General features: G+C 40.3%; 47 protein-coding genes. 27 read left to right on the top strand and 20 right to left on the bottom strand.

What is annotated here, in order from left to right; translation table 11 throughout:
- Nucleotides 1-531: 531 nt before the first annotated feature.
- Nucleotides 532-1086 carry an AMIN domain-containing protein gene (locus ACFE93_RS11820; protein ID WP_375473472.1) on the top strand — a complete coding sequence of 185 codons (555 nt, stop codon included), beginning with the start codon at nucleotides 532-534 and terminating at the stop codon, nucleotides 1084-1086.
- A gap of 66 nt (nucleotides 1087-1152) precedes the next feature.
- A complete protein-coding gene (locus tag ACFE93_RS11825; RefSeq protein ID WP_375473473.1) occupies nucleotides 1153-1992 on the top strand; it encodes a serine hydrolase in 840 nt (279 codons plus the stop codon).
- A gap of 222 nt (nucleotides 1993-2214) precedes the next feature.
- Here ACFE93_RS11825 and ACFE93_RS11830 read toward each other — a convergent pair whose 3' ends face one another.
- Entirely contained in the window at nucleotides 2215-4356 is a 2142-nt protein-coding gene (locus ACFE93_RS11830) for a cytochrome-c peroxidase (protein ID WP_375473474.1), read from the bottom strand.
- Nucleotides 4357-4635: 279 nt separating this feature from the next.
- Between ACFE93_RS11830 and ACFE93_RS11835 the strand changes: the two genes are divergently transcribed.
- Together ACFE93_RS11835 and ACFE93_RS11840 are read left to right on the top strand one after the other, a co-directional pair.
- On the top strand, nucleotides 4636-5559 hold the full coding sequence (locus ACFE93_RS11835) for a DMT family transporter (protein WP_375473475.1): 924 nt from the start codon (nucleotides 4636-4638) through the stop codon (nucleotides 5557-5559).
- 507 nt (nucleotides 5560-6066) lie between these two features.
- Entirely contained in the window at nucleotides 6067-7842 is a 1776-nt protein-coding gene (locus ACFE93_RS11840) for an alpha/beta hydrolase (protein ID WP_375473476.1), read from the top strand.
- A 46-nt stretch (nucleotides 7843-7888) separates the two neighbouring features.
- Here the strand turns inward: ACFE93_RS11840 and ACFE93_RS11845 are convergent, their stop codons facing one another.
- Nucleotides 7889-8026, bottom strand: coding sequence for a hypothetical protein (locus ACFE93_RS11845; protein ID WP_375473477.1), 138 nt, complete (start codon nucleotides 8024-8026; stop codon nucleotides 7889-7891).
- A gap of 209 nt (nucleotides 8027-8235) precedes the next feature.
- Here ACFE93_RS11845 and ACFE93_RS11850 point away from each other — a divergent pair, with 209 nt between their 5' ends.
- From ACFE93_RS11850 to truB, 6 genes are all read left to right on the top strand, one after another.
- On the top strand, nucleotides 8236-8952 hold the full coding sequence (locus ACFE93_RS11850) for a hypothetical protein (RefSeq protein ID WP_375473478.1): 717 nt from the start codon (nucleotides 8236-8238) through the stop codon (nucleotides 8950-8952).
- A 314-nt stretch (nucleotides 8953-9266) separates the two neighbouring features.
- Nucleotides 9267-11633, top strand: a complete 2367-nt coding sequence (locus ACFE93_RS11855) for an ATP-binding protein (RefSeq protein ID WP_375473479.1) — start codon at nucleotides 9267-9269, stop codon at nucleotides 11631-11633.
- Between the two features lie 52 nt (nucleotides 11634-11685).
- Nucleotides 11686-12159 carry a response regulator gene (locus ACFE93_RS11860; RefSeq protein ID WP_375473480.1) on the top strand — a complete coding sequence of 158 codons (474 nt, stop codon included), beginning with the start codon at nucleotides 11686-11688 and terminating at the stop codon, nucleotides 12157-12159.
- 287 nt (nucleotides 12160-12446) lie between these two features.
- Nucleotides 12447-14219, top strand: coding sequence for an ATP-binding protein (locus ACFE93_RS11865; RefSeq protein ID WP_375473481.1), 1773 nt, complete (start codon nucleotides 12447-12449; stop codon nucleotides 14217-14219).
- Nucleotides 14220-14735: 516 nt separating this feature from the next.
- Nucleotides 14736-14939, top strand: coding sequence for a hypothetical protein (locus ACFE93_RS11870; protein WP_375473482.1), 204 nt, complete (start codon nucleotides 14736-14738; stop codon nucleotides 14937-14939).
- 362 nt (nucleotides 14940-15301) lie between these two features.
- The gene (gene truB, locus ACFE93_RS11875) at nucleotides 15302-16186 is read left to right on the top strand and encodes a tRNA pseudouridine(55) synthase TruB (RefSeq protein WP_375473483.1); all 885 of its coding nucleotides are present in this window, start codon (nucleotides 15302-15304) and stop codon (nucleotides 16184-16186) included.
- Between the two features lie 202 nt (nucleotides 16187-16388).
- Here truB and ACFE93_RS11880 read toward each other — a convergent pair whose 3' ends face one another.
- The 4 genes from ACFE93_RS11880 to ACFE93_RS11895 form a co-directional block, all read right to left on the bottom strand.
- Nucleotides 16389-17168, bottom strand: a complete 780-nt coding sequence (locus ACFE93_RS11880; RefSeq protein WP_375473484.1) for a hypothetical protein — start codon at nucleotides 17166-17168, stop codon at nucleotides 16389-16391.
- A gap of 364 nt (nucleotides 17169-17532) precedes the next feature.
- Nucleotides 17533-18369: a CheR family methyltransferase gene (locus ACFE93_RS11885; RefSeq protein ID WP_375473520.1), complete on the bottom strand. Its 837-nt coding sequence runs from the start codon at nucleotides 18367-18369 to the stop codon at nucleotides 17533-17535.
- 43 nt (nucleotides 18370-18412) lie between these two features.
- The gene (locus tag ACFE93_RS11890; protein ID WP_375473485.1) at nucleotides 18413-18949 is read right to left on the bottom strand and encodes a hypothetical protein; all 537 of its coding nucleotides are present in this window, start codon (nucleotides 18947-18949) and stop codon (nucleotides 18413-18415) included.
- A gap of 184 nt (nucleotides 18950-19133) precedes the next feature.
- Nucleotides 19134-19700 carry an HD domain-containing protein gene (locus ACFE93_RS11895; protein ID WP_375473486.1) on the bottom strand — a complete coding sequence of 189 codons (567 nt, stop codon included), beginning with the start codon at nucleotides 19698-19700 and terminating at the stop codon, nucleotides 19134-19136.
- A gap of 245 nt (nucleotides 19701-19945) precedes the next feature.
- On the opposite strand from ACFE93_RS11895, the gene ACFE93_RS11900 reads away from it, so the two are divergent.
- The 3 genes from ACFE93_RS11900 to ACFE93_RS11910 all read left to right on the top strand — a co-directional run bounded on the left by ACFE93_RS11900 (nucleotide 19946) and on the right by ACFE93_RS11910 (nucleotide 22129).
- A complete protein-coding gene (locus ACFE93_RS11900) occupies nucleotides 19946-20686 on the top strand; it encodes a DUF2993 domain-containing protein (protein WP_292861361.1) in 741 nt (246 codons plus the stop codon).
- Between the two features lie 33 nt (nucleotides 20687-20719).
- Nucleotides 20720-21271, top strand: coding sequence for a DUF2231 domain-containing protein (locus ACFE93_RS11905; protein WP_375473487.1), 552 nt, complete (start codon nucleotides 20720-20722; stop codon nucleotides 21269-21271).
- Between the two features lie 480 nt (nucleotides 21272-21751).
- Nucleotides 21752-22129, top strand: coding sequence for a hypothetical protein (locus ACFE93_RS11910; RefSeq protein ID WP_375473488.1), 378 nt, complete (start codon nucleotides 21752-21754; stop codon nucleotides 22127-22129).
- A 312-nt stretch (nucleotides 22130-22441) separates the two neighbouring features.
- Here ACFE93_RS11910 and ACFE93_RS11915 read toward each other — a convergent pair whose 3' ends face one another.
- Nucleotides 22442-25720 carry an alpha-mannosidase gene (locus ACFE93_RS11915; protein WP_375473489.1) on the bottom strand — a complete coding sequence of 1093 codons (3279 nt, stop codon included), beginning with the start codon at nucleotides 25718-25720 and terminating at the stop codon, nucleotides 22442-22444.
- An 87-nt stretch (nucleotides 25721-25807) separates the two neighbouring features.
- Here ACFE93_RS11915 and ACFE93_RS11920 point away from each other — a divergent pair, with 87 nt between their 5' ends.
- The 3 genes from ACFE93_RS11920 to ACFE93_RS11930 all read left to right on the top strand — a co-directional run bounded on the left by ACFE93_RS11920 (nucleotide 25808) and on the right by ACFE93_RS11930 (nucleotide 29072).
- Nucleotides 25808-27448 carry a hypothetical protein gene (locus ACFE93_RS11920; RefSeq protein WP_375473490.1) on the top strand — a complete coding sequence of 547 codons (1641 nt, stop codon included), beginning with the start codon at nucleotides 25808-25810 and terminating at the stop codon, nucleotides 27446-27448.
- A 201-nt stretch (nucleotides 27449-27649) separates the two neighbouring features.
- Nucleotides 27650-27946 (top strand): hypothetical protein, encoded by a 297-nt coding sequence (locus ACFE93_RS11925; protein ID WP_375473491.1) that lies wholly within the window; start codon nucleotides 27650-27652, stop codon nucleotides 27944-27946.
- A 226-nt stretch (nucleotides 27947-28172) separates the two neighbouring features.
- Nucleotides 28173-29072 (top strand): alpha/beta hydrolase, encoded by a 900-nt coding sequence (locus tag ACFE93_RS11930; RefSeq protein WP_375473492.1) that lies wholly within the window; start codon nucleotides 28173-28175, stop codon nucleotides 29070-29072.
- Nucleotides 29073-29203: 131 nt separating this feature from the next.
- On the opposite strand, the gene ACFE93_RS11935 is transcribed toward ACFE93_RS11930, so the two are convergent.
- From ACFE93_RS11935 to ACFE93_RS11970, 8 genes are all read right to left on the bottom strand, one after another.
- On the bottom strand, nucleotides 29204-29518 hold the full coding sequence (locus tag ACFE93_RS11935; protein WP_375473493.1) for a type II toxin-antitoxin system ParD family antitoxin: 315 nt from the start codon (nucleotides 29516-29518) through the stop codon (nucleotides 29204-29206).
- Nucleotides 29519-29614: 96 nt separating this feature from the next.
- Nucleotides 29615-29944 carry a hypothetical protein gene (locus ACFE93_RS11940; protein ID WP_375473494.1) on the bottom strand — a complete coding sequence of 110 codons (330 nt, stop codon included), beginning with the start codon at nucleotides 29942-29944 and terminating at the stop codon, nucleotides 29615-29617.
- A gap of 50 nt (nucleotides 29945-29994) precedes the next feature.
- Nucleotides 29995-30765 carry an SDR family NAD(P)-dependent oxidoreductase gene (locus ACFE93_RS11945; protein ID WP_375473495.1) on the bottom strand — a complete coding sequence of 257 codons (771 nt, stop codon included), beginning with the start codon at nucleotides 30763-30765 and terminating at the stop codon, nucleotides 29995-29997.
- Nucleotides 30766-31036: 271 nt separating this feature from the next.
- Entirely contained in the window at nucleotides 31037-32044 is a 1008-nt protein-coding gene (arsS, locus tag ACFE93_RS11950) for an arsenosugar biosynthesis radical SAM (seleno)protein ArsS (RefSeq protein WP_375473496.1), read from the bottom strand.
- A gap of 43 nt (nucleotides 32045-32087) precedes the next feature.
- Entirely contained in the window at nucleotides 32088-33053 is a 966-nt protein-coding gene (locus ACFE93_RS11955) for an anion permease (RefSeq protein WP_375473497.1), read from the bottom strand.
- 165 nt (nucleotides 33054-33218) lie between these two features.
- Nucleotides 33219-34187 carry an arsenosugar biosynthesis arsenite methyltransferase ArsM gene (gene arsM, locus ACFE93_RS11960; RefSeq protein ID WP_375473498.1) on the bottom strand — a complete coding sequence of 323 codons (969 nt, stop codon included), beginning with the start codon at nucleotides 34185-34187 and terminating at the stop codon, nucleotides 33219-33221.
- A 300-nt stretch (nucleotides 34188-34487) separates the two neighbouring features.
- Nucleotides 34488-35162, bottom strand: a complete 675-nt coding sequence (locus tag ACFE93_RS11965) for a response regulator transcription factor (RefSeq protein WP_375473499.1) — start codon at nucleotides 35160-35162, stop codon at nucleotides 34488-34490.
- Between the two features lie 194 nt (nucleotides 35163-35356).
- Nucleotides 35357-35644 carry a Mo-dependent nitrogenase C-terminal domain-containing protein gene (locus ACFE93_RS11970; RefSeq protein WP_375473500.1) on the bottom strand — a complete coding sequence of 96 codons (288 nt, stop codon included), beginning with the start codon at nucleotides 35642-35644 and terminating at the stop codon, nucleotides 35357-35359.
- Nucleotides 35645-36360: 716 nt separating this feature from the next.
- On the opposite strand from ACFE93_RS11970, the gene ACFE93_RS11975 reads away from it, so the two are divergent.
- The 6 genes from ACFE93_RS11975 (at nucleotide 36361) to ACFE93_RS12000 (ending at nucleotide 42914) form a co-directional block, all read left to right on the top strand.
- Entirely contained in the window at nucleotides 36361-36549 is a 189-nt protein-coding gene (locus ACFE93_RS11975) for a hypothetical protein (protein ID WP_375473501.1), read from the top strand.
- A gap of 43 nt (nucleotides 36550-36592) precedes the next feature.
- Entirely contained in the window at nucleotides 36593-38086 is a 1494-nt protein-coding gene (locus ACFE93_RS11980; protein ID WP_375473502.1) for a CHASE3 domain-containing protein, read from the top strand.
- Between the two features lie 15 nt (nucleotides 38087-38101).
- A complete protein-coding gene (locus ACFE93_RS11985) occupies nucleotides 38102-38530 on the top strand; it encodes a response regulator (protein ID WP_375473503.1) in 429 nt (142 codons plus the stop codon).
- Between the two features lie 87 nt (nucleotides 38531-38617).
- Entirely contained in the window at nucleotides 38618-39652 is a 1035-nt protein-coding gene (locus ACFE93_RS11990) for a sensor histidine kinase (protein WP_375473504.1), read from the top strand.
- 21 nt (nucleotides 39653-39673) lie between these two features.
- A complete protein-coding gene (locus ACFE93_RS11995) occupies nucleotides 39674-42145 on the top strand; it encodes an EAL domain-containing protein (RefSeq protein WP_375473505.1) in 2472 nt (823 codons plus the stop codon).
- A 151-nt stretch (nucleotides 42146-42296) separates the two neighbouring features.
- On the top strand, nucleotides 42297-42914 hold the full coding sequence (locus ACFE93_RS12000; RefSeq protein WP_375473506.1) for a class I SAM-dependent methyltransferase: 618 nt from the start codon (nucleotides 42297-42299) through the stop codon (nucleotides 42912-42914).
- An 89-nt stretch (nucleotides 42915-43003) separates the two neighbouring features.
- Here the strand turns inward: ACFE93_RS12000 and ACFE93_RS12005 are convergent, their stop codons facing one another.
- Nucleotides 43004-43501, bottom strand: a complete 498-nt coding sequence (locus ACFE93_RS12005) for a GNAT family N-acetyltransferase (protein WP_375473507.1) — start codon at nucleotides 43499-43501, stop codon at nucleotides 43004-43006.
- Nucleotides 43502-43832: 331 nt separating this feature from the next.
- On the opposite strand from ACFE93_RS12005, the gene ACFE93_RS12010 reads away from it, so the two are divergent.
- Together ACFE93_RS12010 and ACFE93_RS12015 are read left to right on the top strand one after the other, a co-directional pair.
- On the top strand, nucleotides 43833-44033 hold the full coding sequence (locus tag ACFE93_RS12010; protein ID WP_375473508.1) for a hypothetical protein: 201 nt from the start codon (nucleotides 43833-43835) through the stop codon (nucleotides 44031-44033).
- A 499-nt stretch (nucleotides 44034-44532) separates the two neighbouring features.
- Complete coding sequence (locus tag ACFE93_RS12015) at nucleotides 44533-45708, top strand: ATP-binding protein (protein ID WP_375473509.1); 1176 nt, start codon at nucleotides 44533-44535, stop codon at nucleotides 45706-45708.
- Between the two features lie 162 nt (nucleotides 45709-45870).
- Here the strand turns inward: ACFE93_RS12015 and ACFE93_RS12020 are convergent, their stop codons facing one another.
- The 4 genes from ACFE93_RS12020 to ACFE93_RS12035 form a co-directional block, all read right to left on the bottom strand.
- The gene (locus tag ACFE93_RS12020) at nucleotides 45871-46590 is read right to left on the bottom strand and encodes a DUF4079 domain-containing protein (protein ID WP_375473510.1); all 720 of its coding nucleotides are present in this window, start codon (nucleotides 46588-46590) and stop codon (nucleotides 45871-45873) included.
- 335 nt (nucleotides 46591-46925) lie between these two features.
- The gene (locus ACFE93_RS12025; protein WP_375473511.1) at nucleotides 46926-48545 is read right to left on the bottom strand and encodes a glycosyltransferase family 39 protein; all 1620 of its coding nucleotides are present in this window, start codon (nucleotides 48543-48545) and stop codon (nucleotides 46926-46928) included.
- Between the two features lie 815 nt (nucleotides 48546-49360).
- Nucleotides 49361-51013, bottom strand: coding sequence for a glycosyltransferase family 39 protein (locus tag ACFE93_RS12030; protein WP_375473512.1), 1653 nt, complete (start codon nucleotides 51011-51013; stop codon nucleotides 49361-49363).
- Between the two features lie 499 nt (nucleotides 51014-51512).
- Nucleotides 51513-52340 carry a GNAT family N-acetyltransferase gene (locus tag ACFE93_RS12035; protein WP_375473513.1) on the bottom strand — a complete coding sequence of 276 codons (828 nt, stop codon included), beginning with the start codon at nucleotides 52338-52340 and terminating at the stop codon, nucleotides 51513-51515.
- A 680-nt stretch (nucleotides 52341-53020) separates the two neighbouring features.
- Here ACFE93_RS12035 and ACFE93_RS12040 point away from each other — a divergent pair.
- From ACFE93_RS12040 to ACFE93_RS12050, 3 genes are all read left to right on the top strand, one after another.
- Nucleotides 53021-54091, top strand: coding sequence for an LOG family protein (locus ACFE93_RS12040; RefSeq protein ID WP_375473514.1), 1071 nt, complete (start codon nucleotides 53021-53023; stop codon nucleotides 54089-54091).
- A 603-nt stretch (nucleotides 54092-54694) separates the two neighbouring features.
- Complete coding sequence (locus ACFE93_RS12045) at nucleotides 54695-56017, top strand: D-alanyl-D-alanine carboxypeptidase (RefSeq protein ID WP_375473515.1); 1323 nt, start codon at nucleotides 54695-54697, stop codon at nucleotides 56015-56017.
- Between the two features lie 264 nt (nucleotides 56018-56281).
- Complete coding sequence (locus tag ACFE93_RS12050) at nucleotides 56282-57496, top strand: HhoA/HhoB/HtrA family serine endopeptidase (RefSeq protein ID WP_375473516.1); 1215 nt, start codon at nucleotides 56282-56284, stop codon at nucleotides 57494-57496.
- Nucleotides 57497-57671 lie beyond the last annotated feature (175 nt).

The following is a 57671-nucleotide window of genomic DNA, read 5'->3' on the forward strand; positions in this document are numbered from 1 at the left end:
GGGTAAAACCCTGGTTAATCAGCTATTTCCGACTTGTGTGTACACCGTAGCCCCAAGGCATCGGGGAGGGGCGGTTTTGGCTTTAGACAAAACCGGGGTGGGGTGACGCGGTGAGTAACCGTAAGTGAAGGAACTCAATATCACGTCTTAACAAAAGTTTTACGTTAAGTTGACACTAATGGGCAATGCTGTGCCCCTACGCGAAATCTATATGTATTAGGGTTTTAGTGAATAAGTTTTACTTTCTCTCTCTACAAAATATAAGTTGGAAACATAATTAATCCTTCGCTCGTCCTTGGGCTAGATTAACAATTTCTGTTGTTGTCAACTCACACCACAAATAAAACTCAACTTTGATTACTTTTAATAAGTAATGATGATTTATCGTGCTTATCTAATCCCAAATATCATCTGGTAAAAATAACTCACCGGGATTTATGACTTTTTCTCCGGAAGTTCAGCACAGTCATCAGAAAACAATCTAAGTAAACCTGATTAGTTGCTCCTTACTTGCACACCCACATTTACAACATGAAATCACATCTACTGGCGATTGGTTTAAGCAGTTTGGTTTTAGTTGCAGGACAAGCTAAAGCCTCACAATTACAGTCTTGGTACTATGATTCTAGCCAAAATCAATTAGACTTAACTACCACTTCGGGAATAGAACCAAAAGCCTTTTTATTAGATAATCCGAATCGATTGGTGATTGACTTACCTGGAACTAATTTTAATTCCGATACTGTCAAACAAAGTTTTGGTAAGGCGGTGAAAGAAATTCGCCTCGGCAAACCAGACTCTCAAACCACTCGTTTTGTTGTCGAGTTAGCTCCTGGTTATGATGTTACTTCCCAAAATATATCAATTAAAGGAGATTCCCGTTCTCATTGGATTTTCAAATTCAATTCATTTAATCGCCAAAGTAATCCCATTGTGGGAGAAAACAGAGAAGATATTGCCATCAAATCCACAGATGCATCTACATTTGCGGGAGTTGTGAATCTTGGTCAAGAGATGGTTCAGGGCGAACGCACGGTATTTCTGAAACCCTTGCTGAACAAGGATATTGACGAAAAAATAGGCTAAATTTAAAAACGCCGAAACCCTTGCTATTAAAGGATTCTTATACTTTAGATGCGTTTGCCCTGAGAGATGGTTGGTATCACTTCTCAGATTCGCAGTTTGTTAGCAAGTTATAAAACATTGAATCCGGGAATATTTTTCTTAGATTTATCTACAGGTAATTATATAGATATTAATGGCGAAAAAAGATTTGCTGCTGCCAGTACAATCAAATTTCCCTTATTAGTGGCTCTTTTCCAAGAAATAGATGCAGGTAGAATTAAACTCACCGATAAATTAGTGATGCGGCGTGATTTAAAGGTTGGCGAATCTGGAATTATGCAATACAAACCCATCGGCACTAAATTTAGCGTCTTAGAAACTGCTACCTTGATGATGACAATCAGCGATAATACCGCCACAAATCTGGTTCTCGATCGCTTGGGTGGTGCCGCAAAAGTTAGCCAGCGTTTTCGCAGCTGGGGATTGCAAAATACAGCACTTCGGAATCTACTTCCAGACATCGCTGGTACAAATACAACTAGTTCCAAAGATTTGGTCAGATTAGCGGCGTTAGTTTCTAATAATCGTTTGTTATCCCCAACTAGCCGCGATCGAGTTTTAGGCATTATGCGCCATGTCAAAACCAATAGTTTACTACCAGCTGGTATCGGCCAAGGAGCTACCATCGCCCATAAAACTGGTACATTGAGATTTATCATTGGTGATGCGGGTATTATTCAAATGCCCAACGGCAAAAGCTATTTAGCAGGTGTTTTGGTACAAAGACCAAACTACGATCCCAAAGCTGGAGATTTTGTCCGTGAAGTTTCTAGAAGAGTCTATAATTATCTAGACAATACTAAAATTAGCAATATAGAACCGATACTTGGCGATGCCTCCGGCGGGCTACGCCTACGCACTCGTTAGTCAAGCGATAGTCTAGTCCACAGATCAACTTTGGCGGGTGAATAAGTTCGTAGTAAGGACTTTAGTCCTGGATTTTTAAGCACGCTTTGTGCTTACTACAAATTCATCATATTTAATCGGACAAACTATTACCCTAATTGCATCAAATCGCAAAAATAGGGACGTACATCTGTACATCCCTACATATCTATCTGTATTCAGGTATTTCGTCGTGAAATGGGATTAACTCAGGAAATTTGGTGTACCACTATTACCATTCCTACCAACAGCAGGAATTTCTACTGTGTCATCTGTAGCTTTACCAGTGCCGTCATTGACAACATAATTAGAGTTACCCACATGTCCATTAGGGATAAACAATTGTGGATGGTCAAAGGGCGCTTTATTATACCGAACTCGGTCATCAGTCAGCCCTTTTAAAAAGGCAACCAATTGCTGTTTTTCTTCTGGTGAGAGATTTAGCGGCGGAAGTACTCCAAAATCACCACCCCGATTGTAAAAATCAATCAATTGCTCTAGAGTCGCCTGACCTCCATTGTGGAAGTAGGGAGCAGTAAGTTCCACATTGCGAAGTCCAGGTGCTTTGAAAGCTCCTTTTGCAAACACAGTTTCACTGGAATTCAACGGTGGATTAAGGGTTGGGGGGTTTTCGCCAAGGAGATCCTTAAATTTGCCCAACTGAGCCAATCGTGCCTCTGAAAGCGGATTACCAGCCTGCAAACCGTCATGACCACCCAAGCCGGGGTCGTCTGTGGGCGGTCTGACACCGATATTGAAGAAACCAGTATCTTCGGGAGATTTTGTCCCGAACGGCGCACGTTTGATTCGTCCGTCTTTAGCCACGCTGCTTACTGAAGCCGCTGTTAATTCTACTCCAGTGTGGCAAGCAATACACAGACCTTTGCCCTCAAATAGCCCTTTCCCTTGTTGTTGCTGCGCGGTTAGAGCGCTGGTGTTTCCTTCCAAAAAGCGATCGTAGGGCGTATCATTGGCAATGAGTGTAGACTCGTACAACTGAATTGCCAGCCCAAAGAATAGCGAGAAGTTGTACTCTAGCAATGTGTACTCATTAATCTCCAAGGAGCGATCGAGTTTCTTGACGACAGTGCGTTTACCGTCAGCGTCAATTTGGATGAGTTGATTAGACTTCCACCACTCAGGCTTGAAGGCATCTTGAATCATTTGAGTGTAGGTTCTATCTCTAAGTCCAGGTTGAGGCGATCTACTATCTTCACCTAAAACGCTGTCTTGTGGATGAACAAGCTGTTTACCTAGTGGTCTAAGAGCTAATAACTTTTTCGCAAGTTTTCGAGGGAGCTTTTTACCCTTACTAACGCTGAGGGATCTTATGTCAATTCGCCCGAACTTATCACCAATTTCTTGAAAAGTGCGGCCATCTGCGGACGACTCAAAGGAACTCAGTGGCGGCCCAACTGCTTGGGATGCCAAAGACGAGTTCTTCAGGCTGACTTTCACAAATTCTAGATTACTAATTGGGTTTACAGCCTTGGCGACAGCGGCATTAGGATCTCTTAAACCGAAGGGATTCACCCCATTAAAGATGTTTTGTGCCCTTCCATCCCAAAAGTTACGGAAGTTGAATGCGGCATTAATCACGGTTGGCGTGTTACGCGGCTCGACGCGTCGCACATTGATACTTCCCACGTGAAACACCGGATCGGGCTCGTTTGTAACTTTGTCTTCTGCAGTACCAGGTGTGACATCCACAAACTTCGTATTGAAGATCCCCTGAGAAGAAGTGACATCGTTACTGTCAGATACAATAGTCGTAGGATCGTTTGGGTTTGACAGCTTGTGGAAGGGAAAATCTTCTGGTTTGAGCTGATAGTTTGGTAGCCCGCCAACATTAAAAACTGAATCTGGATTCTCTGTACCATCGGCGTTGACCCGCAAAAGCCCAGGAGCGATCTGATTTTTGGATCTGTTATCGGCTCCAGCATGGAAGTGACAACTAGCACAGGAGGTCTTTCCATCGCTCCCAACCTGCATATCCCAAAAAAGAGTCTTTCCTAACTTGATTGCGGCTGTTTTGTCTTTTACGAAGTCTCCAAGATTGTCCGGTTCTGGAACCGATACGCTCTTGAGCGAAACTGGAGACGGGCCTGTAACTGCTGATACAGTATTTCCGGCTATTACTGCTACCAGAATAATGGCAGCAATTGTTATAGTCCTTGAAAATCTCGATCTTAAGTAGTTAGGCTTGCCATATCTGAATCTCCACTCTTGCCGCTTTATTTTTGTCACCAAAGATTTGAGCAAAAATCGACCTCTTGAGGTCAGCAGTAAGCAACTTGATAAGGTAGTGATAAAGATTACTAAGCTGATTATGGGTATAATCCCCATAGTTGTTTTCTAAAGTAACACCGAGATAAAGTATACATTTACGAAGAAGTTTGAAATTTAATATTCATGTAAAATGAGCACACAAATTACGAATTTTACGTGAACAAAAAAAACATCCTCTTTCGGGTAAGAATAATAAATTAAGTTGGATAAGTGGATTATTTTATATTGAATTTGCATCAACTAAGCTATCAATATATTTTCTCAACAATAGTTTGATAAAATCAATTAAGTATATCTTAAACTTATTATTAGCCCTACTTTGTGTAGGAGATTTGAATGTTATTACATCAAAGTTCTGGTAGGTGGCGCTTAGGGCTAGCGTTATCGCTATTGACGGTCTTATTGTGGGGAATTTTACCTATTGCCCTAGCAGTAACTCTACAAGTACTTGATGTCTATACCGTTATTTGGTTTCGCTTTTTGGTATCATTTATACTGCTTGCTGTGTATTTAGGGATACAGGGCAAATTACCAAAATTAGAACAATTGCGCTCTGCTTCTGGAAAATTATTAGCGATCGCGACAATATTCTTAGGGATTAATTACTTTTCGTTTACCCAAGGTTTAGCATTAACATCGCCTGCTAACGCTGAAGTTCTCATTCAATTGTCTACCCTTTTATTAGGTTTCGGAGGGTTAGTAATTTTTAAAGAACGTTATCGGCTGTCTCAATGGATTGGCGTTAGTGTAATGATTTGCGGTTATCTTTTATTTTTCCACGAACAACTAACGAATTTAATTACAGCACATGGCACATATATACTAGGTAGTGTTTTAATCGCGCTAGGATCGACAGCTTGGGCTGTTTATGCTTTGGCACAAAAGCAGTTATTACAATCTTTATCTTCCACCAGTATCATGTTGGTCATTTATGGAGGTTGTGCTTTATTATTCACTCCTCTAGCTAAATTTAAATCACTTTTTATACTTGATACTTTCCATTTAGGAATGTTGATTTTTTGTGCCTTGAATACCTTAATTGCTTACGGTGCTTTTTCTGAATCATTACAACATTGGGAAGCATCACGAGTAAGTGCAGTATTAGCCTTAGCTCCCATTGTGACATTAATATCAGTCGTGGTTGTATCAGTTATTGCACCTTCTTGGACACCACCAGAACACTTCACCCTCATAGCAATATTAGGAGCGGGTTTAGTAGTCACAGGTTCAGTAGCGATCGCCTTGGGAAAAGCTGATTAATTGCAATGTTTTTCAGGATTTTTACTGGATTTTTTAGTTAGTGAATTTGTGCAATATTCAAAGCTACAACATAAATACTGAGGCAGACTATTTTTTATTTGTTATGATTTAATAGTGAAGGCAAACTACTGAAGTCATCTGGATACTTTACCTATCTCCATGACTTTGTAGGATTTGATTGTTGACTTTATAGCCGAAATCTCCTTGCAAAAGAATTCATAAATCAGAATTCAGGAGTCAGAATACATTACTAGGGAATTGGGAATCACTACTTTTTAAAACTACCCAAACTAAGATTTAGTAGGAATTTCAACACCATAATTACCCATCACTTTAAGCAAGCTACATTCGCAATTCATACATAATTCATCCTGATTTATAACTCCTGACTCCTAAATTCTGTTTTGATAAAATTGAGGCTAATAACTTTAAGTAAACTAAGCAGGGCGCCCGAATAACTACCAAAGCCAACACCCGATAAAACTAGACTACTGAAATAGTTGAGCGATGAATAGTTTGTTTGGTAATTGGGCCAGCACCCTCAGAAAAAATTCTTTATTGCTGGTTCTTTCAATGTTGCTGCCAACATTTGGAATTAGTAATTCTGTCTTGGCAGCAGAGCGGATTTATGCATCTTATTCAGCTTTGGAGCTTTCCATTTCAGTCACAACTTTAGAGAACTACGCCAAAACAGGTGTAATTAACGAAGACTTAGCAGCCTATCAGCAATATCTGCCTTTAGAACAGCTTCAAGAATTGCGGCGAATTTTACTTAATCGTGTGAAAGTTAGTCCGGTAGTAGTTTCGCAACTTCTCTACACACCGCAAGGAGAATTTTTACTGCATCGATTGGCGCAAGTGATTAAAACCAGTCAACCAGAACCAGAATTGGGTGCTTTGCGTTCGGCGTTAATTTTAGCCTCTGGTGAATCGGGAGGCTTGACACTTTTAAATGTGTTGCGTAAATATCCCACCAGCAGCATTCGCCTTGATGTCGCCGAGACTTTGGAAATAGGTACACAATTAGAGGAACTTGTTAACCAAACCCATCGGGCGATCGCAGCTGTTTCCCAAAAGTCTAAAATAGAAGCTGAGAGCATTTCCCAACCAAATTTCTCGCAATTGCCCGATTTAAAGGTTCCGGGAAAATTTAAGTCGCAAAAATACATCCTGAAGTTTTTCGACTCAACCCGCAATCGGCTTTTATTGACTGATGTTTACATTCCCAATGTCCAGAAGACTGCACCGGTAATTGTAATTTCTCACGGCTTGGGTTTAGACAGCAGTAACTTTCAATATTTAGCTACTCATCTAGCTTCTTACGGATTTGCCGTCGTCGTTCCCAATCACCCTGGTAGTGATGCGAAACAATTGCGTTCTTTGTTAAAAGGACGCGCTATTGAAGTCGCACAACCAAGTGAATTTCAAGACCGACCTTTGGATGTAACATATATACTGAATCAATTAGAAAAAGGTAATCAATCTGATTCACGGTTCAAAGGTCGCCTAAATCTGCAACAAGTTGGAGTATTTGGTCAATCTTTGGGAGGCTACACAGCTTTGGCCTTGGCAGGCGCTAAAATCAACTTTCAGCAGCTAAAACAAGACTGTCAACCAGCAGCACTGCAAAAAACCTGGAATATGTCTTTACTGCTCCAGTGTCGCGCTTTAGAATTGAGCATTAGCAAGTCTGACAAGGATTATAACCTGCGGGATGAGAGAGTGAAAGCTGCGATCGCAGTTAATCCCATTACTAGTTCGATTTTCGGCAAAGCTGGCTTAAGTCAAATTAAAACTCCAGTGATGATTGTCAGCAGTAGTGATGATACAGTTGCACCAGCTTTATCCGAGCAAATTTTACCTTTCTCCTGGTTGGCAAATTCCCAAAAGTATCTCGTCATGCTTGTTGGTGGCACACACTTTTCCACCATTGGCAATGCAAACCCTGCAAATCAACAAGTAGCATTACCTGCCGATATGATTGGTGATGCCTCCCAAGCGCGTCGTTACATGAATGTTTTAAGTTTACCTTTCTTCCAAACATACATTGCAGGAAAGCCGCAATACACGCCCTACCTGAACGCCGCCTACACTCAAAGTATTTCTAGTAAGTCTCTCGGTTTGAGTCTCATCAAATCATTAAATACAGCCGAATTAGCACAATTATTAGATATAAAAGAACCCAAACTCGTTAAAAAAAAAGTTCCCAACACCATAGTCAGCTTCGGATTTTGGATGTTGGATATTGGTGTTGCATTGCTGCATGTAATGATTTTTCTTTGATTTTTACAGACGTAATTAATTACGTCTGTAAAATTTATTTGCGTTTTTATAAAATTAAAGGCTCAATTTTTGCTTGGACTTCTTCAATTAGCTCGTGTTCAACTTTCTCGACAAACAAAACCTTCCTAGCTTTCCAATCAAGCGATTTTATCTGATCGGCTAGCACCACGCCACTGGTTATCATTCCGTTAGGAAGCAGAACTTCAAAGTTAAGACCTTTTTTTTTGATTAGTAATTGGACAAACTATAACTATAGAAGCCATTCGATTGTTCTAATAACTAGTTAGCCCTCAAGTTATTGGTGGGGGCAGAGTTTTGAATCTGTCTGTAGAGTGATAGAAGCACTAAAGACAAGACTCTATACTACAAAAAACTACAAATTGAGGTAAGCCAATGAAACCAATCAAGGTAGCGGTTGTTGGTGACTATGACCCAGTGTTTCCACCTCAAGTCACATTGGGCGTAGCGCTCCGTCATGCCGCAGCAGTTCTTGACCTAGAAGTTACAGAAACATGGATACCAACAAAAACTCTTGCCAAGCCTAATGCAAGTGCAATGTTGCAGGATTTTGATGGCATCTTTGGCGGGCCAGGAGATGTTCAGGAGTTGGAAGGAACGCTCCAAGGAATTCGTTTCGCTCGTGAAAATAACAAGCCCTATTTTGGAACATGTGCTGGATTTCAGTATGCGGTTATTGAGTTTGCCCGCAACGTATTATGGATTGCAGATGCTACCAGTGCTGAATTCGATCCATCTGCTCCTCGATTAATTCTGACTCCGCTTGCGTGTAACATTGCAGCAGAGAAGATGACTGTCAATATTAAACCCAACAGTCTTGCTTACGATCTCTACAGCAACAACGTAGCAGTTGAGGAATACTTCTGCCACTTTGGAATGAATCCGATGTATCGTGATGCTCTCATTGAGGCAGGTATGCAGATTTCTGGCACAGACCAAGACGGTGAACCTCGTATCTTGGAGTTACCAACTCATCCCTTCTTTCTAGCAAGTTTGTTTGTGCCGCAAACTTCGTCAACTCCTTCTAAACCTCATCCACTCATCAGTGGTTTTCTTGCAGTTTGCGCTAAGTTGCTAGTGAAAACGGGCTAACAATGTGATGGAGACTTGTCAGGTATATTACAATAGTCAAGCTTTTCACCGTATTTAAGACGGCAGTGACTATTAGAGTAAGTAGAGTGCAATAATTATGAGTGTAAATAATAACTAATTGTGCTGACATGATATTACAGCTTCTATAACGTACCGAAAACCATCTTCTAATTATTTGCGCTTACCTACTTATTGTAAAAACCGTAACAAGCCCAATTGATATGCGATCGCATTCATACTTCTCGCCATATACTTTAAAGAAATGTGACATTTAATTGCGCTATTGTAAGAGTCAGCTTTACATAAGTTCAGTTATGAGCCAGCCTGAATATACTACAGCCCAAGCAACAGCCCTGACTAACCACGATCGCAAACCTATTCACATACCTGGCTGTATTCAACCTCATGGCATTCTGCTGGCACTCAGTACTCAGCTAGAGATACTACAAGTTAGCAATAATACCCAAGTGTATTTGTGTAAAGCTCCAGAAGATTTGCTCAGTCAACCTTTGAGCTATCTACTTGAACCTCAGCCAGTGGAAATTGTCAAGCAGTGCTTAGTAAAAAATGTTGGCAGCGCTAATGTTTTCAAAGTATTAATAAATACTTTATACGGTGAAATATACTTTGATGCTATTGCTCATCGTACAGAAGAAGCTGTGATTCTGGAGCTAGAACCAACTGACTCGGAATTTGAGGTAAGTTTCTTAAACTTTCATAGTTTTGCGAGTGAAGCGATCGCTAAAATGCAAAGGACATCCAATCTGGGAGAATTTTTGCATTTAGTCGCACAAGAAGTCCAAAAAATCATCGGTTTCGATCGGGTGATGGTCTATCAATTTGACGAGTCTGAAGCGGGTTCTGTTGTTGCAGAAGTTAAACGGGAAGATTTATCACCTTATTTAGGACTCCACTATCCCGCTACAGATATTCCAGCGCAGGCTAGGGAGTTATACACGCGCTGCTTTCTGAGATTTCTCCCCGATTTGACTGCCGAACCTGTCAAACTAATTCCAACAGAAAATCCGGCAACACATCAGCATCTTGACTTAAGTTACTCTGTGCTACGAAGTTTTGATTGGTGTTGTGCTGAATATCATCAAAATATGGGGGTGAAGGCTCTTTTGGTGATTTCAATTATTCAAGAGCAGAAGCTTTGGGGATTAATATCCTGTCACCATCAAACACCAAAGTATATTTCTTACGAAGTCCGCAAGATGTGCGAATTTTTGGGACAGATTGCGTCTTCAGAACTAGCGCACAAAATTAGTAACTCGGAATGGGATTATAAAGTAAAACTAAAATCGCTACAGTCTGATTTTCTAGAATCTATTTCCCAAGCAGACAATTTTATCGATGCCCTAATTAAACCGGAAATTCGCTTGCTGGATCTTGTTAGTGCTTCAGGAGCGGCGGTTTGTCTGGATAATGAAATTACCCTTGTGGGGACAACACCGAATATTGATGAAGTTCGGGCGCTCATTGAATGGGCGGATACTCAAGTTAGTGACAACCTGTTTTCTACTGATTCTCTGCCGAAGCTTTACCAAGAAGCGCTGATATTTAAAGATACTGCTAGTGGCTTGTTGCTACTGCGGATTTCTAAAGTCCGGCGCTATTACATCCTTTGGTTTCGCCCCGAAGTTATCCAAACCGTACACTGGGCAGGAAATCCACAAAAATCCATCCAAGCACAGGCAGATGGTAGCCTTACTCTGTCTGTACGAAAATCCTTTAAACAATGGCAAGAAACCGTTAGATTAACTTCTCTACCTTGGAAACCTTGCGAACTTGACAGTGCGATCGCTTTGAATAATGCGATCGTTGGTATTGTACTCTCGAAAGCGGATGAATTAGCTAAAATTAATCTGGAGTTAGAGCGCAGCAACCAAGAACTAGCATCCTTTGCCTATGCCGCTTCCCATGACCTCAAGGAACCTTTGCGGGGCATTTATAACTTCTCGACAGTGCTGCTAGAAGACTATGCCCAAGTATTAGATGATGACGGAATTGAGTGCTTGCAAACGGTAGTATCCTTGTCTGTACGCATGGAAACTCTGATTAATGCTCTATTGCGGTTATCGCAGTTAGGACAAGCACAACTGCGCTTACAAGCAACTGACCTCAACGAATTACTCAACCAAGTAATTGACGTTTTTCGTGCTAGTCGTCAAGACTCTGGGCTTGTGGATATTCGCATTCCTCGGCCTTTACCAACAGTTTTATGCGACCGAGTTCTCGTCAATGAAGTCTTCAGTAATCTGCTTGGTAATGCCTTTAAATACAACGAGAAAGCAGAGCAATGGGTTGAGATTGGCTACTTTTCTCAAGAGGAATGGCAGAGGGGCAGAGGAGCAGGGGCAGCAGGGGAAGAACAATTGATCCATGCCCCATGCTCCATGACGCCACTTGCTCCATTTGGGGAGACCCCAAGACCGCAGTGGCTCCCCCATGCCCCATGCCCAATCTTTTATATACGCGATAACGGTATTGGAATTCCAGAGCATCACCTAAAAATCATCTTTAGATTATTTAAGCGGCTCCATTCCCAGCAAAAATACGGTGGAGGAGCTGGTGCAGGACTCGCTATTGTTAAGAAGATTGTTGAGCTTCATAACGGTAAAATTTGGGTGAAATCTACTATAGGCGTTGGCTCGATGTTCTATTTTACGCTGCAATAGTTTAAGATAATGACTAAATATATATTTTTGTTAAGTTCTTTTAAGACCACTAATGACAAAAAAACTTCATGAACCGCTGCTCGTTGTTGAAGACAGCAATGAAGATTTTCGGATCCTACAACGTCTGATGCAGCGTATGTCCGTCCAGAACCCCATACACCGTTGTACTAATGGAGATGAGGTTTTAGAGTTGCTTTATCAACAGGGGAACGATGCCTACGCTAAGAGCGAAGACCGACCCAATTCTAAAGTAGCATTACGACCCTCTGTGATCTTACTCGATCTCAATTTGCCAGGTATTGATGGGCGTGACATTTTAGATCGGCTCAAGCAAGACAAGAGTTTCAAGGGAATCCCCATCGTTGTTTTTACCACATCATCTAACCCCAAGGATATTGAATTGTGCTACCAAAAGGGCGCAAATGGATATCTGGTAAAACCGATGGACGCTCAGGAACTAAAAAAGACGGTTCAGGCATTCGTGGACTACTGGCTTGAAGCCAATACGCCACCTGTGTTGGATTAATTTATTTATTTTCTGTTAATGTGGCAGTAGGACAATAGGATAATGAAAAAGACAGCTCAAGCACACAGCGACATTTTCCTATTTGAATTACTGTGTCTGTCTTAAATGCGTTTTCCCCATTTTGCTGTTTTTCACACTGTCTTTGACTATTTTATATTGCTTTAGAATTACTAAGGAATTTAGATTTTATTTAGACTTATTTGTATATTATTTTTAGAATTACGCAATAAAAACACAATCTGGATAAAAGGGATCTATATAGATAGCTCCCTGATCCTCATAACCTTATGTTGGACACATGGACGCTACTTATCATCGATGATTGTGCCGCAGACCGGAAAATCTATCGTCGATATCTTTTGAAAGATCCGCACCAGTCCTACAAGATTTTGGAGGCAGACTGTGCAGAAGAAGGACTTGCTTTGTGCCAAAAAGAACGCTGCGATGTCATTCTGCTGGATTTTTGCCTACCCGATATGAGTGGGTTAGAACTTTTCGATCGCATACAGCAGGAAATATTTAAGACTTCTGTCCCTGTGATTATGTTGACAGGGCGCGGCGATGAAGAAATCGCTGTGCAGGTAATGAAACGGGGTGCTTTAGATTACTTAGTCAAGCACAATCTTACACAGGAGGTGCTGCAACTAGCAGTCCGCAACGCCATCAAGCAATCGTGCTTGCAAGCCCAACTGATCAAAACTCAGGAGAGACAACGCCTAATTGCCACGACTGCTTTACGAATTCGCCAGTCTCTTGACCTAGAGCAAATTTTGAATACGGCTGTAGCTGAGGTACAGCAACTTCTGAAGTGCGATCGCGTGATAGTGTATCAGTTTGCCTCAGATACACATGGTAAGATAGTTGCCTCATCAATTGAGTCATACCGGACTGTGGCATTATGCGATCGCGTTGGAGCTGGGGACAGGGGACTGGGAACTAGGGACTGGGGACTGGGGACTGGAGACAACGAGACTAGGAGACTAAGAGACATACTGATAACTAGGGAAGAGTTTACCCAATCCCCAATGCCCAATCCCCAATGCCCAATCCCCAATGCCCAATCCCCAATCCCTTATATCTATGAGCTTGGCTTGTGTAATTGTGTCAACCTAAAAGAGCAATTTAATACTAAGGCAAATCTGGTAGTTCCAATTAATTTGAGCAACAATGGGAACCCAACCCCCAAGCTATGGGGTTTATTGATTGCTCACCAGAATTCTAGGGAGCGAGAGTGGCAAACTGATGATGCAGAAATGCTCAATGAAGTATCAGTGCAATTAGCGATCGCTATTCAACAGGCGGAATTGTTAGCCCAAACTCAAGCAGCCCTTGCCAAAGAAAAGCAACTCAATGTATTTAAATCCCAAATAATTACAACGGTTTCCCATGAGTATCGAACGCCACTAACTTCAATTCTGGCTGCTGCATCAACTTTGGTAAAACATAGTCAGCAACTAGATGAGTCCAAACAACAGAGGTTCTTGGGAATTATCGAACACAAAGCAAGATATATGTCCAAACTCGTGGATAATATGCTTCTGGTTAACCAACTTGAACTGGAAAAACCCAAGTTTCAACCAATCTCAGTCGATTTACTGCAATTTTTTTCTGAACTTTTAGAACAAGAGCGAGAAACAATAGGCGATCGCCACGAATTGATTTTTAAAATTACTGGTAATCATCATGGATTTTGCGGCGATCGCGGACTTTTGCAGCAAATTTTTATTAACTTAATGTCTAATGCAATTAAGTACTCTCCAGATGGAGGTAGTATAGAATTCCACCTGATCGGCAAAGAATCAGAAGCAATTTTTGACATCAAAGATCGGGGAATTGGTATCCCGATGGCAGATCAAGAAAATTTGTTTCAATCTTTCAGTCGTGGAAGTAACGTTGACACAATTCCTGGTACAGGCTTAGGGCTAGCGATCGCTAAAGCTTGTGTCGAGTTACATGGTGGCGATATTGCCTTGTCCAGTCAAGTAGGGCAAGGAACTAAAGTTACAGTCAGCTTACCGAAGATATGCCCAACGGGTCAACTATCCCCATCATCAACTTGACTTGTGGCAATTTGGTTATGAGTTATCAATTAATCTCCATACTTAAAAGCTTGTCATTACTTACATTTTTGTAACAGTAAAAGTATCCTGCTGACCGACATTTAGCCCAGAACTTAAGTTTAGCGGCTCATAACTCAAGTCTACTCAAGATAAGTTTAGCTATAAGAGAGGGGATTGATTAAGAGAGATGAATTGATTGGCAACGAAGCCAGAGATAAAAAAAATGTGTGTAACCAGAAGTGCTTAAAAACAGGGAATTTTAACAAGATATAAACAGTACAACAATCTGAAGCCCGTTAACTGGTGAAATATAAAGTAGGTATAATTATGTATGATCTGGGGTGAAATACGGAGAAAACTGGTTTTTTGTGTTTGTCCTGGGGAGATAGATGGAAAGTTTCACTAATAATCCCCTCAGAGCCAATACATAGACAAAATCAGTGTAATAAGTATTAAGTATATAGCTGCAAGCTGGGCAACTTAAGAGAGTAGTTAAATTCACTCTTAAGGCTTCTCATGATCGTTTCAAATCCGCAGAAAGTACAAACAAGGTTTATAGATGAGATAAATGCTCCTACAGATGAGCAAGCTGCACTCATCAAAATCACGATGGAAGGAAAAATCATGAATTACCCAGATAGGTACACCCAAGAGAAACTGCTAGCTTTGCATAAAGCAAAAATGTATCTTGAAATGGCGATTGGGTTACTGAGTCAATAATCATTCATTAATCTCTCTTAGTTAACTCCATTCATTTTAGAGGGGAGTTTTTTTGTGAGTGCCTTGGGATGTAGGGTTAGGCTATGTGACTTTTTTGATGTTTTTAAAGAAAAAATCGATGTGAACTTTTAAATAGAGGTTATATGTCTGAAGTTATTGGAGTAATACTAGAGAACTCTAAGGATATAGGATAGAGATATGCTTTTATTTATTTTTCCCCAATAACAGGGTTAAGAGAGTGAGCATTTTTCGCTAATTTAATAGTATGGTTTTATACTTATATTTTATATTTAAATCTAGAATTATAATATTTGAGTATTAGATGAGTATTTAAGAAAGAAAAGAATAAAAGTATTGCTATTGTGTTATTTCAAGGTTTTCTCAACTTAAACAAACCATTTGACTGGACTTCCCACGACTGCGTAGCGCGGGTGCGAAAATTGTTGCGCCTCAAGCGTGTAGGACATGCGGGAACCTTAGATCCAGCAGCAACAGGGGTCTTACCGATCGCATTTGGTAAAGCCACAAGATTATTGCAATATCTCCCAGAAAACAAAGCTTACAAGGCTACTATTCGGCTGGGTGTGCGGACTACAACTGATGATTTAGAAGGTGAAATCATTAGTTCCCAAGCTTGTGCTGGGTTGAGTTTGGCAAAAGTGAAAACTGCACTGGCACAATTTGAAGGCAAGATTGAGCAAATACCACCTAGTTACAGTGCAATTCAAGTGGATGGTAAACGTCTCTACGACTTAGCACGCCAAGGGAAAATGGTGGAAGTTCCAGTGCGGACAGTGGAAGTTTTTCAGATAGATATTTTGGACTGGAGAGAAGGAGATTTTCCCGAATTGGATGTGGCGATCGCCTGTGGATCTGGTACATATATTAGAGCGATCGCTCGTGACTTAGGTGCAATCTTAGAAACTGGTGGCACTCTTGCGGCTTTGATCCGTACTCAAAGTAGTGGTTTCGATTTAACAGATAGTCTCACTTTCACCGACTTAGAAACTAAACTGCAAGGCGGGACATTTCAACCTCTTGTTCCTGATGCAGCCTTACAACATTTGTTGTCTGTGACTTTACCAGCAACATCTGCTCAAAAATGGTGTCAAGGTCAGCGAGTTTCTCTAGATTCTGATATTACTGGGATAGTGCGAGTTTATCAAGAAGAGACTCACTTTTTAGGTATTGGACAATTACAAGATAAAGTATTGATTCCGCAAATGGTTTTTGAGCCGATTTCTTGAAGAAGAATTCAGAAGTCAGAATTTAGGAGTGCAGCCGGAGACACTCTGCCTCCGGTAAGAATCAAAATGTTCTCTACAAGACCCTGCGTGTAGCTTGGTTTGTTTGCTGCAAGGGTACGCGGATTCACTACCCTTGCACTATCCACCAGTCGCACACAATTTAATTTTGAATTCTGACTCCTGACTTCTGAATTCTTTTTTATTAAACCAAATAACTTGTATTAGGTACGATCGCAAAGAAGGCATACTCATACCAAGCAGTCCAGATGAAACTGCGAATCCATCGCTGACGCTTGTCGAGACTCAATTCATATTCAAAAGCCCCACGAGATACATCAATGGAAGATAGATGAGAGTTGCAACCGCAGCCATGCTGATAAGTAAAACCGTATTTAGAAGCAATACTTTGCACCTTCATTTGGATAGCAAACACCTTACCTGCATGGAGTATGGCATCCCAAGCACGTTTATGCTCAATATCGCGCCGATCGAATCGCAAGGCTCGTTCTTCAAAAACATGATCGCGATAAATTGGTGCTAAATGCACGTGATAAAAGCTAGCAGGTAGTTCATAACCAAATTCATTGAACAAATCTATGCCAATGCGAGCCACTTTTACTTCATCAGCGTAATCGATTCCTTTTGACTCCACTTCACGGAGAATTTCTGCAAAGTTCGGATAGCTGTGTTTGAGAAAGTCTTGCCCAAAAAACTCTAAGGTTTCCCATGCTAGTTGTGCAAATAACTGGGAAAATGATGGTATTAGGTGAGCTAGTTGGGGGCGATCGCTAAATAAGTCAACATCACCACTTTCTAATTTATACAAAAATAATTGCGCCATCTCAACATAGCTTTGGGGTTGGGAAAGTCCGACACTCGTGGTTCCTCTAGCAATGTCTTGCCATATAGAAGGTAATTGAGAAACATGAACCGCATTTTCTCCAGCAATGACTGCAACAGCAGGACATTCGAGAAGTTGCATCGACAATCTCCTTTAAGACATTAATGTGTAATTTACCTTAAACAATTGCTAAATTTATCTTATAAACACAATAAAAAATGTTTGACAGACTGTCTTTTGACAGCAATATCTACAATGGGCTACGCCTAAGCAATTTTATTTATAATTTTTGGGGCATTGGGCATTAGTTATTTTAGGATAATTCATTGAAAGCGACGGGAAATTCCATCCCACAAGTGGCGTAAAGAGGGATAGTCGCCCCGTTGCTTGGGACTTTGGGCATTGAGCATTGGTAACTTCTTCCCCATGCCCCATGCCCAAAAACTCCATCCCGCAAATGGCGTGGAGTTTTTTATAATTCAATTACCCACTCAAAGCATTCTCTTCACCCACCAGCTAATTTCCTATATATTTTTTCACCTTTGATTAACTCTTCATAGTACTGCTCGTAAGAGGTGAACCTGATAGATTCTTGTCTTCCTAAACCTAAAATACCAAAGGTACAAAGGCTATTATAAAATAGTTCGTGTACTCGTTTTTGAAGTACCTGATTAAAATATATGAGGACATTACGACAAAGAATCACATTAAACTCATTAAAAGAACTATCAGTGGCTAAATTATGCTGGGCAAAAACAACATTTTCTCTTAGGGAAGACCGAAAAATAGCATTGTCATAAGCCGCTGTATAATATTCGGAAAAAGACTTCTTGCCGCCTGCTTTCAGATAAAGGTGAGTATATTCCTGCATCATTTTCAGCGAGAAAATCCCACTTTTGGCATTTTGTAATACCTTCTCATTCGTATCAGTGGCATATATGCGGCAACGATGATAAAGTCCTTCTTCTTGCAGTAAAATTGCCATTGAGTAGACTTCTTCACCAGTTGAGCATCCAGCGTGCCAGATGCGAATAAACGGATAGGTTTGTAAGAAGGGAATAACTTGATTTCTAAAGGTATTATAAAAGCTGGGATCGCGAAACATGGATGTTACATTTACCGTCAGAGCAAGCAAAAATCGTTCTAAATAAGGACGATTGTGAAGTAACCGCTCTTGTAAAGCAGAAACATTTGCTAACCCTTCTAATTGCATGAAGCCCTGAATACGACGCTTGAGTGAGGAAAGAGCATAATTGCGAAAGTCATAACCATAGTACTGATACACACCCTCTAAGAGCAGGTGTATTTCTATATCCTCCAAGAGCGGTTTTGTCAGAGACATAATATTCATAATTCATAATTCATCTATTCATCATTCATCGGTTTCAGTTTAACCAAGTGGCTTTTACTACTAAAACAGTGATCGCAATTACTGAAATTCCAGCTAGCCATCTCACCTGATAGCGCAGATTTTTAATTTCTTGGCTTAGACTTTCTGTCTGTGGTATGGAATATGGTTCCAGTTTTACAACTTCAATAGCTACTTGTTCGGATGTCTTTTGAGGCTTTTCAAAAGAGACTTGCGTGTGTAGCCAATTAGTAATCAGTTGGGGACAGTTCTTTTTAAACCAATTTAAAGCTAAGGTTCTAAAAACTGGTTTGGACATTCGGGCAATTAATTTCATTACCCTGTTTAAGGGTTTTATGCGAAGTTTTTGATTGATCAGATTCACCGAACCAACGTCATAAAGACAATCCAGAATTAATTTCACAGTGGCTTCTTCACTGTTAATCAAGTTTTGCAGTAAAAGCAGAACATCATGCATACGCTCTGCTTCCATATACTTTTCTGCCAAGTTTTCTGGATGACTTACAGAAGTATTTAGAGTTGGATTTAGGGTATTTTTTCTTACTATTGTCATATTAGTAACGTAGCAGTCAGAATAATATTAGTACACCTATCTACCGAGAGAAAGATTTTTTATCTAGAGAGAGAACCTAAAAGCCAAAATGTATTCGTGAGATACATCACCATATCGTGTCTGTAAAAAAGCTATTTATGTAGTTTTTGTAAATCTTTTATCTACTTTTGGAGAAATAAAATTTTTATTTAGATGCTAACACCTCAATTTGCGAAATCACCCGTTCTAATTCCTCAATAATTACAGGACTTTCAGTTTTTTTAAAAGCATCTACAAGCGCCCGATAATACCAAAGAGTACCTTCTTTACGCCCCTGAAAACGTTCCCAAACTGATTCGCCCAAAATGCGATAATCTTTGAGAATAGACTGGGCATTGTAAAGTTTATCAGCTAATGACACAAGCAGTACTGATGGGGAAGCTGTAGAAATATGAGCAATATATGCCTCCTTGCGCTGTCGCCAAGGGGGTTTTGGAGTTGTATCAGCGTCAGTACAACCATCTACAATTGCCGTTACATTGTCACCAAAGCGACGGCGAATTTCTTCTCGTGTTGCAGCACCACCTTGGTCTTCGATCGCATCGTGTAACAAAGCTGCGATCGCTTCATCTTCATTTGCCCCGTATTCTAAAGCAATACTGGTGACACCTAATAAATGGGCAACGTAGGGGACACCTGAACCTTTACGAACTTGGTTGGCGTGTAGTTGGGTGGCGTAGGTAAGGGCTGCGGTAAAACGTTCTGAGAGCATTATATAAAAAAAGTTCCAGCAGTCAGACGAACTTAACCGAAATATTGGGTTTGTGTCAATTTTATAACAAATCACTCCAAGTGCAGAGGTAATAAAGGATGAAAGGGGTACATAGATAAAATTTTAATTTGAAATTAGATAGACAACATTTAAATCTATATTCCATCGCCAGATAGATAAAACTGTGCTGTTAGTTTATTAGATTTACTCAAGGATGTGCTTTAAACAGGAGTTAATTTACATAAATGTCAGACAATCCTGGATTAGGAGAGCAAGCGCTCAATAAAGCGGCAGAAATAGGATTATCTAGTCAACTAGATGAAGTAGAAAATTTAGATGTAGATATCAAGACAGATCCGCTAAAACTGGTTCAGGGAGAGGTTGATGAGGTCACGATTCAAGGTGAAGGTATGGTCATGCAAAAAGACCTCCGCATGGAGGAATTTGAAATGCAAATGACTAGTGTTGCTATTAATCCTCTAAGTGTGGCTTTTGGCAAAATTGAACTCACTAAACCGACTGAAGCTCATACACGGGTTGTATTAACCGAAGCTGATATCAATCGGGCTTTCAACTCAGAATACGTGCGATCACAACTGCAAAGTCAAAAAATAGATATTAACGGACAGCTGACGACTATTGAACCTCAAGAAGTAGAGTTTCGATTACCGGGTGATGGGAAAGTAGCACTAAATGCCAGCATAAAATTAGTAGAAACTGGTGAAAATCAGCAAGTTGCTTTTTCCGCAGTTCCTAAAATTAACAGCAATGGAAAAAGTGTGACCTTGGAAAACATTGAGTATGGCGAAAGTGAGGAAATATCGCCAGATTTGACAAAAGCTTTGGTAGATCAAACTAGCGAAATTTTGAATTTAAGTAACTTTGATTTAGAAGGTATGACTCTAAAAGTCAATCAACTAAAAGTAGAAGTAGGCAAATTAATCTTACAGGCTGAAGCTCATGTGGAAAAAATTCCTTCAGCTTAAAAATGTAACGTTGATAAATTCAGGATACTAATAATGGAAACTACAGAAACAACGCAAGTAGGTTCAACACCTTTCCCAAATATTCCACCAGTTATTGAAAGTAACGACAGTGAGTATCGTGATACTGGTGTACCCAGTACAGTTGCGATCGCTGGACATCCCTTACACCCGTTGAGTGTGATCTTTCCCATAGCCTTTTTAGCCGCCGCCTTGGGAAGTGACATTGGTTACTGGTTAACTAGCGATTTCTTTTGGGCTAGGGCTTCGCTATGGTTAATCGGACTTGGATTAGCTGGAGGTGTCCTTGCATCTGCGATCGGTCTGAGCGACTTTGTAAAAATTGAACGAGTCCGCAAGCGCACCGCCGGTTGGACGCATTTAATACTCAACGTTTCTATACTAGTTTTATCACTCGTTAACTTTCTCCTACGCTTAGGCGACGCTGAGTCCCGAATAGTACCTTGGGGACTGTTAATCTCGCTTGTTGTTGGTACACTAACCAGTGCTTCTGGTTGGTTCGGTGCTGAACTTTCCTATCGCCACAAAATTGGTGTAGTGGGTGGAGGTAGCAAAAGATATCCTTGAAGCAGGTAGAAGATAGGAAAAACGCAGCACTTAACAAAATAGTTGGTCGAAGCTAGAAACCCAGTGACAGATTATTATTTACAGCTTCCGCTAAGAATATTTAGCAGTTATCGTTTGTATTTGATACAGTTTTGATACATCTTGGGGGATGGAGATAAGTCCGATCTAAGGTTTTACCAAATCAAAATTTGGGAGGATATTTCCCTTCCTCAGTAAGGCTTTTGAATCCATCTCACAAGAAAAAATTAGCGTATTTAATTAATAACTGTATACTTTATCTATGTGGTGAAAAAAATTACATTCTGTTAAATACTAACTATTTATATACACAAGCTTAGAAAAATTACAATTATACAAAAGGGTGAAATTGCAATATTGAATTTCATACTAAATTAAGTTTAAAAAAGTGCACAAGCGGTAATTTTCAGACTTGAAAGTGTTTTAATAAAGTTATTACCGAAAGTTTAGAGAAGCAAAAACATGAAAGGTTTCAGGAAGTTATCTTCAATAGCAGTATTGCTATTTGCCTTTGTGTCTCCGCCCTCATTAGTTGAAGCGAAAGATATTTCTTTAAGTAATGCTCTGAGTGAACAGAGCGTTGCACGAGATGCTAACCTGGTTGGAAATCAAACCGGAGAGCTTTTGATTGCTCAACGGCGGTCAGGACGATACCAGAGAATCCGACGACGGCAGATAATCCGACGACGGCAGCCCTACGGACGATACCAGAGAATCCAACGACGGCAGCCTTACGGACGATATCAGCGAATCCAACGACGGCAGCGTTTTGGACAACGCCAGATTATCGAACGACGGCAGCCCTACGGACGATACCAGATTATCCGACGACGGTATTAGAGATATGAGTGAAAACTACGTAGGCATAATACCCTTCTCTTAACGGAAAGGCTGCGCGTAGCTTGCTTCCAAAAAGTTCTATAGGAAGCCTCCGGCTACATGAATTTTGCCCACTAAGGATTTCGGATAAGGCACATAATTAATTTCTAGATATGTCTATTGAGGACTGGTGATACAAATAAGCCAATTGTTAATAGGAATCTGGTGAAAAAGAATGTAGAGACGTAGCACTGCTACATGTCTACAAGGGTTTTAGATAACACATATTTAATTTCACCAGATGTCTAATGGTTAGTAACCACTAACCATTAACTATGGTGGCTCACCCCAGCCTGGGATTAATCGCTGGTATATCTTGAAATTGGCGATTTTCCAAGGTTGTATCATCAAGATTTGTTGCTGAGATGAAAATTCAGTACTAGCGGAACGCTCTAATAAATCTACTGGATTTCCGAGATTCAACCCTAAATCACTTTGTAAAGATAATTCGGCTGTTTCTCCGTGAGATTCATAACATCGTAGAATTAATTGCTGTGGATCGTCTTCAGATGGCTTCAAGGCCATCAAGATTAAATTTTCAGCTGATAAATCTAGGAAACTTACTCCTTCAATAGTGCTGTTAGCTGTAGTGGAGGGTTGAGCCAGTGGCCAATTCAATATCACTTGCAACGGTATATTCAATTCATAGCCACGCCGTACTGTATGGGCTGATTCCCAACTACCAGCATGAGGATACAAGGTATATTTGAACTCATGAAAACCTCGGTCAGCCTCTGAGTCTGGCCAATTAGAACTGCGTAGCAGTGTGAGGCGGAGTTGATTTGGTTTGCTGTCATAACCGTATTTACAATCATTGAGCAAACTGACACCATAACGATTTGGGATTGCGGTATTTGTCTGTGTGTCTTCTGCTGTTAAATCAGCCCAACGCAAAGCAGGGACTTCCCATTTTGCTTGTTCTGCGCAGGTTTGCGGTTTAGTTGGGCGGCGAATTGCGCCACAGGGAATTTCATAAGTAGCAAAGTCGGCTTCTATATTTAAAGGAAAAGCAGCTTTAACTAATACATGATTTTCTTGCCAATTGACAGTTGTAGCAATGTTCAGCAGAGGTGAACCAGCTTGCAGAATATAGTCCTGGCAAAATTCTGATTCACCCAACTGACGCATCACGCGCACACAACTTTGTACCGGGCCTTGTTCTAACCATTGAATAGATTGAAGATTTGTTGAGGGTAAGGGATGTTGAGCATAATTGGGGTCTATATTCCAAGCATCCCAATATTGACCACTGTCTTTAAAAGCTTGCAGTTGATTCCCCGCCCCACTCAAAACTTCTCGTTGATAAGTTTTGTCAAAAACACTTGATAAATCTCCGGTGTCAGGATCTATAACAACTCGCAAGAATTCATTTTCTAAAATCCAGTCTGGGGGGAGTGGGGGAGATGAGGGAGAGACGCGATTAATCTCGTCTGTACTGGGGAGTAAAGGGGAAAGCCAAAATATGCGGTAGCCTACGGGTGGAATTTCGGTGGCGAGAAATAGTAACGTTGATGGTTCAGATAATTGGGAGACAAGCTGCTTTCCAGAAGCATCGTAAATCTGCCATTCTTGGGTAGTTGTTGGTGGTGTGGGTAAGGCTACAGAGACTACCTCAGAACGTTGCCAATTGAGAGAATTGAAAACAAAAATAGGCAGACTATCGGGTTTTGGAGGTTCTGATAGGGTAATGTTAGATGCGATCGCTAAAAGTGATTCCTGTAATATTTTCGTTCCCACTTGTTCTACTTGTTGCCATTGGGGCAAGGCATCTGTGTAAACTTGGGTAATTGAAGAACCAGGTAAAATATCGTGAAACTGTTGAAATAACACCAATTTCCAAGCTGCTTCAATTTCTGCTTTCGGATATGTCACACCACAGCTTACAGCTGCCAAGGTAGCAAATAGTTCAGCTTGATACAATAAATTTTCACAACGACGATTCCAGCGTTTTTGATCTGCGTGGGTAGTGTAGCAACCGCGATGGAATTCTAAATATAGTTCGTCATTCCAAGTAGGAAATAAGGGAGAATCATCACTACTGTCTCCCGTCTCCTCCCTCCTGCCTCCTTTACTGATTTGCTGTAAATACTTTTCAGCTGTCGTAAATTCTAAGTTTGGGAAGAAAGGCGACTTTTGCCAGCGTTGGGCGGTTTCTAACATATCACGCGTGGGGCCGCCGCCGTGGTCGCCGACACCGGGAAGCCAGAGGGATTCTGGTAAACTAGTTTGGGTTTGCCACTCAAGAGCATAAGTTGCCATTTTAACCGGGTCAATGCTTTCACCGATCAGTGCAGACATCAAACTAAAGACTTCACTACCATCAGGCGATCGCCACCAAAAAGCCCCATAATCAAATTTAGTAGTATCATTCCACCGCAACTTCTGTGTCACAAAATACTTAATTCCGGCATTAGCGAAAAACTGCGGTAAAGTTGCACAGAAACCAAAAGAATCTGGAACCCATTCCACAGTTGAAAGCTTGCCAAATTTCTCCTGGATGTAGCGCTGACCATAGAGTAGCTGACGGACTATTGATTCACCAGCAATTAGGTTGAGTTCTGGTTCCACCCACATTCCGCCGACAACTTCCCAACGTCCAGCAGCTACCTGTGCTTGAATCGCCCTAAACAAATCTGGGCGATGTTCTTCAATCCAAGCATAAAGTACCGGAGTCGAATGACAGAAGATTAACTCAGGAAAATCTTCTTGCAACTTCAGAACCGACTCAAAAGTATTTTGCGCCGCATTCCAAGTTTCACTCACAGGCCATAACCATGCTAAATCTAGGTGAGCATGACCCAATAAAAAAATTTTAGATTTTTGATCACCCCAACCCCCCTTCAAAAGGGGGGCTAAGATGTCGGATTGAATTAAATTTTGACGTAGAGACAAAAACGATCTTACTAACTCTTCCTTGGCATCCTTGGCGTCTTGGCGGTTCGTAACCTCCCCCACCATTTCCGCCAAAACATCCAACTTCTCCGGCGCAAATTTTTCCAAATAAAGCTGCACCACAGCTAACTCATTAGCCACAAAACCCGGATCGGGATTATTATCAATAGTAGACTCATAAACTAGGAGCGATCGCACTAAAGCACCATTACAATGTCCCGGACTCACTAACCGCAAAGCCACAGTGAATTCTTCCCCTGGCGTCACCCCCTGACTGAGAAGCACTCTCGGCGAAGAATCAAATAAATCACCCTCCAGCACTAACTCGCCATTTACATAAATCTCAGCAGAATCCGCCCACCAAACCAGCGCCAGCCGCAAAGATAACCCAGCTAAGGGATAACCGTGTAAATCTTGGGGAACTACCAATCTTTGCGCTAGCCATAGCACTTTTTTCCCACCCATCCAAGCAATATGTTCTTTAGCATTCAACTGGACTGGTTGCCAATCAGACAAATCAGCAGCTACAACATCAGTAATAACTAAGTCAGATTCCTGATACAGCCACCTAGACTGAAGATTAACTTGACAAAAAGAGCGCAATTGCTCAATTGCTTGTGAGATAAATTTGGTCTGGGATTGAGAGACAGTCGGAGTCATATATTCGCTAAGATGAGGTGTTGGTTGTTTTTATTGTTTGGCGCGAGTCTCACAACTTAACAAGACTTGAACTAAAAAATTACTACTATGTCTTCTGGTTCCTCTGGTCGTTATCAAAGCAGACTATTTAACTTTGTTCACCAGCAGTCTCGGCGGGTGACACAACAGTGGGAACACACGTTTCGGCATTTGCAAGTTGCCACTAAGTGGGGTGTCGAGGTACTACTTTACCCCGTGTATCTACTGTTTCAGTCATCTGAATCATCTGGGAAAACGCTACATACTAAAGAACCACAAACTAGATTAAAGTTACAACCAAATGATACCGATTTCCAGCCTGAAACTCTACCCAATGCTGATAGTCCCATTCAAAATGTACTAGAGGCAGTCAATTACCTGTCATCAGATGAATCTGCCTCCACTCCTACGAAAGCATCTGAACATTTCAATCCCTTGGCTTTATTGGGAGTTTTTCGGCTGAAATTCGTTGAAAAGAACTTTAATCTTACTCAATCATCAAATATTACAGATAATCAAGCTATAAGTCTCAACCCTTCACAATTAGAAAATGCCCTTCAACAGCGTCTTCCAATAGTGCGAGGAATTGCCACAAATTTGATGAGTCGAAATTTAGTACTTGTTACTGTCGACAATGAAATTATAGATACATTAACACCCGAACAACAGGCAAAATTAGAAGACCGAATTATTAACGAAGTTGCTAATTACTGGCAGTCATGGCGTTTGATTATAGCTAAAAAAGAAACGCAGCTGTTACCACAAATTGACCGATTATTAGCAAAACTCACTGACGTAAATCCAGCTGAAATTCCAGTTTTAGCGGAGGGTATACCAAAAGATTTACTCAATACAGATAGATTATTAGCATTTCTAGATATAGCCATTGCTAAGTTGGAATCGAATGCTTTAGTCCCAGTGCAAGAACGTAGCCAGGAAATTGTCCAAGTTGCCCAAACTAAGTTAAACATATTTCTTTATGGCAAAGAGCAATTAGCCGCCAAAGGAGAAATTGCCCCCAACGCTGATGGTTTAGAAGCTCATTCACAGAATTTTCAGGCTTTGATTGAGGCGGCGCTTAATTACTTTTTTGGTGTTGGTAATAGAAAAACACTTGAGACAACAACCAATAATGAGAAATTGCCAGGTAAACTATTTCCATCACGCCTGAGAAAAGCCTTGTTCAAAAGCCCTCTGGTAGAGAATCAGGATTTCACAAACGATGCTTGGCTAACGTGGAATGATTTATTTGGTGACACCAAAACCGTTGCTGACAAGCCAGTTACACTTTCTGGGGGGAAAAATCCTGCTTTAGCCCCAAGTTTATCAATAGGGCATTTTCCACAAAATAATTTGAGTGTAAAACAACCTAAAATTGGATCTGGCTTGGTAAAAAGAAAACAACCAAGTAGTAATCTTACCTCAAGTCAAAAAACATCTGGAAAAGTCGCCTCTGTAAAACAAACTCAAACCCGCATTTCCCAAACTAAAAGCGAGAGTCGTAAAGGCGAAATTTTGCAACAACAATTTCACCAAAGCAGTCAAGTTGAGGCACAGCCAGACTGGATAGAAACCACAGCAACTTCAACTGGCTATGAAAAGCACCCTTTAGAGCAACTTTTGGAATGGCTTGATTATATTATGGTCTGGCTAGAAGAGAGACTTGTAAGGGTTTTGCAGTCGTTGCGGCAGCTATGGCAAGGGAAATAATACTAATTCGTAATTCGTAATTCGTAATTCGTAATTAAGATTTGTCAGATTGCATCTGGATTTCTAGGTTTACATCTGTAGCCTAATTTTGGAGAATTTGTATAAACTGGCAGATATTTTTTAATAAACTATTATAATAGTAGCAATTTTTCAATTTAAGGATAATCAAGATTATCTATAATGTTATTGGTGGTTGTCTAAGTGAAAATTATTGTTTACTGTAAATACTTCAATTTCAAAAATCCATTAGATAAACCGAAAATTGAGACGTTTGTAGTAAATGTATCTCAAATCCCGAAGATAGGTGAAACAATTGTAGTCGAAAGAATTTCACCCCAAAAGCAGTTTGTAATTATCTTTGAATACATTGTGACAGCAGTGCAATTTAACGCTTCTAGAGAATCGGCTGATGCAGCAGATGCTCAAGTAAACGCATTTTTGAACCACTGTTGGGAGGGAACATCAAATTTCAAAGTTACAAACTTTTTAGAACAATAATCTGTCACCACAATAGATGATTGAGTAAATAACGTAACAGCTTTAATCCTGTTGGCTCCTGATAATCAGTTGGCGAAAAAGCCAGCATCGCATTTTGCAATTCTTTCAAAGCTATGTCTACTTTCTGGCACTTTGGTCTAGTTCTTTAGGGAACTGGTATTTTGAAAAAGGAATAGATATTGACTTTTTAGTAGCTTGTTGGGAAAATACGTAAAAAATTAACCAGATGATTGACCATAGCGATCGCCTAGCTTCTCGTAAAGAAGACAGATTCCAAGGTGTTGGAGGACTTGAACTGTATTATCAAAGCTGGCATCCAGAGGGTAAAGTCCGGGCAATATTAGCCATTGTGCATGGACTTGGAGGGCACAGCGATCGCTACAGTAATATAATTGAGCATTTGATACCCAAGCAATACGCTGTCTACGCCTTAGACTTGCGCGGTCATGGACGCTCACCGGGTCAGCAAGGCTATATCAACGCTTGGAGTGAGTTTCGTGAAGACCTGGGAACTTTTTTACAGCTAATTGAGACTCAGAATCCTGGATACCCAGTTTTTCTCTTGGGTCACAGTTTAGGAGGGGTAATTGTCTTAGATTACATTCTGCGCTATCCTCAACAAGCATCATTATTGCAGGGTGCGATCGCTCTTGCGCCTAGCTTGGGGAAAGTAGGGGTTTCACCGATTCGGGTACTTTTAGGAAAAATGCTCTCACGGGTGTGGCCGCGTTTCACCCTGAATACAGGCATTGACATCAGTGCTGCTTCACGAGATCCGCAGGTTTTAGCCGCCATTGCTCAGGATACAATGCGACATACCCTTGGTACTGCCCGTCTGGCTACAGAATTCTTTGCAACAGTTGATTGGATTAATGCTCACGCAGGTGATTGGCAATTACCATTATTGATTCTCCACGGTGGTGCAGACCGAGTAGCTTTGCCGGGGGGAAGCGACATCTTTTACCAACGGGTAAACTGCAAAGATAAGCTGAGAATTGAGTATCCGGGAGCCTATCACGAGATTCAGAGTGACATAAATTACCGCGAGGTAATGGCTGATTTGGAAGATTGGTTGGAGCAACACCTACCATTTGAGGCGGTGCGGTTAGAACGGGAAAACGCTTAGTTAGAGTTTCCTAATTCTTAGAACCTAAATTTTAACGCAATTTTCGGATTGCAGTTCTATAGTTGGGTGTAGTGGGTGAGTGCGATCTACAAAACGCAGTAAGATGTTAGTATCTATGAGGTATACCACTGCTAAGGATAATCCTCGTAAATACTCTCACGAGTCACAGCATAATCTGACAGCACAGGTAAATTTGACCCAACATATAGCGCAAATTCGTCAGCTAATTTATCTGCAATTAGTTCAAACTCCTCATCGTTCAGTTGACCTTGTGTGTGAAGCTTTGCCATCAACTGAGCGCGTTTTCCTTCTTGATGTTTGCGCTGTTGGTCTTGAAAAATTAGTTCTTGAAGATATTCACTGACTGAACTATAACCACCTTTAGCTATTTGTTTTTCGACAAAGACTTTCATCGATTCAGGTAAGGAAATCTGAATGTTAGTCATACCTTGAGATATCTAGTGGGCGATTTTATCTACGACGTTAGCACTGCGATCGCATCTACTTCTATCAAACAAGCGATCGCATATTAAAATGTAGAGTCAGTTATTTACATTATCTGAAAAATACGTTGCTGAGGATTGAGAGTTTTTTCCAGCCAAGATAGGCTCTCCCTTCACTCCTCCACGCGTAAGAGTACAAATCTTATAAAGGTTTTCACACTCAAAGATTGCTAGAACTAGCTCTTTCCCAGTTTGATAAGACGATGGGAAAGGTTTCCCTATCTCGCATTCCATATCAATTTCGTTATCACGCCACTGTAACTTCCAAATACGCTTTTCGGTTATTGGTGCTTTAAGAGACCGAGCAAGAGCATTATACACCTGCTCCGCTTTGATATCATCCTTGGCTGCTGGCACAAAAAACTTCATAGGCTGAGGTTACAAATAACGTAGGTTTCATTAGCACCAGCGTAACGCAGTTACCAAGGCAATCTGCTCCCATCCCACGAGAAAAAGTGTCCACTATCGCCTTCTTGAAGCTGTTCGATGACAGCCAATAATTGGGTAACAGTACGTTCCACTGAAAATAATTTTTCCGCAGGGACATTTCCCTGGAAAGGACGGGAAAGGCGGGTATCAGTTGTACCAGGATGCAATGTTACTATTAATGCTTTCGGACAACTTCTTTTATACTCAATTGCCGCAGTTCGCATCAACATATTGAGTGCTGCTTTAGAAGCCCGATAGCCGTACCATCCACCAAGTTGGTTATCGCCAATACTGCCCAATTTAGCAGAAATAGTGGCGAACACGCTGCGTTCTCCATGACGAAACAGAGGCAATAAATGTTTAGCCAGTAAGACAGCACCAATACTATTTATCTGAAAGTAGCGCAGCAAATTTTCTGAATTTATCTGTCTTAAGCTTTTTTCAGGTTGCAAAGTATCTTCATGCAACAGTCCTACACAGTTGACTACTAAATGCAGTTTGTCAGCTTGAGTAGATATTTTTTGAACGGCTTCAATAATTTGCAATTCGTCAGTAATATCTATCTCCAAACAAATTAATCGCTCAGGATATTTGTCTACAAGAGCTATTAACTCTGAGGCCGATTCCGGTTGACGAGAAGTTGCATAAACTTTAGCTATTCTGTCATCTTGTAGCAATTTTTTCACAAAACCTAAACCAATACCTTGGCTGGCTCCCACAATCAAAGCATTGACATGATTAATTTCATCGATAAAAGACATATCAATTTAGATAACTTGTGGAGGTATTTGATATTCATAGCGAGAGACAAAATAAGCACCAATTTGTCTCTGGCTGTGATAACGGAAACCAAAGCCTTGATATACTGCTCTCAGCACGGACGCGAATCATCGCAATCTAGATGCAAATAAGGTTTACTAAGTCTTTGTGAGTATTCAACAGCCGAAGTCAGCAGTGTCGAACTGCAAAGCGATGTACAAATGCTGGCTCTTCCTGAGAGATGTCGGGCCAGAAAAGTAAATGCTCTAGTTCTTAAAGCAAAGCGCCACCACAACTAGAACCACATCCAGCAGTACAACCATAGCAATAAGCAGCAGTTTGTACCTGACTAATCAGGTCTAAATTGCCAGCTTCTAACAATTTGCCAACTGTCAAGGTTTCACCATTGCGAGTTTTTGCAGGCAAATTCATCATTTGGTTAAAGTCACAATCATATACATTGCCCAGATAGTCAATTGAAAGTTCATCGCGACACATTAAATGTTCAACTGTACTGGGATTAAAATGCGACTGTAAAAACTGCAAATAGCTAGCGTACAGTTTTCTCCTTTCTAAATGCATTTTGGTTCTACCAACTGGCAGGTTGGTAAAGGTGAAGAGGTTGTTAAATACAATATTAAAATGTTCTTGTAAGAACATTTTGTAATCTCGTTCTAAGCTACTCTGTTCGGGAGCTAAAGAAAACTTTTCATCGGTGGGCAATTGGGGATTGAAAACTAAGTCCAAAATTAAATTCTGGTCTTTACCATAGCCGAGTTGGTTAAGCCACTGCAAAGCTTTGACTGAACTATCAAAAACACCAGTACCACGCATTTTATCAACATTATCTGCTAAGTAACAGGGTAAGGAAGCTACAACTCTTACTTGGTGTTTAGCAAAGTATTCTGGGAAATCACCAAATCCATCTTCAAAATAAATGGTCAAATTAGACCGGACAATCACTTGTTTGCCACTTGCTTTTGCGGCTTCTACCAGTAGCTTAAATCCATAATTCATTTCGGGTGCGCCACCAGTCAAATCCACAATTTTAATTTCGGGAAATTTATGGATTAGTGAAATCAATTGTTCGCAAATTTTCGGAGAAAGTTCTTCTGTACGTTTTGGCCCAGCTTCGACATGACAGTGTGTACAGGCAAGATTACAACGCTTACCTAGATTAATTTGTAAAACAGTGATTCCTTTTTTTGTCAAAGGTGAACTGAGTTTGTTTTTAAAGGCTGTGACTGCTGTATCTAGTAAAATTTTTGTTTGAGTTTGCATTAGTTACTACTCCTAAACAATTGCACAACAATATTTATTTTTACTAACCTTGCAATAATCTGTAGGTGATTGCACTAATAGTTGCAGCAGTTGGTAAAGTTAAAATCCACGATAGTAAAATCTGATAAAAAACACCAGGATTAGATTTAGATTTTTTGTTAATTAATCCTACACCAAAAATAGAACCAACTGAAACGTGAGTGGTAGAAACTGGAAGCCCAAACCGAGTAGCTGCAATGACCAAAACCCCAGTTACTATATTTGCTGATAAGCCTTGAGTAGGATTCATTGAGGTAATCTTTTCACTCATGGTTATTGCAACTTTTTGAGAGTTGAGTAAACCGCCAAGTGCCATTGCGATCGCTATCGTAATCATTCCTCCCTGAATCGAGAAATACTCAATAATTAGGATGAGTGAAACAATCTTAGGAGTATCATTTAATCCTCTAGCAAAACTGACAATTCCAGCGCTAAGAAAATGACAAGCATCAATCATTTTTTGATGGACTGGTAGATGCCATTTTGAATTAATATAGCCAGATAAGCTGTAAATTCCTGCTCCCAAGGGAATAGCAATGATTGGACTGAGTAATAAAGGCAAAATAAAGGAAGTTCCCAAAGCTGCAAAATTAACTTGTAGTCCAATCGCAATTAATCCAGCACCAACCAGCGCACCTGTTAAACTGTGAGTTGTGGAAATGGGAAACCCCATGAGGGTCGCAATGATTACAGTCAATCCAGTAGCGATCGCTACTGCGAGATGAAATTCTGGGGCATTCGCGATCGCATCAGGTAATAGTCCTTTTCCAGAGAAGTTTTTAATTAATCCTCCTGCCAAAAAAGTTGCAGTTATAGCACCAGCAAAAGTTGTAAAAGTTGCCCATAAAATTGCTGTTTGATAGCTGCTAGTTCGGCTACCAAACAACGTTGCTACACCTTTAAAATTATCATTTGCTCCATTTGAATATGCTAAAAACAGCGTAGCTAAAAACAGACTAATTAATAACATTTTGGGATTTATTAAAGAAGAAGTCAAAATTTAGAATCTAGAATGTAATTAGTGAAATATTAAAATTATGCATTCATTACCCAGTCGCACAGAACCATTCTGTTAGCGGTAGCGGGGCGTTTAGCCCATTCTGACTCCTGACACCTGAATTCTTTCTTAAATAAATTAACAGCAGCCACCACCGCTATAGTGCCAGGTTGAATCAGTAACAATTATTTCTGCTGGCTTGGTAGCAGCAAGTTTAGCAGCAGTTTTATCACACACCGCAGCCGGAATACCTAGCTGAAGTATATGACCTGCTGAATCGTCAAAGAAGGGTTCAGAACCAGCATAAATTGCTGTTTTTCCAGTGAAAAGGCAAGCACCATCTTCTGGAATTACAACTTTAAAAGATACAGAATCCAGACTTTCTAAAAGTAGGTTGTCTTCTAAATTATAAGTCTGGGAATCTAGTAAACGATAAGGACGACGGGCACGAATTTCAATTTGACCAAAACCAGCATTTATAATCCTTTCAGTATACTGTTGATATGTGAGTGCGCCTGATAAACACATTGCTCTCAGTCGCTCATCTTCTTGAAGATGTGCTGGAATGGGACGAGTAGCAATTGGATCGCTCATCTGCAAGCGTCCACCTGGTTTTAATACGCGATGTGCTTCTTTTAAAGCACGAGTTAAATCTTCTGGTTCAAAGATGTTGAAAAGGCAATTCTGTGCCACGATATCGACGCTAGCATCAGCAACAGGTAAGTTAAAAGCATCACCTTCGCAGATTTCTACAAAGCTGGTGTTAAACCAGGGGTTTTCTTGAGCAGCAATTTTCAGATTACGTGTAGCTGCTTCTCGCATGGCCTCAACCGGTTCAACGGCAATTACAGCACTTGCATAGCGGGAAAAATAAGCGAATTGCAATGCTTCTAAGCCGCCGCCAACGCCGACGTACAGCACAGTAGGTTGCTTTCCTAGTTCAGTCGGGTGAACAGTGGTGCCACAACCATAATTCATTTCCTGCATTGGCAAAGGAATTTTCAATCCTGGTAGTTGCAGGGGCGTACTTTGTACACAACAAAGTCCAACTTGCGGTGTTTGGGCAACTTCGCGGTAGAATTGCGCTGCTGTTTCTAGATAAGTCATGCCATTTTGGGTTTTGGATTTTAGATGATGATAGCTTTGTGCATCCTAATATAATTAACTCTGAGTTGGATGAGTTTTTGCTGAGATTGCCAAAAACCCCAAATTCTTCTATTATAGGAAAATTTGGGGTTTTACGGTTATTTGACACTGGAAGACGAGCAAGAAGTAAGAAAAGATGAGGGAGAAATCAATTAAAAATTAAAAATGACGCTCACGGACTCGCTAACGTTGCGCTAACAAAATTCAAAATTAAACAACTTCTGCCTCCTGCCTCCTCTTTTCCAATGCCCAATGCCCAATTCAATCATGCAATGTGTAGCCAACACCGATCACAGTTTGAATGAGACATTTTTCGTTATTGGCTTCAAGTTTCAGGCGCAGGTAGTTAATATAAGGTTCAATGATGTTGGCATCACTGATGAAGTCGTAACCCCAGACTTCCTCTAAAATGCGATCGCAGCTAATTACCTGTCGTGGATGAGCCAGTAAATATTCTAGTAAATCAAATTCCTTAGCAGTTAACTCAATTAACCGCCGATCTCGATACACTTCCCGCGTGCGACGATTTAAACTTAGGTCTTCAAATTCTAAAACATCCGCGCTCTCTGGTTGCTTGCTTCTTCGCAGGTGAGCGCCGACTCTGGCTAATAATTCATCAATACTGAAGGGTTTAACGAGGTAATCATCAGCACCAGCGTCTAAGCCTGCAATGCGATCGCTTATTTCATCTTTGACGGTTAATAAGATGATCGGCACTTTATCAACAATACTTCGCAGGCAGCGGCAAATTTCCAACCCCGACAAACCTGGCAACATCCAGTCTAAAATTATTAAATCCAGATGCAACTCACGCGCTGCGGTGAGCGCAGTTAATCCATCGTAGGCAATACTGACCTGATAGCCTTCATAATTCAATTCCAATTCGACAAATCGTGCCAGTTTGACCTCATCTTCAATCAGTAAGATGTGCGTCATGATGATGTTAATGATTTCAGCAGGATACGGTAAGCAACAATACAGTCTGGAAGCACTTTAGTGAGGTGTCAGCTACTTACATAGCCAAACATCTAATTAGGTGTACGTTAGCTTAGTATAAACCTGTAGTAAGTAACAACCGTAAATCTGCAATTCCCGATCGCTGCTCGATCGAAGAACAATCCAACTAGCTATCAGCAATAAGCTGTGATATCTTCACCACATTCATCGGCAAGATAACAGAGCGCTTTAAAACGCAAACCAACGACTTCCTCGTATAGTGGATTTAATTTACACATAGGTGGAATATGAAATAGCTTCCGACCAAACAGCGCGATGTCTCGCTCAAAGGGACACTGAGCAGGAATAGCTTTGCATAGGAAATGAGCCAATTTGGAGTTATGAATTTCTATCGTTTCCAACCACTCGCGGACTGGGTGCAGTAGCTCGTTGTGTAAGTGAACTTGAATAAAGCTTGTCATAATTTTTTACCTTGATAATTTCAAACTAGATTGAGTTTTTTGGATTTGAACCTTTATAAATAAATACAGTTAGGCTCTGTAGTTTTATGCACTTATTACTTTTTCTTTGGTTCTCTACAGAGGTAGATGGAGTACTGTTAACTACATATTCAAGTACTACAGTTCCTGATAATTTGTCCTGACTTTTCACTTCAGATTGAAAAACCAACCCAAAACCTAACCACCTAACTTTTCCCTAGTAGGGAAGGGGGAAAAATCAAAGCCTCTCCCCTGATGAGCTACGGTATACACACAAGTCGAAGAAAGCTCGATTTTCAGGGCAAAAATGTAGACAGGACAACGCTTTTCAGCAAATTGGCACTATTTGACAAACATTTCGGCTCGATCCTTTAACGATGCAGAATTTTTCAGGTCACTGACAGTACTTTATGTTTCTATCTAATCTGCGTAATTCTTTATCAATTTAATATCAAGCTAATATGAGTAAAAGTTTTTAAGTGTAATTACTTTTGTGCAATAGCACATTAATTTAATTTACGCAAGCGAAAATTTCGTGAAAATGGCTACGGAAATATACTGAATAATTTAACAAAATTTATTATTTGTCTTCTTATGTCTCAGAAAATATACGCTCACAATCATTAACCAATATAGATATCCTTTATTAGAGCTAATTCGCTCTCAAAGTTAAGAAACTTGGTATCAGTTCTAAAACTATGACGAGTAGTTGGGCTGCTAGTCATCCTTCTCACCCATCTCTTTCAAAGATGGGAACGTGTGACGATCCTAGCGGCGCTAAGGCAGCGATCGCAAAGCGTCTCATTGGCGCAGCCTCTGGTAGAGAAAAGAAAATAGCCACTAGAGAGCGACTGTTACCGTTCTACAGCGCTGGCTCACCGTTTTGACCAATTTAGCCAGTAGCTACTTTTTCAACTAGGAAGGTAAAAAATGGAATGGGCTATTTACAAAAAGAATACAGGCAGTTTTGTAGTAGCAGTCGCAATTATGACTGGTGTTGGCATAATCTCATATCTTAGTTTGCTTCAGTATAGAGAAAACTCTCAATGGGTAACACATACACGCGAGGTGCTTGAAAAGACAAAAGATGTAATGTCAGAGATCAAAGATGCAGAGACTGGACAACGGGGCTATCTTCTCACGGGCAAAGAACGGTATCTGGAACCGTATCGGACTGCAACTGGCGAGATTGCTCAGAAACTTCAGGTTCTGCGCCAATTAACTATAGATAACCCCAATCAACAGCGGCGACTCGATCGCCTTGAACCCCTAATTGCTAAAAAACTGGTTTTGATTGAACAGACGATTAACGCCAGGAGCAAAAATTTAGAATCCGCGCTGCAAATAGTTCAGACAGATCGGGGTCAGCAGATCATGGAGGACATCCGAATGCTGACTACAGCTATGGAGAACGAAGAGAATAAGTTGTTGAAACAGCGATCGATGAAGGCGAACGCCAGCGCTCATCAAACAACTTTGCTGACTATTTTTGGCAGCATTATCGCTTCTGTGATCGTCGGTTTCGCAGCCACAATCACCAATCAGGAACTTATCAAACGCAAACGAATGGAAAATTCTCTGCAAAAGGCTCGTGATGAGTTAGAGATAGAGGTTAACAAACGGACTGCCGAACTGAGAAACACTAACGAAGAATTGCAAACTGAAATTAATGAACGCAAAAAGGCGGAGTCAGAGATTCTGCGTCTGAACGTCCAGCTTGAGCAGCGAGTTGCAGAACGCACAGCACAACTCGAAGCCACTAACAAAGAGATGGAAGCATTTAGTTATTCTGTGTCTCACGACCTGAGGGCCCCCTTGCGGAGTATCGACGGCTTTAGTCAAGCACTACTAGAAGATTATGCTGACAAGCTAGACGCACTAGGTCAAAACTACCTCCAACGAGTGCGTGCAGCCACTCAGCGAATGGCACAACTAATCGACGATTTACTAAATCTGTCACGATTGACGCGTAGTGAGATGCGTTACGAAAAGGTCGATCTGAGCGCATTAGTGGAGGCGATCGCTACAGAGTTGCACAAAACACAACCAGAACGCCAAGTAGAGTTTGTCATTACACCGGGATTGATTGCTAATGGTGATACTCATTTGTTACGGATCGTGCTAGAAAACCTGCTGGGTAATGCCTGGAAGTTTACAGGTAAACATCAAAAAGCCCGAATAGAATTTGGGCTTTTACAGCAAAATGACACCCATGTATATTTTATTCGTGATGATGGCACAGGCTTTGATATGGCCTATATTGACAAACTCTTCGGTGCTTTTCAACGCCTGCACGCCATGACTGAGTTTGAAGGTACTGGCATCGGACTAGCTACTGTGCAGCGCATTGTTCACCGTCATGGTGGCCGTGTCTGGGCAGAAAGCGTAGTGGAGCAAGGCGCAACATTTTACTTCACCCTTTAAATAGAGGAATACAACATGATTTTACTTATAGAAGATAATCCTGACGATGAAGCGCTAACCCTACGCGCACTCAAGAAAAACAATATTCTGAACGAGGTAGTAGTGGCACGTGATGGGGTGGAAGCCCTAGATTATCTCTTTGGTAAAGGTGTGTACGCCGATCGCGACATGAGCGTTATGCCGAATCTCATCCTTCTAGATTTGAAGTTGCCCAAAATGGATGGTCTGGAAGTTTTGCGACACCTGCGAACCGACGACAGGACAAAAATCCTTCCCGTTGTCATTCTCACCTCCTCCAAGGAGGAGCAAGACTTAATCAATGGTTACAGCTTGAGAGCCAACAGCTATGTTCGCAAACCAGTAGACTTTTCCCAATTCAGTGAAGCAGTGCGACAACTAGGATTGTACTGGTTTGTCTTAAACGAATCACCACCAAGAATATAGCTTACCAAAGAAGGCAAGAGTCAGGAGACAAGGGTTATAGATGCAAGGCTGACTTTACTTAATTACGAATTACGAATTACGAATTACATGAGTGTACCACTGCGCGTATTACTTGTTGAAGATTCAGAAGACGACGCTTTGTTGCTGCTGCGCGAACTACAACGCGGTGACTATGAAGTAACCTTTGAACGGATTGATACACCCACAGCCATGAAAGCTGCGATCGCAGAGCAAACATGGGATATCGTTATCTGCGATTATTCTATGCCCACTTTTAGTGCCCCTGCTGCATTGAAGCAGGTTAAGGAAAGTGGACTTGACCTGCCATTCATTATCGTCTCAGGAACTATTGGTGAAGATACCGCAGTCGCCGCCATGAAAGCTGGTGCCCATGACTACATTATCAAAGGCAATCTAGCGCGACTAACCCCTGCTGTTGCCCGCGAGTTGCGCGAGGCACTAGTGAGGCGGGAGCGTAAACAAGCAGAGGAGCAGATTAAAGCATCGCTTCAAGAAAAAGAGGTGCTATTGAAAGAAATTCATCACCGGGTAAAAAATAATTTGCAGATTATTTCTAGTCTGCTCAACCTGCAAGCAGAGTATCTCAAGGACAATCAAGCCCTTGAGGTATTCAAAGATAGCCAGAACCGGATTGAATCAATGGCTCTGATCCACGAGAAACTATATCAATCTCAAGACTTGGCAAGAATTAATTTTACCGACTATATTCAAGATTTAGTAACTAATTTATTTTATTCATACAACGTTAATTCCAGCGCTATTACCTTAAAAATGAATGTTGAGGAGGTTTTTCTAGTCATTGATGCAGCTATTCCTTGCGGCTTAATTATCAATGAACTTATTTCAAATTCCCTAAAATATGCCTTTCCTCAAAGAGAACTGGGAGAAATTTGTATTGACTTTTACTCTAAAGAAGTAAACTTATATACACTTTCTATCAGTGATAATGGTGTAGGCTTTGCCCAAAATTTTGACTTTCAAAATACAGAATCATTAGGTCTGCGACTAGTAAAGGGTCTAACACATCAGCTAAAAGGCAATATCGATTTTAGCAGCCAGAATGGAGTAAAGTATAAAATTATATTTTCGACTAAACTATAAATTTATAATTTCAATAAAAACATGAACCCAGTAAATATATTAGTTGTTGAAGATGAATTCATCGTGGCAATGGATATACAAAATCGGCTAAGGAAATTTGGATACACTGTTATGGAGCTTGCCGATTCTGGAGAAGAAGCAATTAAGAAAGCAGCAGCTAATTCTATAGATTTAGTTTTAATGGATATTCACCTTAAAGGAAATATGGACGGTGTGGAGGCCGCTCAGATAATTCATAATATTTTTAATATTCCAGTCATATATCTGACTGCTAATGCAGACGAATCAACATTGAATCGAGCAAAGGTAACAGAGCCGTTTGGCTACATTCTCAAGCCCTTCAAAGAAAAAGAATTAAAGTTCACCATTGAAATTACTCTTTCTAAACATCGGACGGAAAAAAAATTAAAACAGAATGAACAATGGCTGACTACTGTACTTAAAAGTATTGGAGATGCTGTGATTACTAGCGACGAATCTGGAACTGTGACTTTTATGAATCCAATTGCGGAGGTACTGACGGGTTGGAATTATTCAGATGCGTTTGGTAAAGAAGCAGCAGAAGTATTCAATATTGCTCATGAAAAAACTCGTATAATAATTGAAAGTCCTGTAACGCAAGTCCTTCAGTCTGGCGTTACTGTCGATCTACCAGAACAGAGGATACTGATTGCTAAAAACGGTACAGAAATACCAATTGATGATAGTGTTGCACCGATTAAAGATGACAACGGTAACATCACAGGTGCAGTTTTGGTCTTTCAGGATATCACCGAGCGCAACCAAATTCTGGAGGCATTAGCGCGTCGCCAGCAAGAATTCAAAGCACTAATTGAAAATGCACCCGATATTATTTCCAGATTTAACCCTCAATTGCGCTACGTTTACGTTAATCCAGCTATTGAAAACATTACAGCAATATCAGCCGAAACATTTATCGGCAAAACAAACGCAGAGTTAAATCTGCCGGAAGAATTTTGCCGGATATGCGATCGCAAGCTCCAGCAAGTTTTTCAAACGAAAGAAGAAACGGAGTTTGAATGCAGTTTAGCGATCGCCCAGCAAACAAGACATTACCATACCCGTCTTGTGCCTGAATTGGCTAGCGATGGCGAAGTATATTTTGTTTTAAGTATCGCTCGCAACATTACTGCTCTAAAACTGGCAGAGGCGCAATTAATTCATGATGCCTTTCATGATGTACTAACAGGTCTGCCAAACCGCGCCTTATTTATGGAACGGCTAGAGCGGGCGCTCCTGCTGACAAAACGACGTACAGACTATATATTCGCTGTTCTTTTTCTAGACCTAGATCGCTTCAAAGTTATCAACGACAGTCTCGGTTATACAATTGGCGATCAACTACTAACTGCCCTTGCTCACAGATTGGAGAATTGCCTGCGCTCTGGAGACACAGTTGCTCGTCTAGGGGGAGATGAGTTTACAATTTTGCTTGACGATCTCAAAAACGTCAATGACGTAACAAGCGTGGTGGAGCGGATACACGAAGCTTTGACATCTGCGTTCCAACTCAGTGGGTACGAGGTATTTACTACCGTCAGCATTGGCGTCGCCCTGAGCAGGGGTAGTTATAACCGACCGGAGGAACTACTGCGCGATGCTGACATTGCAATGTATCGCGCTAAAGCATTGGGTAAGGCACGCCATGAGATATTTGACTCAACTATGTACACCCAAGTAACGAAGCTATTAGAGTTAGAGATGGATCTACGACGGGCAGTTGAACGCCAGGAGTTTCAGGTTTACTACCAGCCAATTGTTTTATTAGAAACTTACAAAATTATTGGTTTCGAGGCTCTCGTTCGCTGGCAGCACCCGCAACACGGATTAATTTCTCCAGACAACTTTATTCCCCTGGCAGAAGAAACTGGGCTGATTATCCCTATTGGTTATTGGGTACTAGGCGAGGCTTGTAGGCAGATGCGTGCTTGGCAAGTACAATTTCCTACTGACCCACCCTTGACAATTAGTGTAAATCTTTCCACTAAACAGTTTTCACAACCTAGCCTGATTGAGCAAATTAATCAAATTATGCAAGAAACTGGTTTAGAAACTGGCAGTTTAAAGCTGGAGATTACCGAAAGCGTACTTATGGAAAATATTCAATTAGCAACTTTTATGCTTTTGCAACTGCAACAGATGAATATCCAATTACACTTAGATGATTTTGGCATCGGCTATTCATCCTTGAGTTACCTGCACCGCTTTCCCAGTAATGCCTTGAAGATTGATCGTTCCTTTATTGCTAAGATTGGTGCTAATGGAGAAAACTTAGAGATTGTTCAAGCGATCGTCGCTCTAGCACAGAATCTAAACATAGATGTAATAGCAGAGGGCGTAGAAACACTAGAGCAACTAACGCAACTTAGTGTTATGAAATGCAAATATGCACAGGGATATTTTTTCTCCCAACCCCTCGATAGCAAGTCGGTAGAAACATTAATTTTATCTGGGATTGAACCTAGATATTAACCAGTCTTTAGCTTCTGTAACTAACCTGACAAAAGCCCGATATTACAGACAATTCAGAACCGCTATAGTTAATTTGTGTTGTTAACTAAATTCTTGGAGGCGCAGCTAAACCCCGACAAAGCATCAACCTTTAAGAAAGCTGCGAAAACTAATGACTGATGACTTTTTCAATCATAAAAAGCTACTTTTTGACCTATGGGCATCAAGTTACGATTGGTTCTTTCCTTCAGTGTTTTATCGAGCCGTTCACCAACGGTTGTTGGAGTACGTCGATTTACCAGAATCGGCAAATGTACTTGATATAGGCTGTGGTACTGGACGCTTGCTAGAGCGCATTGCTACTCAGTTTCCCAATCTCCGAGCTACCGGATTAGATTTATCTGCTAATATGTTGCGGGTAGCAAGACAGAGCAACCGCCACCGTCCACGCTTAATTTATATTGAAGGCAAAGCTGAGTCTCTTCCCTTTGCTGATGGTCAATTTGATGCCGTTTTCAGTACTATCAGCTTCTTGCACTATTTGGAACCTAAACAGGTGGTTAGTGAGGTAGCACGGGTACTTTCTCCCGGTGGACGCTTTTATTTGGTTGACATTACTTCCAAAAAAGAGACAGAACCTCAATTCTTGCCAGTCTCTCCCCGTGGAATTAGACTCTACAGCCCTAATCAACGTCAACTTCTTGGCTCCTCTGCTGGGCTATTGTGTTTGAATCACCATTATTTACTAGGGCCTGTCTTACTAACGATTTTTGCTAAACCTCCAAGTTGAAATAGGAAATGGAGGAAAGTAAAGGGCTGGAAACATCTTGTATCAAGACTTGTTTTGCATATCTTAAATTACGAATTACGAATTACGAATTACGAATTAGTCTGACCTCGATATTCCATAAACACCACAGGAACTTTGAGCAGCCTTTTAGCTAACTGTGAGAATCTAAATTTCTCCTTGAGCGTAGATAAGCCTATTGTCTTAGGAAATTGTGGCAAGTCTTCAAAAGATAGTGGCACAAAGTCAAAGCGACTGTAAAACTGCACCAGTCGCTGACCTAAGCATTCCAGATAAAGTGGTTGCGTTGCCGTATTAATCAAATGTTGCGTTAGCAAACTACCCAAACCGCGACCTCTCCAAGCTGATGCAACAACCAAGCTACCAAGTTCTTGTGCCCCTGAGAAATTACGTAGCTGTCCACAAGCTATCAGATTCTCATTGTATTCAACTACCCAAAATTGCTGCCAATTTAATTGGGTTGGGTCGAGTTTCGCTGAAAATACCAGCAATCGAATCGACCACCGATCCGCAGAGGTTGCCTTGCGAAGGACACATCCAGATGGTAACGATAGATTGCTCTGGTTCATTGATTACACTTTGATAGCTTGTATCATAATCATCACACCATACTATTCATTCAGATCCAATCAGATATTTGTGATTTCGTGTCAACTATCAATAAGGCAATTTTAAAAGCATCTTGGACATAAAGCCATTCTAAGTTCTCCCTTAACGACTGCAAGGGTTCTAAGGTTAACAAATTCTATATTTATGGATTTTCATCAGCATATATGAATAGTACTAAACAATACTTACGATAGAGGAAAGAATCTGAGATAACTATATTCTGGATAGATACACTCACACTCCTAATTTTTTTAAGATAATCCCAAGAATAAATGATTAGGAATTGTAGTCATGGCTGAAGAACAAAAAGAAAAATCTAAGAATCAAGAAGCTACCCCTAGCGCTTCTGGTGGCTACCAAACCCCTATTGAAGAAGGTATCCGCAAAACTGGCGATGCTGAAAAGACTGATGGTAAAACAACTGCTGCTCCAGAAGCACCAGAAAATGATTCTGTAGCAGGTAGCCCTAATCAAGGAACTGAGTCACGTTAATTGATTTGAACTTTCCCAAGTTTTAATCATCTTGTCAGGTTTTTTTAATCACCCTAATACAGTAAGTATCGAGTGGATAGGTGGTGTAACAGCTACAATTATCCACTTATTTTTTTGTGTTATGAGCTACATTATCTCTACGTGCGTGCGTTAGCCAGGAATTTATGATCGTTGACTGTAATATAGCACTGAGTCTACTCTAAGTAATTTATATATAGCGATCGCTCAGGATAATGGTCTCAATATCTTGAGCGAATTTTTGAGGTTTTGCGCCGTCTTCATACTCGTTGAGAACAGTATGGTGGTCGCATCTGGGCTGGGTCAGAACCGGGCCGGACGTAGGAACAGTATTTTATTTTACCCTCAATGCAAATTAAGGTATCTTTAAATATATATCTAATAACTGCTTAGTAACCTTCTAGTAAACGCATGATTTCTAGCCCTATCTAAAAAATAGGAAATCAGGTGATTATCTAACAAATTGATATAACCCTGTATTATGGAAAAACTCACAATTCACATTCTATTAGTAGAAAATAGTGCAAGTGATGCTCATCTGCTACGCCGGATATTTTTAAATTCAGATCAAGAACAATGGCAGATGTTACATGTTCAACGGTTATCTGAGGCAATAGAAGCTAGCAGAGAAAACTCTGCGTCCACCCTTAAGAATTCTCAGATAGAGAGTCGAAAGGAACGCAGATTCGACCTAGTTTTGTTAGACCTCAGCCTTCCAGACTCTATTGGACTAGACACGTTAAAAGAATTTAAGACAGCAGTACCTGATATCCCAGTTGTGGTATTAACAGGTGTTGATGATGAAGATTTAGCACTGCAAGCATTAGCAGAAGGCGCGCAAGACTATTTAGTTAAAGATAAAATGACTATACAACGGTTAGTGCGTGCCATTCGCTATGCCATTGAAAGAAGTGAAATTCTCAACCAACTACGCGAGAGTGAAGAACGCACCCGTCAAGCGCTAGCAAAAGAACAGGAACTCAACGAGTTAAAGTCAAACTTTGTAGCAATGATTTCTCACGAGTTCCGCACCCCTATGACTACGATTCAGACGGCTGTAGATATCCTTGAATACAACAGTAAGAAACTAACTGATGTCCGAAGAAGTAAATATTTCGAGCGAATACAAAATGCTATCAACCAGATGCTTAATCTCTTAGATGAAATATTGTTCTTGAGTAAAACGGAAGCAGCTAAACTCGAATCCCAACCTACACTTTTAAATTTAGAAAATTTCTGTAGCGAACTCACAGATATTCTTCAACTAAATGCAGGTAGTAAGCACAGCATTATCTTTACTTCTCAAGGAGAATCGACTCAAGCCCAAATTGATGAAGACCTACTAAATTGTATCTTAACAAATTTGATTTCCAATGCCATCAAATATTCCCCTGAAAATGACACTATTTGGTTTGATTTGATTTGCAAAGATAGCCTCGCAATTTTTAAGATCAGAGATCGGGGAATGGGCATTCCTCTCAAAGATCAAACTCATCTATTTCAAACCTTCTATCGCGCCAGTAATGTGGGTGTAATTCAAGGAACAGGACTGGGACTCACTATAGTTAAAAAATGTGTGGAGCTACATGGTGGTCATATTCAATTAGAAAGTGAACAGGGTGTTGGCACAACAGTAATTGTCACTCTGCCACTATAATGATTAGGCAAATATAATTATAATAATTGGGCATTGGGCAGAACAGTTCCGTTAGGAATAGCGGGACATTTAGCCCGTTCCGAGTTCTGAGTAAATAAATGAGATTCCCCACTCAGTACTCAACACTCCTGAAGGGTATTGTTATGAGTTATTCTCTCTTGCTTATTTTGGTGCTTGGGGATTTGGCGTTGGACAAGTTTTATTAACAAAATCACACTGATAAATATAGGGTTCTTGCCAACTCAGGGGAATTTCTAATAAGTCTCGCGCTCCTGTCATGCCTTGTCCAATAAATAGCAACAAAGCAATGCAGTTTAAAATCGTATGAATGATACGCCAGCGATTGGACTTGTCTTGATAAATATCTTGAACAATTGCTAATGAAAAAATCATTAGCAGTGCTGCGGTAATTCCAATATAATAATGTGACCAGTACCACTCATTGGTGAGGCGATAGACTCCATCTTGACAGCCTAGAATTACTAAACCTGCACCAGTTAAAGTTGCAAAAACTGCCCGCCACACCCGTTGTTTTGCCCGATAAAGAAATACTAATGAGGCGATGGTGGCAGCAAATATTAGCAGTATAAAAATCACTTGAAAAGGTGTTTGATTCCACAATTGATTTTTGATAATATTTTTGCTAATAGGGTAGCTTAATCCGATTAAAGTTAATCCAACAACTGCACTTGTGAGCCTTTCACCTAACTGCTTATGTTCTGCACCCACCACTGGAGGAATTTTACTCTTACTCCCTGCTAAAATTTGCAATCTACGTTGGCGTGTTTGCCAAGCAAAATTAACTACTGTACCGATGAGTGGAAAAACGAATATAATTGCGATCGCTGGATGTAAAAGACCAAGAAAATCTGTTATTTGCATACAACACCTTTCAATGAATCATTGAATTCATCACAAAGGATAATTTAAAGCATCGTACCATTACTTAAATTAATTTAAGATGAGAATTTGTTTAATATTTATTTTTGTTGTTTTTAGTTGATTTTAATCAAAAAATATTTGAATATCTTATAAAAGATGATGACTCTAGGAAATATTTCCATATATCAAAAGATATATGGAAATATTTTTTAATATAAAGTTACGCAAATAGATAGTAGAAAAGAATGATTTTCAAGTGGAGCCAATAAAGCCTCTTTTCTACGAGACGCGAATTTGTCTACATGAATTTTATATATTACAGCATGTAGTTCTAACTACGTCCTAATTTTTTCAAAAAATACATTGCTACGTGGATTTTCTATTTTCCAGAGCAAGTAATTATTGTCACTATACACAACAAACGTTTTATAATTATAATTTGTTTCTATTTGCTTGCGCCAGGTATCTGAAGGATTTAATAAAAAAATATCAGTGAACTCATCAGGAATATTGGGGATAGAACAGTCTTTTACTAATTGAAACTGCACTTTTGGCTGTACAAGATAGCTGAGAGAAAAGACATTACCATAATTAATACTAGAATTATTGCTAATTAAAAGTGGATGAGTAGCCTGATTAATAATTTTTGCAACTTGTGGATTACCAGAGCTAATAACCTTACTCCACCAAGTTTCAGCCTGAGAACTCACTCCATAAGAAACTAGCCCACAAATAATCACTATTCCCATGATTATTTGCCAGATTCTCCGGCGTGCAAAACTTTTATTGTGTAGCTGCGTAGCTAGGAGGTAAGTAACAGCTAGTTGAATTCCTAAATAAGAAATCAATAAATAACGTTCGGCAAGTGAGCGTATACCCCCAAAAAGTAAATCTGGTAGCATTAAAGGTAATGCAGGAATCATAATCAATGTGACGATAAACAACCAAATTTTATAGTTAGTTGTTCGACAAATAAAATAAATAGAATATCCAATAATAACTAAAAAAATAGGCGTAATTACATAAGTAAACTTATTTTCAAAGCCAAAGTCTAAATCCAGAAAAATCCGATTTAACTGTAAAAGCCAAGATTGAATTAAAATGTCTAAGGGTAAATGTCTGTTTGTCCAGGCTATTGAACTTTTTACTTGCAAGAAGTTAGCTATCAGAACCAATATCCAAGGTGTAAAAGCTAAAAATCCTGCTAAAGATGCTAATAGATAAGCCTTTACTGTTCTAGTAAATCTAAATTTTGCAGTGGCAATTACATAAATACCATGAGCGACTACGACAAATCCACTGAACAAAAATGTATAGAGACTAAGCACCAAAGTGACTGCATACATTCCCCAATTTAATATGCGTAGTACTCGATTTTTTGATTCCAATCGTAATGCTCGTAGCAATGAAGCGCTGCATAGTAATACAGTCACTATCCAGAGAATATATTCTCGTGCTTCTTGGGCGTATACTAAGTGAATAGGGGAGATTGCCATGAGTGCGATCGCAACCTCCGATACCCATGTCGATGCTTTAAATAATTCTCGACACAGCCAATAAATACTGGGAAAAATTAATAAGCTGATGCATGCTGATAAACTTCTAATTACCGTCACCGAATTGCCAAAGATTTCCACCCAAAACCGAGCGAGTATATAATACAGTGGTGGATGCTGTGGATCGTCTACTTCCAAAGATATAATTGTGTCACCTAAGCCTTTCTCCATATTGGGACTTTGGAATTTTGCAAAACTTTCCTTATTAATTATGCGACCATTAAATATTTGCTGCCTGACTTCATTTACTGTATAACCAGAAATCCGCAATGAAGTGAAAGTCTCATCGTGCCAGTAAACTTTGCGGTCAAGGTTAAAAAAACGAAAAAATATACCCACCATTAACAAAACTACAATGAGAAACCGCAACCTATTTGGAGCAAGTTGGAAATGCCGCATAACTAAATTTCACAATAACTTGTACAGCAATTATCTACTTTAACAAAACAACTTTATGACTCTCAAAACTATTGCAATTGTAGATAGTGAGTTAGTCAAGTAGCTGAGGTAGTAATTTGCCAAATAAGATTGTATATTTAGCTACAAAATTAACTGTTTAGTGTAGTGGAAAAAGTAGGTCTAGTAGGATGTTTTCGTAGAAACCCTTGATTATCCTGTTGATAAGCTGTAACTTAGTGTCTAGTACATACCCACTATAAAATTACACAAGTTACTAATATGAAAATCACACGTCAATAAGAAAAAATTCCAAACAAGAGTCGGCTGAAATCTCCGAACTTTCTGATAGTGAACTAGTGGCTGTAGTGGGGGAAGCAGAATTAGTAGATTTAGAATCACAATTGGAAAAATTGAATCACAAACAGGAGTGGGTAAAGCATTGTTGAGAGGATTAGAAACTTTAGTTAAGGCAGCCGAAGCCAATTATAAGAAGAGATAAAAAATTAGCTAGAGGTTAGACTAAACAGCTGACCTCAAAGGAAAAAATAAAAGGCGTGATTAAGCACAATTCCCTTATTAGCACCTCAAAGTAACCACTTACACTTACATGAAGTTAATTAGGGAGCATCCCACTTTTTTGCATGTCATTGTGAGCGTTCGCGTTAGCGTTGTGTAGCAAAGAGAAGCAATCGTAAAATCCTCCAATTCAGAGCGAGTCAATGCGATTGCCTCGTCATTTCTCCTCTCTACGAGACGCTATGCAAACGCAATGACAATTATTTTCTCATTAACAAATAAAAATTGGGATGTACCCGTTAATTATTTATTAAAAGATGACTAATTTGTAAATTACGTCGGCGCAAATTACGAATTTTAGCCAATTTCCAGATTGAATAATAGTTATCATTATAAACAATATCTGTCTTGAATTTAGACTTTTTTTCTATTATTTTTCTCCAAGTCTCTGAAGGATTAAGTAAAAATACATCAGTAAATCCATCAGGAATTTTAGGAATTTTTTGATTGCTCACCAACAGAAATCGCACTTTTGGTTCTAAAAGATAGCTTAAAGAAAAGACATCACCATAATTATTACCGAAAGCATCACTAATCAAAAGTGGACGATTACTCTGATTAATGATTTGGGCAACTTGTAGATTGCCAGAATTCATACCCTTATTCCACCATGTTTCTGCCTGGGAACTCACCTTAGAAGAAATCAAACCACAAATAATCACTAATGCCACGATTATGTACCAAAAGCTCCGACGCGATCCGCTTCCATTATATAGTTGCGTAGTTAGTAGATAAGCAACAGCTACTTGGATTCCTAAATAGGATGGGATTAAATATGGTTCGATAGACGCTCGTATACTCCCAGTAATTAAATTTGGCAGTATTAGAGGTAATGCTGGTACTACAATTAATGTAATGATAAAAGACCAGACTTTATAGTTAGTTGCTCGACAAATAAAATAAATTGAATATCCTACCAAAGTTAAAAAAGCTAGTGCAATTAAATAGCTTAGAGAATTTTCTGACCTAAGGTTTATATCAAAAAAAATCCGGCTTAACTGCATTAAAAAAAAAGGCAATACAGGTATCAAATCTAACTGAGTTGTTGTTTTATTTGCTGAAATTAAAAATTGAAAAAAGTCACCAATCACAACTGTTATCCAAGGCATGAAAGCTAAAAAACCAACTAGTGATGCTAGCAGATAAGTTCTCACGGTTTCAGTAAACTGAAATTTTGCAGTTATCATCACATAAATTACGTGAGCAACTGCTACAAATGCACTCCAAAGAAATGTATAAAGACTAATAGCTAAAGTGACTGTATAAATACTCCAGATAGCGAATAAATCTGGTTTTTGTGGTTCTTTTGCTAGCTCATCTTCTAGCCGTATGGCTCGCAGCAGAGACGCACTGGATAGTAAGATGGTAACTAACCAAAGAATATATTCTTGTGCTTCTTGGGCGTATACTAGGTGAATTGGAGAGATAGCCATGAGTGCGATCGCAACACCAGAAACCGATAATGGCACATCAAATAATTCTCGACATAGCCAATAAACACAAGGAAAAACCAGCAAACTAATGCAGGCTGATAAACTTCTAATCACCGTCACCGAATTACCAAAGATTTCCATCCACAATCTAGCTATTATGTAATACAATGGTGGATGCTGAGAATCTTGTTTTGCCAAAGACATAATTGTGTCATTTAAGCTTTTTTCTGGATTTGCACCTTGAAACTGAGCAAAACTTTCTTTGCCAATCACACGATTATTAAAAAGTTGCTGTTTAGCTTCATTAATTGTGTAACCAGAAATTCGCAATGAGGCATAAGTTTCATCGTGCCAGAAAACTTTACCATCAAGATTAGAAAAGCGAAACAATATACCCATCGTCAATAAGAAGATAGTTAAAAATCGCAACCAACTCGGAGCAAATTTGAGATGGCGCATAAGTGGGTTTCCTAAAAAGTTTTTTCAAATCATCTAATTTAGTAGGCTGGATGAGGTGCTGCTACGCCTGTTGTAGACATAGCCAAGATTTCAAGCAAAGGCTATTTATTAAACATCGCCAACCGGACTTTAATTTGATTAGGAAGATTGGCAATCAACACCTCTCCTTTATTAACTACAAAAATAAATGGACAAGGTTGTATCAAATCCCGCAAAACTGGATTTGGTTTTGAAACCGTAATCTTATTAATGAAGTGTAAAATACACTAAAGCCGTATCTGTAATCGGGTGACTCCATAGCTACCGTGTATTGAGCGATCGCTTTGCAGGTTATAGTTCTCAATTCTCTAACGGCGAATAAAGGATTGTTTTTTGCCTCCAGCATAGTATAGGGTATGGTATCAAATGCAATTATTCAAGCCCTTAAAGCCGATCGCTTTTGCAAGCACACAAGGAGAAATTCATTCGGTCGATCGCCTTAACGATGATTCACTAGTCATTAATCGTGAAAAATCCTCAGTGGTAAAGGTTTTTTGAAAGGATTTGGATAACGCCATCTGGCAAAGTCTGCAAGATTAGATATAGTTAAAAAATCAATAGTTTTAAACTGCCGATCAATGGCAGGAAGGCTGCATATTTTAGCTCCAATATTTAAGTATGCCTGCAAAATTTTAGGAATCTCAACATTAGATAAATCTGGACAATTTTGAGTCAGTTCTAGACAAAATTGTGAATTTGGATAAACCAAAATACTTGGATGCATCAAGTTATTCTGCCGAAAATAATCATAAGCGCAACTAGCTTGTCCAGGACATTGTGTGAGTAATGATGCACAGCCAAAGAAATATTGGTTTTTACTCCAGATGAGATAATTTGCCAGGCCTTCCCAGAGTAATAAAAGTGTCTGACTATTGCGATATTCTTTAGCTATACATACACGCCCAACTTCTACTGATACCTGAAGTACAGAATTGGGAATTCCATTAAGATTAAATATATCGGTAGCATCAAAGCCTAGTCTTTGAGAAGCCATTATATAGGTCTGCATCCGATAAGTTCCAATCGTTTTACCCGTATATTTGGAGATTAGGATTAAATGATGGCAAATCGCATCAAACTTATCTATATCCATCTGGGTAACATTTGAAGCAGGAAATCCCAAGCCTAGTTCAAGATTAAAAACCTCAAACCGCAACCGAAAAATTGATTCTAATTCTTCTTCAGTTGAAGCTAGCCGTAGGGTATATTTTTCAGTTTGAAGGACGGGAAAATCTTCAAGAGGGGGAGGAGGATTCAGTGGGTAATTGATGCGTCCAGAAACTTCCATCTATCTTCCTACTTAGATTTGCGAAAATATTCTACTAGGATTTAGGCACTAACAAATAGCTCACATTATGCATTAATGTGTCGAAGTGTAATTGAGAGGGTTTTCGATAAAAGATCCTTTAGAGCGATACGCTTGAGTTAAGGATTTTTGGTACTGATTTTTGACCTGTAAAGACGCGTTAGCGCCTCGCGACATTAGCATAGCGGGGCGTTCGCACAGCGTCTCGTAGAGAAAGCCCAGTCCAATTTCGCGTCTCTACCAAGGATTTTAGACTGAACTGAACGGTATTGTGGTCTAAAGAGTTTTATTTACTTTCGTAGATTAGGGATAGAGTGCTTTTATTATGGACATTAATTCCCAAAAAATCTGGCAATAAGATACAAAATTTTCCTTTGATATACGCTATCAGATGTAAGTCATACCATTTTACATAAACCCTGATATATATTGTGGCGACAAGTAACGTCAGTGAAGGAGTTCTGTCAATTGCTCGACCGAGATAACTTGCTATGGTGTTCAAAAGTTGAATTATCGCAACAAGCCTTATCAAAAAAAATTTTAGAATTTCCGGCTTCAAAATCAGTTCTAAATTTGCTAATTGCACATTCGAGGGCTATATCCCGCTTGCTAGAGTGTAAGTAGTTCACGTAAAATATAGTGCCATTGTTGCGGCAGTTCTCATGACCTCATCTGCGTCTTTTGACACATTAGAGTCTTTACAGGCGGATATCGCTGACTTGATCGTTCGTTTACCGACATTAAAAAATCGGCAATTTATTCTGCAAGCACTTACTACTATTGTTCGTCTAGCTGATACCGAAATTGAGCGTCTCGATTGGAAAATATTATCGTCTGCATTAGCAGATATGGAGCGCGGTTTCCAGCTTTTTTATGATTATCGACACATTCGCAAAGTCACCATCTTTGGTTCTGCTCGTCTAGCTCCAGATAGGCCAGAATACCAAATGGCCCTTGAGTTTGCTCGTGCTATTTCTCAATTAGGATTTATGGTAATGACTGGCGGTGGTGGTGGAATCATGCAAGCGGGTCATGAAGGTGCTGGGCGAGAAAATTCCTTTGGACTAAACATTCAGTTACCCTTTGAACAGCAAGCAAACCCTTTTATAGAGGGCGATCCCAAGCTAATTAACTTCAAATATTTCTTTACCCGCAAGCTGTTTCTCCTCAAAGAAAGTGATGCTATAGCCTTGTTTCCGGGAGGCTTTGGCACTCAAGATGAAGCTTTTGAATGTATGACATTAAGCCAAAATGGTAAATTTGGGCCAGTACCTTTAGTTTTAATCGATCGCCCTGATGGTGATTACTGGCGCTCTTGGAGCGAATATATTGATAAGCAATTAGTGCAAAATGGTCTTGTCAATCCTGAAGACCCCTGCCTTTACACAGTGACAGATAACCTGGATGTGGCTTGTAATGCTATCACCCGTTTTTACCAGGTTTATCATTCCAGCCGCTATGTAAGCAATAAGTTAGTCATCCGCCTGAAGACAGATATATCAGACGCTCTTTTAGAACAACTTAATGCTGATTTTAGCGACATTATTATTCAAGGAAAAATTGAAAAAAGTCAGGCATTACCTCAAGAAGCACAAGATGAAACTGTTGAACTACCTCGCCTCATTTTGTACTTCAATCAACGCGATTTGGGGCGCTTGTATCAGATGATTGCCACAATTAACCGGATGGGTACTCCTTCACCAGAGGATGCAGCACATCCAGAAAGAAAGTAGGTAAGCTAAAACACATCTAATTTGCGTATTAAAATTTTCTCAATATCTTGTAGGGTGGACATCTTAATCCGCCCTGATTATGCAACTCGAATGCTGATCAGTTTATTTAAGGGAAAAAAGTGGGAGAATTTTGAACATTCTTCCGTTCCGCATTCCTCGTCCAGGTAATTATGGACTATCTTTAGGGGCGGATCTTGCTTCCCTATCAGGATACAAGCGTACATAATCGGTCATTGACATCGCCAGTTGCTGAATCAGGCTAAGGGCGTAGTAAGTAAGTTGACACAATAAAACCAAACTGTGTGAAGAAAAGTAAACAAGGCTCAAACCCTTTTTCCCCTGCTCCCTACCTTATCACAACAATAATTATTTACGCCGACCTACTTATCTACACATATCAAAAATATTTTTTATTTTCATGCGGCTATCTTCATGAGCAATGGGTATTTTAGCATTGTCAAAGCAAGCCATAAAAACAATATGATTCATCCTACTTACAGATGAGAAAAACACTAGTTATTATGGCTCAATACTGATTCTCGTAAAAAAACTTGTATATTAGCACAGTAAACAACGTTTCAAATCCTGACAGAGGAATAAAAAATGCTGGAATTATTGGGTTCAGGTTTAGTGTCGCTTTGGCTGGAAATGGCTGGGGTACAAATCAAGCCTCTAGATGCCTTAGATGCACTAACTTGGCAAAGTAGCCCTGGCTTGGTTATTGCCCCCGATCCAAATCCATCTGGGGCGACTACGGTGCAGGAATATTTGAAAAAGCTGATCGCATCAAAAGTGGTAGCCCAAAATCTGGCTGAGAGTCAGGGGATTTGGATGCAGTCAGGGCCAATGCTGATGGCAAATCACCAAGGTACGACTCCTCTGCCGGCTGCTTCTTTAACTAAAATCGCCACTTCACTAGTTGCTTTGAAAACTTGGGGGCCAGATTACCAATTTGATACTTTGGTGAGTGTCACTGGTCCAGTGGTAAATGGAGTTGTGCAGGGCGATTTGGTGATTACAGGCCGTGGCGATCCTTTGTTTGTTTGGGAAGAAGCGATCGCTCTTGGTAATACTCTCAATCAAATGGGCATTAAGCAAGTAAAGGGGAATTTAATTATTACTGGCAATTTTGCCATGAATTTTCAACGTCAGCCAATGCTAGCAGGTCTGATGCTCAAGCAAACACTAAATCGTGCAACTTGGGGTCGCCCTGCGATTTATACACACTCAATCATGCCCAAGGGAACGCCTAAACCTCAAGTTGTGATTGCGGGTGCGGTGAAAGTTGAGGCGCAACCAAATCCTCAACAAACTTTGTTACTGCGTCATCGCTCATTGCCCTTGAAGCAACTTCTCAAGGAAATGAATGTTTACAGTAACAACGATATGGCAGAGATGCTGGCAGACTCAGTGGGGGGAGCAACTGTAGTTCAATCAACTGCTGCTAACCTTGCTAGGGTGCCACAAGCAGAAATTCAGTTAATCAATGGTTCTGGACTGGGCCCGGAAAATCGCATTTCCCCCAGGGCTGTTTGTGCCATGTTTATGGCTATTCAAGCGGAGGCATCTCTACATCAACTAAATTTGGCTGACTTGTTCCCCATGTCTGGATTCGACCACCGGGGGACACTACACACTAGACACATTCCCCTGGCGACTGTGATCAAAACTGGCACTCTCCGGGATGTGAGCGCTTTAGCGGGAGTGATGCCCACACGCGATCGCGGTTTGGTTTGGTTTGCTATTATCAACCGTGGGACAAATGTCTGGGGTTTGCGGACTGGACAAGACCAACTTTTGCAAAGTGTTGTCAAACAATTACAGCTACCTCCAACTGTTCCTGTTGCCCTGACTCCCCACTCAGCCATCAACTCCTTACCCCAACTAGGTGCAGCTAATCGGAATGAAATCTTATACAAAAGTTAGTTCATCCATAGTCTAGAGTTAGAACAGAGAGCGGACTAATCTTATTGGCAATCCAAAAGTTTTATTGATGGGTAAAAACCGAACTTGTAAAGGGTAAATGTCCATAATAGCTTTTGGGTTAAATTTTCTATTAAGTTGATTACAGGTAGTTCGCAAAATGCCCTAACTCCAGTAGTGGAAACAGGCGAAACCTGAAATAAAAATAACTGTAAATAGATTTGTCACGACTAAGCAACAATTAGGCTTATAAATTAGGTTGTGATTATGCGATTTCCCAAATTATCTCGGTCTTTACGTCAATTCACTACTCATGTTTTAGCGATCGCGCTAGGAGTTCTGTTAACCGTTAGCACATTGCAGGTGTTACCTTCCCAAGCCGAACCAGCACCCACAATAACTGCTGGAGATACTTCAGAACTGATTGCTCAACGGCAATCACCAGCTAGTGCTGCGATCGGTAGCACTAGCTTTGTCACAGCAGCAGTAAATCGTGTTGGTTCAGCAGTTGTCCGAATTGATACTGAGCGGACAATTACTCGTCGGGTTGATCCAACTTTTGACGATCCCTTTTTCCGGCGGTTTTTTGGTGACGGTTTCTCTCAACAGATGCCTTCTGAGCAGTTACGTGGTTTAGGCTCAGGTTTCATTCTTGACAAGAGCGGGCTAGTTCTGACTAATGCTCATGTGGTCGATAAGGCTGATAAAGTAACAGTCCGACTCAAAGATGGCCGCACCTTTGAAGGGAAAGTTCAAGGTATTGATGAAGTCACAGATTTGGCAGTAGTCAAGATTAACGCTGGTAATGATTTACCAGTGGCGCCCTTAGGTTCTTCTAGTAATGTCCAAGTAGGAGACTGGGCGATCGCAGTCGGTAATCCTTTGGGATTTGATAACACCGTTACCTTGGGAATTGTCAGTACCCTCAAACGTTCCAGCGCCCAAGTCGGCATTAGCGACAAACGTTTGGATTTCATTCAGACAGATGCCGCCATTAACCCTGGTAACTCTGGCGGGCCACTATTGAATGGTCAAGGCGAAGTAATTGGTATTAACACAGCCATTCGCCCTGATGCAATGGGTATTGGGTTTGCAATTCCGATTGATAAAGCTAAAGCGATCGCCGCGCAACTGCAACGTGGTGGCAAAGTTGCTCATCCCTATCTAGGCGTGCAAATGCTAACTTTGACACCAGAGCTTGCCAAGCAAAATAACACCGATCCCAACTCTCCTATTCAGATACCAGAAATTAATGGTGTTTTTGTCATGCGAGTTGTCCCTAATTCTCCAGCTGCATCTGCGGGTATCCGGCGCGGGGATGTAATTCTTCAAATTGATGGTAAAGCTATTACCAGTGCAGAACAATTGCAGAACATTGTGGAAGATAGTCAACTTGGTCAAGTATTAAAGGTGAAAGTGCAACGGGGTAATCAAACACAGCAGCTTTCAGTACGTACAGCCGAGTTGCAAAATGCGTCGTAGGGGCAATATAGGCGATTTTAATTGTGTGGAATAGTAAGGGCACAGCAATGCTGTGTCCAAAGCGTGTGTAGTCTATAAAGGTTTTTAACGTCTCGTGTAGCCGCGACTTCCAGTAGCCAAGGCGAGTAACAATTTAGACTTTTCAAACATCCTTTTTGAATAGAAACTGCGATCG

Source organism: uncultured Nostoc sp. (assembly GCF_964247315.1).
Classification (GTDB): Bacteria; Cyanobacteriota; Cyanobacteriia; order Cyanobacteriales; family Nostocaceae; genus Nostoc.

What these genes read in the sequence shown, in the direction of transcription:
- ACFE93_RS12005 (WP_375473507.1), bottom strand. Translation starts at nt 43,501, where the DNA reads ATGAACCAGAGCAATCTATCGTTACCATCTGGATGTGTCCTTCGCAAG.
- ACFE93_RS11835 (WP_375473475.1), top strand. Translation starts at nt 4,636, where the DNA reads ATGTTATTACATCAAAGTTCTGGTAGGTGGCGCTTAGGGCTAGCGTTA.
- ACFE93_RS11955 (WP_375473497.1), bottom strand. Translation starts at nt 33,053, where the DNA reads ATGTTATTAATTAGTCTGTTTTTAGCTACGCTGTTTTTAGCATATTCA.
- ACFE93_RS11885 (WP_375473520.1), bottom strand. Translation starts at nt 18,369, where the DNA reads ATGTCTCTGACAAAACCGCTCTTGGAGGATATAGAAATACACCTGCTC.
- ACFE93_RS12040 (WP_375473514.1), top strand. Translation starts at nt 53,021, where the DNA reads ATGACCTCATCTGCGTCTTTTGACACATTAGAGTCTTTACAGGCGGAT.
- ACFE93_RS12045 (WP_375473515.1), top strand. Translation starts at nt 54,695, where the DNA reads ATGCTGGAATTATTGGGTTCAGGTTTAGTGTCGCTTTGGCTGGAAATG.
- arsS (WP_375473496.1), bottom strand. Translation starts at nt 32,044, where the DNA reads ATGCAAACTCAAACAAAAATTTTACTAGATACAGCAGTCACAGCCTTT.
- ACFE93_RS12025 (WP_375473511.1), bottom strand. Translation starts at nt 48,545, where the DNA reads ATGCGGCATTTCCAACTTGCTCCAAATAGGTTGCGGTTTCTCATTGTA.
- ACFE93_RS11910 (WP_375473488.1), top strand. Translation starts at nt 21,752, where the DNA reads ATGAAAGGTTTCAGGAAGTTATCTTCAATAGCAGTATTGCTATTTGCC.
- ACFE93_RS11855 (WP_375473479.1), top strand. Translation starts at nt 9,267, where the DNA reads ATGAGCCAGCCTGAATATACTACAGCCCAAGCAACAGCCCTGACTAAC.
- ACFE93_RS11890 (WP_375473485.1), bottom strand. Translation starts at nt 18,949, where the DNA reads ATGACAATAGTAAGAAAAAATACCCTAAATCCAACTCTAAATACTTCT.
- ACFE93_RS11900 (WP_292861361.1), top strand. Translation starts at nt 19,946, where the DNA reads ATGTCAGACAATCCTGGATTAGGAGAGCAAGCGCTCAATAAAGCGGCA.
- ACFE93_RS11870 (WP_375473482.1), top strand. Translation starts at nt 14,736, where the DNA reads ATGATCGTTTCAAATCCGCAGAAAGTACAAACAAGGTTTATAGATGAG.
- ACFE93_RS11990 (WP_375473504.1), top strand. Translation starts at nt 38,618, where the DNA reads ATGAGTGTACCACTGCGCGTATTACTTGTTGAAGATTCAGAAGACGAC.
- ACFE93_RS11935 (WP_375473493.1), bottom strand. Translation starts at nt 29,518, where the DNA reads ATGACTAACATTCAGATTTCCTTACCTGAATCGATGAAAGTCTTTGTC.
- ACFE93_RS12020 (WP_375473510.1), bottom strand. Translation starts at nt 46,590, where the DNA reads ATGCAAATAACAGATTTTCTTGGTCTTTTACATCCAGCGATCGCAATT.
- ACFE93_RS11965 (WP_375473499.1), bottom strand. Translation starts at nt 35,162, where the DNA reads ATGACGCACATCTTACTGATTGAAGATGAGGTCAAACTGGCACGATTT.
- ACFE93_RS11840 (WP_375473476.1), top strand. Translation starts at nt 6,067, where the DNA reads ATGAATAGTTTGTTTGGTAATTGGGCCAGCACCCTCAGAAAAAATTCT.
- ACFE93_RS11980 (WP_375473502.1), top strand. Translation starts at nt 36,593, where the DNA reads ATGGAATGGGCTATTTACAAAAAGAATACAGGCAGTTTTGTAGTAGCA.
- ACFE93_RS12015 (WP_375473509.1), top strand. Translation starts at nt 44,533, where the DNA reads ATGGAAAAACTCACAATTCACATTCTATTAGTAGAAAATAGTGCAAGT.
- ACFE93_RS11880 (WP_375473484.1), bottom strand. Translation starts at nt 17,168, where the DNA reads ATGCAACTTCTCGAATGTCCTGCTGTTGCAGTCATTGCTGGAGAAAAT.
- ACFE93_RS11845 (WP_375473477.1), bottom strand. Translation starts at nt 8,026, where the DNA reads ATGATAACCAGTGGCGTGGTGCTAGCCGATCAGATAAAATCGCTTGAT.
- ACFE93_RS11825 (WP_375473473.1), top strand. Translation starts at nt 1,153, where the DNA reads ATGGTTGGTATCACTTCTCAGATTCGCAGTTTGTTAGCAAGTTATAAA.
- ACFE93_RS11860 (WP_375473480.1), top strand. Translation starts at nt 11,686, where the DNA reads ATGACAAAAAAACTTCATGAACCGCTGCTCGTTGTTGAAGACAGCAAT.
- ACFE93_RS12050 (WP_375473516.1), top strand. Translation starts at nt 56,282, where the DNA reads ATGCGATTTCCCAAATTATCTCGGTCTTTACGTCAATTCACTACTCAT.
- ACFE93_RS11865 (WP_375473481.1), top strand. Translation starts at nt 12,447, where the DNA reads ATGTTGGACACATGGACGCTACTTATCATCGATGATTGTGCCGCAGAC.
- ACFE93_RS12035 (WP_375473513.1), bottom strand. Translation starts at nt 52,340, where the DNA reads ATGGAAGTTTCTGGACGCATCAATTACCCACTGAATCCTCCTCCCCCT.
- ACFE93_RS11930 (WP_375473492.1), top strand. Translation starts at nt 28,173, where the DNA reads ATGATTGACCATAGCGATCGCCTAGCTTCTCGTAAAGAAGACAGATTC.
- ACFE93_RS12010 (WP_375473508.1), top strand. Translation starts at nt 43,833, where the DNA reads ATGGCTGAAGAACAAAAAGAAAAATCTAAGAATCAAGAAGCTACCCCT.
- ACFE93_RS11945 (WP_375473495.1), bottom strand. Translation starts at nt 30,765, where the DNA reads ATGTCTTTTATCGATGAAATTAATCATGTCAATGCTTTGATTGTGGGA.
- ACFE93_RS11830 (WP_375473474.1), bottom strand. Translation starts at nt 4,356, where the DNA reads ATGGGGATTATACCCATAATCAGCTTAGTAATCTTTATCACTACCTTA.
- ACFE93_RS11820 (WP_375473472.1), top strand. Translation starts at nt 532, where the DNA reads ATGAAATCACATCTACTGGCGATTGGTTTAAGCAGTTTGGTTTTAGTT.
- arsM (WP_375473498.1), bottom strand. Translation starts at nt 34,187, where the DNA reads ATGACTTATCTAGAAACAGCAGCGCAATTCTACCGCGAAGTTGCCCAA.
- ACFE93_RS11850 (WP_375473478.1), top strand. Translation starts at nt 8,236, where the DNA reads ATGAAACCAATCAAGGTAGCGGTTGTTGGTGACTATGACCCAGTGTTT.
- ACFE93_RS11905 (WP_375473487.1), top strand. Translation starts at nt 20,720, where the DNA reads ATGGAAACTACAGAAACAACGCAAGTAGGTTCAACACCTTTCCCAAAT.
- ACFE93_RS11985 (WP_375473503.1), top strand. Translation starts at nt 38,102, where the DNA reads ATGATTTTACTTATAGAAGATAATCCTGACGATGAAGCGCTAACCCTA.
- ACFE93_RS11915 (WP_375473489.1), bottom strand. Translation starts at nt 25,720, where the DNA reads ATGACTCCGACTGTCTCTCAATCCCAGACCAAATTTATCTCACAAGCA.
- ACFE93_RS11975 (WP_375473501.1), top strand. Translation starts at nt 36,361, where the DNA reads ATGACGAGTAGTTGGGCTGCTAGTCATCCTTCTCACCCATCTCTTTCA.
- ACFE93_RS12030 (WP_375473512.1), bottom strand. Translation starts at nt 51,013, where the DNA reads ATGCGCCATCTCAAATTTGCTCCGAGTTGGTTGCGATTTTTAACTATC.
- ACFE93_RS11970 (WP_375473500.1), bottom strand. Translation starts at nt 35,644, where the DNA reads ATGACAAGCTTTATTCAAGTTCACTTACACAACGAGCTACTGCACCCA.
- ACFE93_RS11940 (WP_375473494.1), bottom strand. Translation starts at nt 29,944, where the DNA reads ATGAAGTTTTTTGTGCCAGCAGCCAAGGATGATATCAAAGCGGAGCAG.
- ACFE93_RS11920 (WP_375473490.1), top strand. Translation starts at nt 25,808, where the DNA reads ATGTCTTCTGGTTCCTCTGGTCGTTATCAAAGCAGACTATTTAACTTT.
- ACFE93_RS11895 (WP_375473486.1), bottom strand. Translation starts at nt 19,700, where the DNA reads ATGCTCTCAGAACGTTTTACCGCAGCCCTTACCTACGCCACCCAACTA.
- ACFE93_RS12000 (WP_375473506.1), top strand. Translation starts at nt 42,297, where the DNA reads ATGACTGATGACTTTTTCAATCATAAAAAGCTACTTTTTGACCTATGG.
- ACFE93_RS11995 (WP_375473505.1), top strand. Translation starts at nt 39,674, where the DNA reads ATGAACCCAGTAAATATATTAGTTGTTGAAGATGAATTCATCGTGGCA.